The 54,606-nt window shown below is 57.8% G+C and carries 63 protein-coding genes (1 of these 63 running past the window's edge); 38 read left to right on the top strand and 25 right to left on the bottom strand.

The window, feature by feature from the left end; translation table 11 throughout:
* On the top strand, positions 1–64 hold the end of the coding sequence (locus ACR0LH_RS18060; protein ID WP_480721962.1) for a MalY/PatB family protein. Its footprint begins 1,109 nt before the window's first position; only the last 64 of its 1,173 coding nucleotides appear in the window; its start codon lies off the left edge, out of view; it ends in the stop codon at positions 62–64.
* Between the two features lie 35 nt (positions 65–99).
* On the opposite strand, the gene ACR0LH_RS18055 is transcribed toward ACR0LH_RS18060, so the two are convergent.
* A complete protein-coding gene (locus tag ACR0LH_RS18055; protein WP_480721961.1) occupies positions 100–453 on the bottom strand; it encodes a hypothetical protein in 354 nt (117 codons plus the stop codon).
* Between the two features lie 211 nt (positions 454–664).
* Here ACR0LH_RS18055 and ACR0LH_RS18050 point away from each other — a divergent pair, with 211 nt between their 5' ends.
* Positions 665–1,654, top strand: a complete 990-nt coding sequence (locus ACR0LH_RS18050) for a glutathione S-transferase family protein (RefSeq protein ID WP_480721960.1) — start codon at positions 665–667, stop codon at positions 1,652–1,654.
* Here the strand turns inward: ACR0LH_RS18050 and ACR0LH_RS18045 are convergent.
* Entirely contained in the window at positions 1,636–1,998 is a 363-nt protein-coding gene (locus ACR0LH_RS18045; protein ID WP_170413874.1) for a response regulator, read from the bottom strand. The genes ACR0LH_RS18050 and ACR0LH_RS18045 overlap by 19 nt on opposite strands.
* A 179-nt stretch (positions 1,999–2,177) precedes the next feature.
* Here ACR0LH_RS18045 and ACR0LH_RS18040 point away from each other — a divergent pair, with 179 nt between their 5' ends.
* The 4 genes from ACR0LH_RS18040 to ACR0LH_RS18025 all read left to right on the top strand — a co-directional run bounded on the left by ACR0LH_RS18040 (position 2,178) and on the right by ACR0LH_RS18025 (position 6,107).
* Complete coding sequence (locus ACR0LH_RS18040; protein ID WP_480721959.1) at positions 2,178–3,146, top strand: threonine-phosphate decarboxylase; 969 nt, start codon at positions 2,178–2,180, stop codon at positions 3,144–3,146.
* Entirely contained in the window at positions 3,143–4,063 is a 921-nt protein-coding gene (gene cbiB / locus ACR0LH_RS18035; protein WP_480721958.1) for an adenosylcobinamide-phosphate synthase CbiB, read from the top strand. The genes ACR0LH_RS18040 and cbiB overlap by 4 nt, the downstream gene beginning before the upstream one ends.
* 11 nt (positions 4,064–4,074) lie before the next feature.
* Positions 4,075–5,238 (top strand): lytic murein transglycosylase, encoded by a 1,164-nt coding sequence (locus tag ACR0LH_RS18030; protein WP_480721957.1) that lies wholly within the window; start codon positions 4,075–4,077, stop codon positions 5,236–5,238.
* A gap of 134 nt (positions 5,239–5,372) precedes the next feature.
* Positions 5,373–6,107: a hypothetical protein gene (locus tag ACR0LH_RS18025; RefSeq protein ID WP_480721956.1), complete on the top strand. Its 735-nt coding sequence runs from the start codon at positions 5,373–5,375 to the stop codon at positions 6,105–6,107.
* Between the two features lie 93 nt (positions 6,108–6,200).
* Here ACR0LH_RS18025 and ACR0LH_RS18020 read toward each other — a convergent pair whose 3' ends face one another.
* The 4 genes from ACR0LH_RS18020 to ACR0LH_RS18005 form a co-directional block, all read right to left on the bottom strand.
* Entirely contained in the window at positions 6,201–6,551 is a 351-nt protein-coding gene (locus ACR0LH_RS18020) for a hypothetical protein (RefSeq protein WP_480721954.1), read from the bottom strand.
* Between the two features lie 54 nt (positions 6,552–6,605).
* Positions 6,606–10,061 (bottom strand): chromosome segregation SMC family protein, encoded by a 3,456-nt coding sequence (locus ACR0LH_RS18015; RefSeq protein WP_480721953.1) that lies wholly within the window; start codon positions 10,059–10,061, stop codon positions 6,606–6,608.
* Positions 10,062–10,200: 139 nt separating this feature from the next.
* The gene (locus ACR0LH_RS18010) at positions 10,201–10,608 is read right to left on the bottom strand and encodes a hypothetical protein (protein ID WP_480721951.1); all 408 of its coding nucleotides are present in this window, start codon (positions 10,606–10,608) and stop codon (positions 10,201–10,203) included.
* A gap of 46 nt (positions 10,609–10,654) precedes the next feature.
* Positions 10,655–11,854 (bottom strand): aminotransferase-like domain-containing protein, encoded by a 1,200-nt coding sequence (locus ACR0LH_RS18005; RefSeq protein WP_480721950.1) that lies wholly within the window; start codon positions 11,852–11,854, stop codon positions 10,655–10,657.
* 155 nt (positions 11,855–12,009) lie between these two features.
* Here ACR0LH_RS18005 and ACR0LH_RS18000 point away from each other — a divergent pair, with 155 nt between their 5' ends.
* On the top strand, positions 12,010–12,780 hold the full coding sequence (locus ACR0LH_RS18000) for an FCD domain-containing protein (RefSeq protein ID WP_170388195.1): 771 nt from the start codon (positions 12,010–12,012) through the stop codon (positions 12,778–12,780).
* Between the two features lie 166 nt (positions 12,781–12,946).
* On the top strand, positions 12,947–13,639 hold the full coding sequence (locus ACR0LH_RS17995; protein ID WP_480721948.1) for a hypothetical protein: 693 nt from the start codon (positions 12,947–12,949) through the stop codon (positions 13,637–13,639).
* A gap of 57 nt (positions 13,640–13,696) precedes the next feature.
* Here the strand turns inward: ACR0LH_RS17995 and ACR0LH_RS17990 are convergent, their stop codons facing one another.
* The 5 genes from ACR0LH_RS17990 to ACR0LH_RS17970 all read right to left on the bottom strand — a co-directional run bounded on the left by ACR0LH_RS17990 (position 13,697) and on the right by ACR0LH_RS17970 (position 16,267).
* Positions 13,697–14,257 carry a F0F1 ATP synthase subunit B gene (locus tag ACR0LH_RS17990; RefSeq protein ID WP_170554683.1) on the bottom strand — a complete coding sequence of 187 codons (561 nt, stop codon included), beginning with the start codon at positions 14,255–14,257 and terminating at the stop codon, positions 13,697–13,699.
* A 5-nt stretch (positions 14,258–14,262) separates the two neighbouring features.
* The gene (locus ACR0LH_RS17985; RefSeq protein WP_170388190.1) at positions 14,263–14,814 is read right to left on the bottom strand and encodes a F0F1 ATP synthase subunit B'; all 552 of its coding nucleotides are present in this window, start codon (positions 14,812–14,814) and stop codon (positions 14,263–14,265) included.
* Positions 14,815–14,900: 86 nt separating this feature from the next.
* Positions 14,901–15,125 carry a F0F1 ATP synthase subunit C gene (locus ACR0LH_RS17980; protein ID WP_005981269.1) on the bottom strand — a complete coding sequence of 75 codons (225 nt, stop codon included), beginning with the start codon at positions 15,123–15,125 and terminating at the stop codon, positions 14,901–14,903.
* Positions 15,126–15,173: 48 nt separating this feature from the next.
* A complete protein-coding gene (locus ACR0LH_RS17975) occupies positions 15,174–15,932 on the bottom strand; it encodes a F0F1 ATP synthase subunit A (protein ID WP_480721946.1) in 759 nt (252 codons plus the stop codon).
* A 2-nt stretch (positions 15,933–15,934) separates the two neighbouring features.
* Positions 15,935–16,267 carry an AtpZ/AtpI family protein gene (locus ACR0LH_RS17970; RefSeq protein WP_480574918.1) on the bottom strand — a complete coding sequence of 111 codons (333 nt, stop codon included), beginning with the start codon at positions 16,265–16,267 and terminating at the stop codon, positions 15,935–15,937.
* 231 nt (positions 16,268–16,498) lie between these two features.
* On the opposite strand from ACR0LH_RS17970, the gene ACR0LH_RS17965 reads away from it, so the two are divergent.
* Positions 16,499–16,831 (top strand): metalloregulator ArsR/SmtB family transcription factor, encoded by a 333-nt coding sequence (locus ACR0LH_RS17965; RefSeq protein WP_170554798.1) that lies wholly within the window; start codon positions 16,499–16,501, stop codon positions 16,829–16,831.
* 5 nt (positions 16,832–16,836) lie between these two features.
* Here the strand turns inward: ACR0LH_RS17965 and ACR0LH_RS17960 are convergent, their stop codons facing one another.
* Genes ACR0LH_RS17960 through ACR0LH_RS17950 form a run of 3 tightly spaced genes read right to left on the bottom strand, consistent with a single transcriptional unit; the run spans position 16,837 to position 19,089 of the window.
* Positions 16,837–17,250: a universal stress protein gene (locus ACR0LH_RS17960; protein WP_170388183.1), complete on the bottom strand. Its 414-nt coding sequence runs from the start codon at positions 17,248–17,250 to the stop codon at positions 16,837–16,839.
* A gap of 43 nt (positions 17,251–17,293) precedes the next feature.
* Positions 17,294–18,214 (bottom strand): DMT family transporter, encoded by a 921-nt coding sequence (locus tag ACR0LH_RS17955; RefSeq protein WP_480721945.1) that lies wholly within the window; start codon positions 18,212–18,214, stop codon positions 17,294–17,296.
* Entirely contained in the window at positions 18,211–19,089 is an 879-nt protein-coding gene (locus ACR0LH_RS17950; protein ID WP_170388181.1) for a LysR family transcriptional regulator, read from the bottom strand. The genes ACR0LH_RS17955 and ACR0LH_RS17950 overlap by 4 nt, the downstream gene beginning before the upstream one ends.
* A 121-nt stretch (positions 19,090–19,210) precedes the next feature.
* Here ACR0LH_RS17950 and ACR0LH_RS17945 point away from each other — a divergent pair, with 121 nt between their 5' ends.
* Positions 19,211–19,792: an FMN-dependent NADH-azoreductase gene (locus ACR0LH_RS17945; RefSeq protein ID WP_480721944.1), complete on the top strand. Its 582-nt coding sequence runs from the start codon at positions 19,211–19,213 to the stop codon at positions 19,790–19,792.
* Positions 19,793–19,865: 73 nt separating this feature from the next.
* Positions 19,866–20,606 carry an aspartate/glutamate racemase family protein gene (locus ACR0LH_RS17940; RefSeq protein WP_480721942.1) on the top strand — a complete coding sequence of 247 codons (741 nt, stop codon included), beginning with the start codon at positions 19,866–19,868 and terminating at the stop codon, positions 20,604–20,606.
* On the opposite strand, the gene ACR0LH_RS17935 is transcribed toward ACR0LH_RS17940, so the two are convergent.
* Positions 20,607–21,137, bottom strand: a complete 531-nt coding sequence (locus ACR0LH_RS17935; protein ID WP_170388174.1) for a prolyl-tRNA synthetase associated domain-containing protein — start codon at positions 21,135–21,137, stop codon at positions 20,607–20,609.
* Positions 21,138–21,612: 475 nt separating this feature from the next.
* On the opposite strand from ACR0LH_RS17935, the gene ffh reads away from it, so the two are divergent.
* The 9 genes from ffh (at position 21,613) to trmD (ending at position 27,352) form a co-directional block, all read left to right on the top strand.
* The gene (gene ffh / locus ACR0LH_RS17930; protein ID WP_170418150.1) at positions 21,613–23,118 is read left to right on the top strand and encodes a signal recognition particle protein; all 1,506 of its coding nucleotides are present in this window, start codon (positions 21,613–21,615) and stop codon (positions 23,116–23,118) included.
* On the top strand, positions 23,115–23,669 hold the full coding sequence (locus ACR0LH_RS17925) for a GNAT family N-acetyltransferase (protein WP_480721941.1): 555 nt from the start codon (positions 23,115–23,117) through the stop codon (positions 23,667–23,669). Before ffh ends, ACR0LH_RS17925 begins: the two co-directional genes overlap by 4 nt.
* Positions 23,666–23,962 (top strand): chorismate mutase, encoded by a 297-nt coding sequence (locus tag ACR0LH_RS17920; RefSeq protein WP_170388166.1) that lies wholly within the window; start codon positions 23,666–23,668, stop codon positions 23,960–23,962. The genes ACR0LH_RS17925 and ACR0LH_RS17920 overlap by 4 nt, the downstream gene beginning before the upstream one ends.
* A gap of 96 nt (positions 23,963–24,058) precedes the next feature.
* Positions 24,059–24,448, top strand: coding sequence for a 30S ribosomal protein S16 (gene rpsP / locus ACR0LH_RS17915; protein WP_480721940.1), 390 nt, complete (start codon positions 24,059–24,061; stop codon positions 24,446–24,448).
* Positions 24,449–24,460: 12 nt separating this feature from the next.
* Positions 24,461–25,096, top strand: a complete 636-nt coding sequence (gene bluB / locus ACR0LH_RS17910) for a 5,6-dimethylbenzimidazole synthase (protein ID WP_480721939.1) — start codon at positions 24,461–24,463, stop codon at positions 25,094–25,096.
* A gap of 4 nt (positions 25,097–25,100) precedes the next feature.
* Positions 25,101–25,247 carry a hypothetical protein gene (locus ACR0LH_RS17905; RefSeq protein WP_170418159.1) on the top strand — a complete coding sequence of 49 codons (147 nt, stop codon included), beginning with the start codon at positions 25,101–25,103 and terminating at the stop codon, positions 25,245–25,247.
* Positions 25,240–25,743 (top strand): ribosome maturation factor RimM, encoded by a 504-nt coding sequence (gene rimM / locus ACR0LH_RS17900; RefSeq protein WP_170618300.1) that lies wholly within the window; start codon positions 25,240–25,242, stop codon positions 25,741–25,743. The genes ACR0LH_RS17905 and rimM overlap by 8 nt, the downstream gene beginning before the upstream one ends.
* Positions 25,743–26,558, top strand: a complete 816-nt coding sequence (locus ACR0LH_RS17895) for a hypothetical protein (protein WP_480721937.1) — start codon at positions 25,743–25,745, stop codon at positions 26,556–26,558. The genes rimM and ACR0LH_RS17895 overlap by 1 nt, the downstream gene beginning before the upstream one ends.
* Positions 26,555–27,352, top strand: coding sequence for a tRNA (guanosine(37)-N1)-methyltransferase TrmD (gene trmD / locus ACR0LH_RS17890; RefSeq protein WP_170570428.1), 798 nt, complete (start codon positions 26,555–26,557; stop codon positions 27,350–27,352). The genes ACR0LH_RS17895 and trmD overlap by 4 nt, the downstream gene beginning before the upstream one ends.
* On the opposite strand, the gene ACR0LH_RS17885 is transcribed toward trmD, so the two are convergent.
* Entirely contained in the window at positions 27,349–28,146 is a 798-nt protein-coding gene (locus ACR0LH_RS17885) for a glycoside hydrolase family 25 protein (RefSeq protein WP_170485990.1), read from the bottom strand. The two genes, trmD and ACR0LH_RS17885, sit on opposite strands and share 4 nt — an antisense overlap.
* Before the next feature lie 381 nt (positions 28,147–28,527).
* Between ACR0LH_RS17885 and rplS the strand changes: the two genes are divergently transcribed.
* From rplS to ACR0LH_RS17870, 3 genes are all read left to right on the top strand, one after another.
* A complete protein-coding gene (gene rplS, locus ACR0LH_RS17880) occupies positions 28,528–28,911 on the top strand; it encodes a 50S ribosomal protein L19 (RefSeq protein WP_039541573.1) in 384 nt (127 codons plus the stop codon).
* Between the two features lie 11 nt (positions 28,912–28,922).
* Positions 28,923–29,144: a 50S ribosomal protein L31 gene (gene rpmE, locus ACR0LH_RS17875; RefSeq protein WP_170388151.1), complete on the top strand. Its 222-nt coding sequence runs from the start codon at positions 28,923–28,925 to the stop codon at positions 29,142–29,144.
* 650 nt (positions 29,145–29,794) lie between these two features.
* A complete protein-coding gene (locus tag ACR0LH_RS17870; protein ID WP_480721935.1) occupies positions 29,795–31,084 on the top strand; it encodes a hypothetical protein in 1,290 nt (429 codons plus the stop codon).
* Positions 31,085–31,353: 269 nt separating this feature from the next.
* Here ACR0LH_RS17870 and ACR0LH_RS17865 read toward each other — a convergent pair whose 3' ends face one another.
* Entirely contained in the window at positions 31,354–32,310 is a 957-nt protein-coding gene (locus ACR0LH_RS17865; protein WP_480721934.1) for a helix-turn-helix domain-containing protein, read from the bottom strand.
* 106 nt (positions 32,311–32,416) lie between these two features.
* On the opposite strand from ACR0LH_RS17865, the gene ACR0LH_RS17860 reads away from it, so the two are divergent.
* The 3 genes from ACR0LH_RS17860 (at position 32,417) to ACR0LH_RS17850 (ending at position 35,093) form a co-directional block, all read left to right on the top strand.
* Positions 32,417–32,572, top strand: a complete 156-nt coding sequence (locus tag ACR0LH_RS17860; RefSeq protein WP_170380012.1) for a hypothetical protein — start codon at positions 32,417–32,419, stop codon at positions 32,570–32,572.
* A 14-nt stretch (positions 32,573–32,586) separates the two neighbouring features.
* Complete coding sequence (locus ACR0LH_RS17855) at positions 32,587–34,260, top strand: sulfatase-like hydrolase/transferase (protein WP_170617099.1); 1,674 nt, start codon at positions 32,587–32,589, stop codon at positions 34,258–34,260.
* A 95-nt stretch (positions 34,261–34,355) separates the two neighbouring features.
* Entirely contained in the window at positions 34,356–35,093 is a 738-nt protein-coding gene (locus tag ACR0LH_RS17850; protein WP_480721933.1) for a hypothetical protein, read from the top strand.
* Positions 35,094–35,669: 576 nt separating this feature from the next.
* On the opposite strand, the gene ACR0LH_RS17845 is transcribed toward ACR0LH_RS17850, so the two are convergent.
* The 3 genes from ACR0LH_RS17845 to ACR0LH_RS17835 form a co-directional block, all read right to left on the bottom strand.
* Positions 35,670–36,098 carry a CBS domain-containing protein gene (locus tag ACR0LH_RS17845; protein ID WP_480721932.1) on the bottom strand — a complete coding sequence of 143 codons (429 nt, stop codon included), beginning with the start codon at positions 36,096–36,098 and terminating at the stop codon, positions 35,670–35,672.
* A gap of 107 nt (positions 36,099–36,205) precedes the next feature.
* Complete coding sequence (locus ACR0LH_RS17840) at positions 36,206–37,786, bottom strand: MFS transporter (RefSeq protein ID WP_480721931.1); 1,581 nt, start codon at positions 37,784–37,786, stop codon at positions 36,206–36,208.
* A gap of 78 nt (positions 37,787–37,864) precedes the next feature.
* Entirely contained in the window at positions 37,865–38,752 is an 888-nt protein-coding gene (locus ACR0LH_RS17835; RefSeq protein WP_480721930.1) for an AEC family transporter, read from the bottom strand.
* A gap of 211 nt (positions 38,753–38,963) precedes the next feature.
* On the opposite strand from ACR0LH_RS17835, the gene ACR0LH_RS17830 reads away from it, so the two are divergent.
* Positions 38,964–39,773: a division plane positioning ATPase MipZ gene (locus ACR0LH_RS17830; protein WP_170388145.1), complete on the top strand. Its 810-nt coding sequence runs from the start codon at positions 38,964–38,966 to the stop codon at positions 39,771–39,773.
* Here ACR0LH_RS17830 and ACR0LH_RS17825 read toward each other — a convergent pair.
* Positions 39,770–40,999, bottom strand: a complete 1,230-nt coding sequence (locus ACR0LH_RS17825) for an adenylate/guanylate cyclase domain-containing protein (RefSeq protein ID WP_480721929.1) — start codon at positions 40,997–40,999, stop codon at positions 39,770–39,772. The two genes, ACR0LH_RS17830 and ACR0LH_RS17825, sit on opposite strands and share 4 nt — an antisense overlap.
* A gap of 61 nt (positions 41,000–41,060) precedes the next feature.
* Positions 41,061–41,513 carry a MarR family winged helix-turn-helix transcriptional regulator gene (locus ACR0LH_RS17820; protein WP_480721928.1) on the bottom strand — a complete coding sequence of 151 codons (453 nt, stop codon included), beginning with the start codon at positions 41,511–41,513 and terminating at the stop codon, positions 41,061–41,063.
* A gap of 57 nt (positions 41,514–41,570) precedes the next feature.
* Between ACR0LH_RS17820 and hmgA the strand changes: the two genes are divergently transcribed.
* The 9 genes from hmgA to ACR0LH_RS17775 all read left to right on the top strand — a co-directional run bounded on the left by hmgA (position 41,571) and on the right by ACR0LH_RS17775 (position 48,961).
* A complete protein-coding gene (hmgA, locus tag ACR0LH_RS17815) occupies positions 41,571–42,926 on the top strand; it encodes a homogentisate 1,2-dioxygenase (RefSeq protein ID WP_480721927.1) in 1,356 nt (451 codons plus the stop codon).
* Complete coding sequence (locus ACR0LH_RS17810) at positions 42,926–43,093, top strand: hypothetical protein (RefSeq protein ID WP_170388137.1); 168 nt, start codon at positions 42,926–42,928, stop codon at positions 43,091–43,093. Before hmgA ends, ACR0LH_RS17810 begins: the two co-directional genes overlap by 1 nt.
* A gap of 80 nt (positions 43,094–43,173) precedes the next feature.
* Positions 43,174–44,430, top strand: a complete 1,257-nt coding sequence (fahA, locus tag ACR0LH_RS17805) for a fumarylacetoacetase (protein ID WP_480721926.1) — start codon at positions 43,174–43,176, stop codon at positions 44,428–44,430.
* 3 nt (positions 44,431–44,433) lie between these two features.
* Positions 44,434–44,970 (top strand): dihydrofolate reductase family protein, encoded by a 537-nt coding sequence (locus ACR0LH_RS17800; protein ID WP_480721925.1) that lies wholly within the window; start codon positions 44,434–44,436, stop codon positions 44,968–44,970.
* Positions 44,971–44,973: 3 nt separating this feature from the next.
* Positions 44,974–45,924: an MBL fold metallo-hydrolase gene (locus ACR0LH_RS17795; protein ID WP_170418195.1), complete on the top strand. Its 951-nt coding sequence runs from the start codon at positions 44,974–44,976 to the stop codon at positions 45,922–45,924.
* A 137-nt stretch (positions 45,925–46,061) separates the two neighbouring features.
* Positions 46,062–47,672 (top strand): FAD-dependent oxidoreductase, encoded by a 1,611-nt coding sequence (locus ACR0LH_RS17790; RefSeq protein WP_480721923.1) that lies wholly within the window; start codon positions 46,062–46,064, stop codon positions 47,670–47,672.
* A 5-nt stretch (positions 47,673–47,677) separates the two neighbouring features.
* On the top strand, positions 47,678–47,875 hold the full coding sequence (locus ACR0LH_RS17785) for a DUF2783 domain-containing protein (RefSeq protein WP_480721921.1): 198 nt from the start codon (positions 47,678–47,680) through the stop codon (positions 47,873–47,875).
* 18 nt (positions 47,876–47,893) lie between these two features.
* Complete coding sequence (gene maiA, locus ACR0LH_RS17780) at positions 47,894–48,532, top strand: maleylacetoacetate isomerase (RefSeq protein ID WP_480721919.1); 639 nt, start codon at positions 47,894–47,896, stop codon at positions 48,530–48,532.
* An 87-nt stretch (positions 48,533–48,619) separates the two neighbouring features.
* A complete protein-coding gene (locus ACR0LH_RS17775) occupies positions 48,620–48,961 on the top strand; it encodes a DOPA 4,5-dioxygenase family protein (protein WP_480721918.1) in 342 nt (113 codons plus the stop codon).
* On the opposite strand, the gene ACR0LH_RS17770 is transcribed toward ACR0LH_RS17775, so the two are convergent.
* The gene (locus ACR0LH_RS17770; RefSeq protein WP_480721916.1) at positions 48,958–50,586 is read right to left on the bottom strand and encodes an acyl-CoA synthetase; all 1,629 of its coding nucleotides are present in this window, start codon (positions 50,584–50,586) and stop codon (positions 48,958–48,960) included. The genes ACR0LH_RS17775 and ACR0LH_RS17770 overlap by 4 nt on opposite strands.
* A gap of 220 nt (positions 50,587–50,806) precedes the next feature.
* Here ACR0LH_RS17770 and ACR0LH_RS17765 point away from each other — a divergent pair, with 220 nt between their 5' ends.
* Positions 50,807–52,198: an aminotransferase family protein gene (locus tag ACR0LH_RS17765; RefSeq protein ID WP_480721915.1), complete on the top strand. Its 1,392-nt coding sequence runs from the start codon at positions 50,807–50,809 to the stop codon at positions 52,196–52,198.
* 251 nt (positions 52,199–52,449) lie between these two features.
* The gene (gntH, locus tag ACR0LH_RS17760) at positions 52,450–53,793 is read left to right on the top strand and encodes a guanitoxin biosynthesis MBL fold metallo-hydrolase GntH (protein WP_170699139.1); all 1,344 of its coding nucleotides are present in this window, start codon (positions 52,450–52,452) and stop codon (positions 53,791–53,793) included.
* A gap of 86 nt (positions 53,794–53,879) precedes the next feature.
* Here the strand turns inward: gntH and rplT are convergent, their stop codons facing one another.
* Complete coding sequence (gene rplT / locus ACR0LH_RS17755) at positions 53,880–54,245, bottom strand: 50S ribosomal protein L20 (RefSeq protein ID WP_152457001.1); 366 nt, start codon at positions 54,243–54,245, stop codon at positions 53,880–53,882.
* Between the two features lie 14 nt (positions 54,246–54,259).
* Positions 54,260–54,460 (bottom strand): 50S ribosomal protein L35, encoded by a 201-nt coding sequence (rpmI, locus tag ACR0LH_RS17750; RefSeq protein ID WP_010443552.1) that lies wholly within the window; start codon positions 54,458–54,460, stop codon positions 54,260–54,262.
* Positions 54,461–54,606: the final 146 nt, after the last annotated feature.

Genomic DNA, 54,606 nt, shown 5'->3' with positions numbered 1-54,606 from the left:
CCAACGCAGCCGCATCGAAGAGGCTTGCACCCGATTGAAACTGGCGTTTGCAGACTTGCAGTAAATCTATGCCCAACGGTAACCCTGTTGGGCAGTCACTCAGCCCTTGTGCTCCAAAAGCGCGATGGGCGCGTCAGGATCGCGATAAAAATCCAGCGGGGCCTTGTCAGCCGCGGCAGTGCTGCGCTTGAACTCATAGCGCATTTCGCCTGCTTCGTCCTGATCCGCAATGATCAGACATTGATACAGGTGGTTTGCGCCATCGTAGATGTCGACAAGCCCGCGTAGCCGAGGCGTAGTTTCGGCCTCGACCGTGAATCCATCTTTCCACAATCTTAGAATTTTAAACGTATTGTCGCCAAATTCGACACGCAGCCTGCTGGCTTTCTTGAGCCCCGCGATTCGCGCAGCGTCCAGTTCAGCGCTCATTTCCTTTGAAACATAGGTCGTCATTACAAATTCCCCCCGCAGCGGACTCCTATTGTGCGGACACGAAAGTAAAAATCCAGTAAAGTCCTAATGATAAAATCTTAGGTTTCCTGCCTGTTGCATGAAATCCCAGTCCGATCTGTGCACATGTGCAGACGGTCTGCGCGTTCCGTCGGATGGGAACGATGAAGGCGGCCCCCTATGTTTGGAAAATCGAAATGCGGAGGAACACAGCATGGGCCTGTTGGTCGAGGGCAAATGGCACGACACCTGGTATGACACCGAATCCACGGGTGGCGCGTTCAAGCGCAGCGCGGCTCAGTTTCGCAACTGGTTGACTGCAGATGGCAGCGCAGGTCCGTCGGGCAAAGGCGGCTTCAAAGCGGAAGCGGGGCGGTATCACCTGTATGTCAGCTATGCCTGCCCATGGGCGCATCGCACATTGATCTTCCGAGAGTTGAAGGGGCTAAGCGACCTTGTCACGGTGTCAGTGGTTCACCCCGATATGCTGGACAAAGGCTGGACATTCGTAACAGACAGCGACGGCGCAACTGGGGACAACCTCTATGGGCTGGACTTTGCTCACCAAGTCTACACCAAGGCTGACCCAGGCTATTCGGGTCGTGTGACCGTGCCAATCCTTTGGGACAAACAGTTAGAAATCGTTGTCTCGAACGAAAGCTCTGAAATTATCCGCATGTTCAACTCGGCCTTCAACGGGATCACGGGAAACACCGACGATTACTGGCCAGAGGCAATGCGCGACGACATCGAAGAGGTGAACGCGCGCGTCTATTCCGACGTTAACAACGGCGTCTACAAGTCGGGCTTTGCCACGACCCAAGCAGCCTATGACGCCGCTGTAGCGCCGCTTTTCGATACATTGGACTGGTTAGAAAATCGCCTGAGCGCAAATCGCTACCTTTTGGGCGACCGGATCACCGAGGCTGACTGGCGGCTGTTCACAACATTGATCCGGTTCGACCCGGTCTATCACCTGCACTTCAAATGCAACCGAAGACGGCTGATCGACTATCCGAACCTGTGGGCCTATACCCGCGAGCTATACCAATGGCCGGGCGTCGCGCCGACGGTGAACATGACCCACATCGTGCGCCACTATCACTACAGTCACGACAGCATAAATCCGCATCGGATTATTCCGGTAAACCCCGTGCTGGATTACATGGAGCCGCACGGTCGCGGTCAGCGACCCGCCGCGTAGTGTTCGACCATCGCCGCCAGATCTTCTGGCGGCGTTGCACTTTGCACATAGGCGCAGGCGTTCGGGCTGTGCGCAAAGATCGACCCATCCGAGAAAAAGGTCGTGTTGGTGACAAATATCACCCGCGCGCCCGGTCGACGGTAGCTGGCGAAATCAGCAACAGCCAGCGCGCTGCCAGTTTCCAGAACCAGGTCCAGCACGATGATATCGAACTCAGCGCCATAAAGCGCAAGGATCGCGGCCTCTTGCCCGGTCACAAGCGTCACTTCGGCGCCCTGGCGCTGTAGATGCCTTTTCCAGACCCGACCTAGATCAGGGTTACTCTCAACAATCAAAACATTCATTAGCAACAACCTCGGCACAGGGTAGAACGGGTGGTGCCGAACCCTGAACTTTGTGATCACGCTATTTCCTTAACAAAGTGTTAATGGCCTCGATTCACCCCTCAATCACGCGGATTTGCTTGTGTATGCGGCAAAAATCCGCTTGAAACGCGCCGATACAAGCGATTCCGGCAAGTGTTATGATGGCAACTCATACTCATACTCTGAACCCGCGCGCGGCGCGTGATCATGGCGGCGGGCTTGACGGGGCCATAGCCACCTACGGTGGGACTCGCGCAGATTGGATTGACCTTTCCACCGGCATCAACCCGCACCCTTACAGCATTGATGGGTTGATCCCATCCGACTGGACCGATCTTCCCGACCATGGCGCTTTTGAACGCTTGACCGCCGCAGCCCGCGACTGTTGGTCTGTGCCCGGTAGTGCCGATATTTTACCATCGCCCGGCGCCTCTGCGGTGATCGCGCGTATCCCCGCACTTGCCCAAGCGGGCCGCGTTCACATCACGGCGCCAACGTACAACGAGCACGCAGCCGCATTTGCCGCGCAGGGCTGGACGGTTCAATCCGAAGGTCCGGCCGCAGCGCGTGTGATCGTTCACCCAAACAACCCGGACGGGCGCATCTGGTCCGAAGCCGACGCGGACGCCCCCCTGACCATCATCGACGAAAGCTTTTGCGATGTCTGTCCAGAGGCCTCCCTAATCCACATGGCGGCGAAACCCGGCGTGATCGTGTTGAAAAGTTTCGGGAAATTCTGGGGGCTCGCCGGGCTGCGCCTGGGATTTGCGATCGGCCATCCCGACCTGATCAAACAGCTCAACGATCTGACCGGGCCTTGGGCCGTCTCCGGCCCCGCCCTAAGGATCGGAGAGCGTGCGCTAAGGGATAAGGGCTGGGCCGACGCGACGCGCGCACGGCTAACGGACGAGGCCGACCGCCTGGACCGGCTGATCACCTCACACGGTGCGTCCTTGATTGGCGGCACCACACTGTTCCGACTGTACGAAGTCGACAGCGCCGCCGATTGGCAGGACCGATTGGCGCAGGCGCATATCTGGAGCCGCATTTTCCCCTATTCCAAGACCTACCTGCGTCTTGGCCTGCCCCCGGTCAACGGATGGGACAGGCTGGAGGCCGCACTGTGAGCACCGCCTTTCTGCTGGTCTGCGCGATGTGTCTGGACGCCGCGCTTGGCGAACCCGATTGGCTTTGGTCGCGTCTACGCCACCCGGCAGTCATCACTGGATCGGTCATTCAATGGCTGGACAAACGTCTGAACCACCGAGGGCATCGGCGTCTGAAAGGGGTGGCGGTTGCGCTGCTATTGGTTTGTGGGGCAGTGATCCTGGGGCTAGCGCTGTCATTCCTTGGACCTGTGGCCGAGATCATCGTCTGCGCGATTTTGCTGGCCCAGAAATCATTGGTGTCTCACGTCCGCGATGTAGGGGACGGGCTGCGGGTCTCGCTGGCCGAGGGCCGAGCTAAGGTTGCCATGATCGTGTCGCGCGACACCCGGGACATGACAGAAGCTCAGGTCGCGCGATCAGCCATTGAAAGTGCGGCCGAAAACCTGAGCGATGGGGTAATCGCGCCCGCGTTCTGGTTTCTGGTCGCTGGCCTACCAGGGCTTCTGGTCTATAAGGCCATCAACACGGCCGACAGCATGATCGGCTATCGCACCGAAGAATACCGTGACTTCGGCTGGGCTTCGGCGCGGTTGGATGACGCGCTGAATCTGATACCGGCCCGCTTGACCTGCGCGATGATCGTTACGCTGTCCGGTCAGTGGTCGCGCTGGCCCGAGATGGTGGCCGACGCACAGCGCCATATTTCGCCCAACGCGGGGTGGCCCGAGGCTGCCACGGCGCGCGCACTGAACCTCGCCCTGGCAGGGCCGCGCAGCTATGATGGCCAGCTTCGCAATCTGGCATGGGTAAACGGCGACGCCCCACGGGACATCGGCGCGCCGGAAATTTTCCGCGCATGTGACCTGCTTTGGAGGGTCTGGGGGCTTGCACTGGGCCTCGTGTCGGTGTGGGTTGGTATCAGCTTTGTTTTCTGACGGATTCACCCATGCGCTTGCTTCCCGGTATTCTTGCCGCCGCCCTGTTTGCTTCGCCCGCCTTTAGCCAATGCGGAGGCGGATTCAATAGCTTTGTGAATGGCCTAAAGGCCGAGGCGGTTGACAAGGGATTTAACTCCGCAACCGTCAACGGGTTTTTCCAAGGCGTCCAGCAGGATGGCGCGGTGCTGAGGGCAGATCGCGCGCAAGGCGTCTTTCAGAAACCGTTCATCGAATTCTCTCGCCGCCTGATCTCGCAGAACCGGATTGATCGCGGACAAGCGATGTCGCGCAAATACGACTCAGTGTTTGACCGAATTGAACGGGACTATGGCGTATCTCGGGGCGTATTGCTGGCGTTCTGGGCGTTTGAAACCGACTATGGCGCAGTTCAGGGGGATTTCAACACCCGCAACGCCTTGGTGACATTGGCCCACGATTGCCGCCGGCCCGAACTGTTCCGGCCGCAGATTTTCGCTGCGCTAAAGCTGTACGATCAGGGCAATTTCGATCCCGCCCGAACGACAGGAGCCTGGGCGGGTGAGATCGGCATGGTTCAGATGCTGCCGCAGGATATTCTGGACAATGGCGTGGACGGCGACGGCGACGGGAAGGTTTCGTTGAAAACATCTGCCCCGGATGCGCTTTTGTCCGGCGCGAAAATGCTGTCGCATCTTGGGTGGCAACCGGGGCAGCCTTGGCTGCAGGAAGTCACGGTTCCCGCCCAGATGGATTGGTCATTGTCTGGCCCGGGCAAGCCGCGCCCTGTGTCCGAGTGGCAGGCGATGGGCGTACAGGCCCGCAGCGGTTCACTGGCCAACCTGCCTGCATCGCTGATCCTGCCACAAGGACATAAGGGACCGGCGTTTCTGGCCTATCCCAATTTCGACGTATATTTTGAATGGAACCAGAGCTTTGTCTACGTCCTGACCGCCGCCTATTTCGGAACCCGACTGGAAGGTGCGCAAATCTACAACGCTGGGAATCCGGCGCAGGGTTTGACAGACGCGCAGATGAAGCAGCTACAAACCAAGCTGCAAGCGCGCGGGCATGATGTTGGCAAAATCGACGGCATTCTGGGCGCCGGAACGCGGGCGGCTGTTCAGGCCGAACAACAGCGGCTGGGGTTACCCGCGGATGCGTGGCCGACGGCGGAGTTGTTGGGGCGGTTGTGAAAGGGTGTCTGACTTGGGCCCATTGTCACCGTCAACAAATCAGCGTGGCATTCTTTGGTGTAGAATTTGCTCTGAAAACTTGGTTCTCTAAGAGTTACCTAGAGTTTTGCTCCAAGTTATACTTAAGTGTTCCAATGAAGTTACAAGTCTTTTCTCGCGTTCTACAACTTTCCTCTCTAGTACTTTTGACTTCCGCAATCTCCGCGATTGCCGAAGAGCATTGCCTGATACGCTATGAATCTTTGGTTAGCATTAAGAGGTTCGACGTTCCGGCCACAGTGCCCGGTCTTGAACCCCAAATAATCATGCCTTCGGAAGGCAAGTTGCAGTTCTTTCTCGAAAACGATGCAAAGTACGGACACGACGCTTGGTCGCCCACCGGAGATATTACGCCAGCGGTGGGGCCTTATGATCCCAAGAGCGGACGCCTGTACGTTTGGGGCTACTTTGACATCGGATGGATCGAAGTGATTGATCAATCTGGAAATTGGTTGTTTGGCGAAAGCGCCAAGATTTCTCCTCGTCTGTTTGATAGCTGGAACGATGGGAAAGGTGACTCTTTGAAAGAAAATCTTAGAAGCCCGGTTCTCGATGTTTTGTTTTATCAAGGCACAACTGCAAAACACTGGCTCACGAAACGCCAATCTTACAGGGTGTACCAAATTGACGGTTCCGAAATGAAACGTGTGCCCGATTTGGAAACCCGCAAACTGCGCTACATCGGAGATGACCCGATTGCCAAAATGGCGGTATTTGCACCAGTAGACGTAGAGTGGTCTGATGGCCAACACCGCTTCGTCTGGTACAATGGTGAATCCGTAATTGAACCCCCTTCGGAAGAAGAGATACCCCACACCTTTTGTTATTAGGAAAATAGTTGTGCGTTACTTACGCAAAAACGAACGTCCGCTTTCATCCGCATAGCATCCCTTGAAAAAAGCGCTCGAGAGATCATCTCCACCTCATTCCGGCCTGACCGGATACCGATCCCCCTTCTCGTCTATCAGAACCAGCCTCCCCCCACTGCGCACATATAGATCACAGCGGCTGAATCCGTTGCGATAAACGATGCAGACGCTGCCATCTTCGGCGATGGAATAGGTGCCAAAGGCCGCGTCGCCGCTGGCGTAGGTATAGGAGTAGGCACCTCCAGCAGAGAATTCAGCCTGACCGTCATCGTAGAAGGTAAAAGTCTGGCCTGCCAACGCGTCCAGCTCCTCGGGCGACAGGGGGATGTCTTCGGGTTTGGTGGGCCATTCGGTGGCGGTAGCCGGGCCAGCGAACAGCAGGGCGAGGATCAGCGTGCGTGTCATGCCGCCATACTAGCCCTGCTGAAAGGAAAGAGTGGCATAACATTGAAGTGATGATCAGGCGACCATCTGCTCGGCCTTCTTCAGATCGACCGAGACCAACTGGCTGACGCCCTGTTCCTGCATGGTCACGCCGAACAGACGGTCCATCCGCGCCATCGTTACCGCGTGGTGGGTGATGATCAGGAACCGCGTGTCGGTCTGACGACACATCTCGTCCAGCAGGTCGCAGAAACGTGTCACGTTGGCGTCGTCCAGCGGCGCGTCGACCTCGTCCAGCACGCAGATCGGCGCGGGATTGGCGAGGAAAACGCCGAAGATCAGCGCGGTCGCGGTCAGGGTCTGTTCGCCGCCCGAGAGCAGGCTGAGGGTCGACAGCTTCTTGCCCGGCGGCTGGCACATGATTTCCAGACCTGCATCCAGCGGATCGTCGCTTTCGACCATGACCAGATTGGCCTCACCACCGCCGAACAGATGTTTGAACAGCATGGCGAAGTTCGAGTTCACCTGCTCAAAGGCAGTCAGCAGACGCTCGCGCCCTTCGCGGTTGAGGCTGGCAATGCCGCTGCGCAATGCCTTGATCGCCTCTTCCAGATCGGCCTTTTCAGAGTTCAGCGTGTCAAATTCTTCCTGAACCTCTTTCGCATCTTCTTCGGCGCGCAGGTTCACAGCACCCATCGCATCGCGCTGGCGTTTGTGACGGTTGACCTCAGCCTCCAGCGCGTCGGCGGCGGGCATCTGGTCGGGGTTCACATCCAACTGGTTCAGCAACTGGTTCGGGGTTAGTTGCTGATCTTCGGCAATGCGTTCAGCCGCCGCAGTTACCCCTTCTTTTGCGGCGTCGCACCGCGCCTCGGCAGCCGCTCGGGTTTCACGGGCCTCGGACGCGACGCGTTCTGAATCCCGCTCGGCCATGACAACTTCGCGTTGCTGGGTTTCGGCCTGAGCCAGTTTATCCGCAGCCTCGGCCCGACGCGCTTCGGCCGTTTCGATCAGCTCATTGAGTTCTTCACGCGCCTCGGCAATTTCGCCGGGGGCGGCCATGGCTTCGGACAGCTCGTCTTCCGAGCTTTCCTTGCGCTCGGCCAGTTCGGAAATCCGCTTTTCGGCACTGTCCAGACGATGCCGCCAACCGCTCAGGTCTTTCGTCACCTCTTGCGTACGCCGGGTTCGGGCCTCTCCTTCGCGGCGCAGCTCATCATGGGTCGAGCGGTGGGTCAGCATGGTGATCCGCGCGGCTTCGACCGTTTGTTTGATGTCCTCAACCTGCGCGCGGGCGCTGTCCAGATCACCCAGGCCAGTCAGCGCGCCCTCGGCCTCACGCAATTGGGTACGGGCGGACATCGCGTCTTCTTTGTGGCGGTCAACGGCAAGGGCCAGAGTCTCGAGCTTGCCCTGTGCCAGATTGCGGTCGGCCTCGGCCCGGCTAAGTTGCCGCGCGGTTTCGGCCATACGCTGATCCGCGGCACGGCGGGCTTCACGCGCCCGGCGGTCTGCTTCGGTGACATCGGCCAATTGCTGCGACAGAGCCTCATGCGCCGCGCGTGCCCCATCGGCCTGCGCCTCGGTCCGGGCTAGTTCCTGCTTCAGCGCTTCCAGCTTGTTCAATTGCTCCAGCCGCAGCGCCGCCGCGCTTGGCGCGTCTTCGGCCCAAGCCCGGAACCCGTCCCAGCGCCACAGATCACCCGAGCGCGACACCAGACGTTGCCCCGGTTGCAGCGAAGCCAGCAAACGCGCGCCCTGTTCCGCGTCGACCAACCCGATCTGAGCAATCCGACGGCTCAGACGATCCGGCCCCGAGACATGCAGCGCCAGAGGCTCTGCGCCATCCGGCAAGGGTTGATCTGCATCGTATCCGGCAACCTGAACCCAGCCGGACGGCCCATCGCCTTCGACCAGCGGCGCGCGCAGGTCATCGGCCAGCGCCGCACCCAGCGCCTTTTCATAGCCCGGCGCCACGCGCAGCAGGTCAAGCACCTGCCCGCCTTCGGCCGTATCACGCTCCACCAGTTTCGCAAGGGCCGCGGTTTCCGCCCGGATCGCGCCAAGCTCACCTTCGGCTTCGGACCGTTGGGCGCGGGCCTCGGCCTCTCGCGCCTGCGTTTCAGTGCGCAATTCGTCCGCTGCGGCCAGTGCTTCCTCGGCGGCCTCGGCAGCTTCGCGGGCTTCTTCCTCACCCTCCTGAGCAGCCTCGAACGCCTCGGCTGCGCGGCTCAGCGCATCACGGGCTTCATCCACTGCGACGCGAGCTTTTTCTTCTTCGCCCTCAGATCGGGCCAGCGTCTTGCGACTATCCTCAACCAAACGCTGCGCCGATTGGTGCCGAGCGACAAGACGCGCCATATCCTCGGTTTCCTGCGAGAGGTGGTCCTCGCGGTCCTGCAGAACAGACGCGGCCTCGCGCGCAATTTCGGCGGCTTCGGCGACTTTCTCATCATGCCCTTCGGCGGCCTTGGCAAGTTCCCGCGCCTCCCACTCCAGCCGCTCGATCATCTGACCCGCATCGCGGTTCAGGCCAGCCTCGCGCTCAATATCATTGCCCAACTGCTGAATTCGGTTTGTCAGGGTTTCGATCGTCTGCCGCGCGCGTGCTTCCTGATCGGCCAATTGATCGCGCTGCACCTGCTGGCGTTGCAACACGGCGGCGGCAATCGCTTCCTCCTCGCGCAGAGGGGGCAGAGTTTCCTCGATCTCGGCACGTTTGGCCGCCGCTTCACGCGCTTCGGCCTCGGCGCGAGACGCCTCAGTAATGCGCTCGCGCAGCTTTTCTTCGGCCTGCTGACGGGCCACATCAGCCTCTTTCCAGCGGCGATACAGCAGCATCCCCTCGGCCTGCCGCAACTGTTCCCCAATCTCGCGATACCGGGCAGCCTGTCGTGCTTGTCGGGCCAACTGCGCAAGCTGCGTTCCAAGTTGTTCCAGCACGTCATCTACACGCGTCAGGTTGGATTCAGTGCCTTTCAGCTTCAACTCGGCCTCGTGCCGGCGCTGATACAGGCCCGAGATCCCCGCCGCTTCTTCCAGAATACGCCGACGCGCGCGGGGTTTGGCGTTGATCAATTCGGCGATACGGTTCTGCCCCACAAGCGCGGGTGAATGCGCACCGGTCGAGGCATCGGCAAACAACATCTGCACATCGCGGGCGCGCACATCCTTGCCATTGGTCTTATAGGCGCTGCCCACATCGCGAGTAATACGGCGCACGATTTCAAGCTGATCGGTATCGTTGAACCCTGACGGGGCCAGCCGTTCCGAGTTGTCCATGGTCAGAACAACTTCGGCAAAGTTGCGGGCGGGTCGTGTGGCCGCCCCCGCAAAAATCACGTCCTCCATCGCGCCACCGCGCATGGACTTGGGGCGGTTTTCCCCCATCACCCAGCGCAACGCCTCCAGAAGGTTGGACTTGCCGCAGCCATTGGGACCCACAACTCCGGTCAACCCGTCCGCGATGATCAGGTCGGTCGGATCAACAAAGCTTTTGAAGCCGGTGAGTTTGAGTTTGCTAAAGCGCAAAGGCGACGGGTCCCATGATTCCTATATCTGGAAGTCTGCGCAACAGATTGGGGCCGAGTCAACGAGGTTGCGCAGGATATGGGATATCGGCAGGAGTTATCCACAATATCTTGCTGATTTCCGCCGGTCATAGCCCGTATCAGTAGGGCGTACACTCAAAGACCTGATAACCGCCGTCACCCACACCTTCATAGATGCCAAAGTCGATACATTCGTAGTTTGGCACAGAAATCGAGGTCAGTAACAAGCGTTCGCCGGTTTGACGATCACACCCCAATACGCCGACCGTCACAGCCGCATCGCCCAGAACGTCAAGGACTGGGCAACCCGAAACCTGCGCCATCGCAAGGGCCGCGCGATCACGGATGGGGCCGAGGCGCGGAGCGTATTGCGTGTTGACCCGCACCGCCTCGGCCAACTCTCCTCGCACGCGCACGTCAAACACACTGCCGTTGACCGCAATCCGGGTGGCCGGAACATCGCGGAAATGCGGCGTGCCAGCCGAACACGCGGCCAACACCAACAGCAAAGTCAGAAACCGCTTCATACCCCGATCAATGGCCGGAATTGGTTAACAGATCCTTATTGCGCACTCAGGCTCGCAAGACTTCCCCCAAGCGGCGTATTCCTTCGCGAATTGTCGCCTCGTCCGAATTAGAAAAGCTCAATCGGATCGTATTTGCGCCCGAGCCATCAGGGAAAAATGCCTGTCCCGGAACAAATGCCACTTTGACCGTTTCCAAAGCACGGGCCAACAATGCGGCGCCGTCGGTACCGGCGGGCAGTGTCAGCCAGATAAACATCCCCCCTTCGGGCTTTGTCCATTCCACCCCTTCCGGCATGTGTTGTTCCAACGCTGCAAGCATGGCACCCCGACGCGCCCCATAAACCTGGCGCAGCATTGGGATATGTGTGTCGAAACACGCCCGCGCCACCTGGTCTATCGCCATCTGGTTAATCGTCGCTGAATGAAGATCAGCAGCCTGCTTCATCAACACCAGCTGAGAGATCACGGGCTTGGCAGCAACGACCCACCCGACTCTCAGGCCCGGTGAAAGCGTCTTGGAGAAGCTGCCGCAATAGATCGTGCGACACTCTTCGATGGACCCCTTCCGCGCCAATTCCAATGCCAAAACCGGCGGGATCGCTTCCCCTTCGTATCGCAACGCCTGATACGCCCCGTCCTCGATCACGGCGCAGTTCAGGTCCTCCGCGAGATCCAGCAGAGCCTCGCGGCCACGCAAATCCACGGTCTCGCCCGTTGGGTTGGCGAAATCCGGTGACAGGTAGGCAAACTTGACCCTGCCCGCCCCGGCAGCAGCGGCGTATTCATCAGCACCCCGGTTGCCATTAACACTCAGCCGGTCGAACCGCGGCTCATAGGCGTTGAATGCAGCCAGCGCGCCCAGATAAGTCGGCCAACCGACCAGAGCCGTATCACAGGGTGACAGATAAAGCTTGCCCAGATAATCCAGCGCTTGCTGCGACCCAGACGTGATCAGGATATTGTCGATGTCGCAAACAATGCCGATCTCGCGCATATGGGCGACGAGCCATTCGCGCAACGGGGCATAGCCTTCACTGACCGAATACTGCAGGGCCTGCGCCTGCTTATTTGGACCAAGCGCAACCTGAAAAGCCTGCGAGAATGCGTCTGCGGGAAACAAGGCCGGGTCCGGGATTCCGCCTGCAAAGGAAATAATCCCGGGCTGATCCAGCAGCTTCAGCAATTCGCGAATTTCCGACGCCTTCATGCGCGACGCCCGCGTTGCAAACAACTCGTGGTTGGTCATGAGCCTCCTCCGCTCTTGGGTGCGTGAACACTAATGAGTCGCACATTAATGTCAACAAAGCTGACCTAATGTTTCAAGCCATATGATCTGGCCTTCTTGAACCGCCCCTCAATCCGTGGTCATATGATTTGACCAATTCTCAGAACGACATCCCCATGCCCTTTCAAAAAGTTCAGACCGAAAAGCTCTCAATAGCGGTGGTGCGGCAAATCGAATTGCTGATCCTGCGTGGCATCCTGCGCCCCGGCGAACGCCTTCCGGCCGAGCGCGAACTGGCCGAGCGACTGGGCGTGTCCCGCCCCTCCCTGCGCGAAGCGATCTCCGAGTTGCAGGACCAAGGTCTGCTGACCGCCAAAGCCGGATCCGGCATCTACGTGGCCGAGGTTTTGGGATCGGCCTTTTCCCCCGCTCTGATCCGTCTGTTCGGCAGCCATGATGAGGCGGTCTCGGACTATCTGTCGTTCCGCAGGGATATGGAAGGGTTGGCAGCCGAACGCGCGGCGCGGCTGGGATCGGAAAGCGACTTGAAAGTCGTTCAGACGATCTTTGACAAGATGGAAGCGGCCCACGCCCGCAATGCCTCGGAAGACGAAGCGCATCTGGACGCTCAGTTCCATATGGCCATCATCGAGGCCAGCCACAACGTCGTGATGCTGCACATGATGCGGTCGATGTTCGACTTGCTGCGGCAAGGAGTGTTCTACAATCGCCAAATGATGTTCAACCAACGCACCACGCGCGAGGCTATTCTGGACCAGCACCGCGCCATCAACGCCGCACTACAGGCCCGTGATCCCGAAGGCGCCAGAGATGCAGTACATCGCCACCTGAGTTTTGTGCGGCAATGCATGGAGGACACCCAGAAGGCGCTTCGCAATGAGGCCATAGCTCAGCAAAGGCTGGATCACGAAACCGGACAAGCATGAAGAACATCCGGTAAATTGCCTCATGTTCCGGCTTCAACCAATATCGCGGCCGGTATTCCTGCGTCAGATAGGTATTGCCCTTTGCTCTGGACCTTTCGGTGAAAGTTGGACATCTAGTGCCAGAACATCTTGAACCCGTCCCGAACTGGCGACAAGGGCACTGCACATGTCTAAACTTACCTTTGGGCTTCGCACCAACATTGACCCCTGCACAATCGTCGCCAGCAATGGCAGATCGGGCAGCACGCTGATGTTCGATGCTTTGTGGGTTGCATGCAAACGCCGACATTGGTTCCGAAGGCCGACGGCCAGTTTCCAAGAAAGTCTGGCCTCTGCGCCTCTTACAGCCGGCTCTCTGGTGAAGACTCACGATTATCCAGATGGGTTAAGGGGCCGCGAGAATGTCAAGGTTCTGTTCTGTTTCGGTCCGACAAAAGCGTCAGCTCTTTCCGTTTATTCAGCGGTAGAACGGTATGGGCGCGACTGGGTTGACCAGCACTTTGAACACCTTCACGCCAAGGGTCCCTTTGACGACCTGTTCAAATATGATGTCCTCAATCAAGTGGAACAGTTGAAACAGTGGGGCACGTTTCAGGAGGTTCCAGTTCTTTGCCTAAGCTATGATGCGATCTGGCGGCGGCAGAAGGATGTCGAGGATTTTCTGAATTTGAAGTTCACTTTGCCCGAACGTGTTGAGCGTGCGCGAAAGTCCATACCTGACGACTTGCTGGCAAAGGCATCTCAGGTCTATGACCCAATCGATGAAGTCGTGGCGGAACTACCGGAACTGTTCCTAGCCTCGCCGGAACATTCGGACGTTCTGGACAGGTTGCCTGTAAAAACGCAGTCTGTTTCCTAGTGAGATAAAAAAACCCGGCGCAATGGCCGGGTTTTCTTTTTAGATTTCTCTACAAGCCTAGTGCAGCTTTTCACCAACGTCCGCGATTGCGGCGTCGATCAGCTTGTTGGCTTGCGTTGCAGTCATCTGCTTGGCCAGAACCGCGTTCGCTGCAGAAACAGCGACCGTGATCGCCCGATCGCGAACCTCTTTCACAGCCGAAGCCTCAGCCGATGCGATCTGATCCTGTGCAGCGGCCAGACGGCGTGCGATGGATTTTTCCAGATCGACCTTGGCTTGTTCTGCCGCCAGAGCCGCGTCGTCCTTCGCAGCCGCTACGATGGCGTCTGCCTGGGTCTGCACTTCACGCTGCTTGCGCTCATACGAGGCCAGCAGGCTGCGTGCTTCTTCATGCAGGGCACGGGCTTCGTCCAATTCGGACTTAATGCCCTCGGCACGGTTGTCCAACGCGCCCCCGATCATGCCGGGAACCTTGAAGTAGAACAGGACCGCGATGAACACGATGAAGCCCAAAAGGACCACAAAATCCGTGTTGCCAAGCGAGAAGAACGGGCCTTTGGCTGCAAATGCCGGGCTTGCTGCGCCGAAGGTCAGGATAAGGGCAAGAGTATTCCGCATGTCACTTATCCTTTCATCTGCGCATCAACAGCACCGTCGATGGCTTTGGCATCCGCCTCGCCGCCCAGCGCAGTGACCAATTCAGCCGCCGTGTCCTTGGCAACCACTTGAATGCTTTCCAGCGCACCGGCACGGATGTCGGCAATCGCCTTTTCCGATTCAGCCGCCTTTGCAGCGATTTCCGCATCCGCCTTGGCGATCGCGTCATCCAGACCAGCCTGGATTTCGGCACGGGCTTCGGCAGCGATACGCTGCGCTTCGGCACGGGCATCGGCCAGCGCCTTGTTATAGGCCTCTTCGGCCTCGACCGCCTTGGCCTTCAGATCTTCGGCCGCAGCCAGGTCATTTGTAATGGTCCCCTGACGCTCTGCCAGGATTGCCGCGATGCGGGGCAGAGCCACGCGGGACAGGACCAGAAAGATGACGACCAGCGTGATGACCAGCCAGAAAATCTGGTTGGGGAACCAATCGAAGCAGAGCTGCGGCATCCCGATGGCAGAGCCATGCGAGTCGACGCACGAGCCAACTACTTCTTCGCTAATGGGTTCAGTCGCCATGATGTCCTCCGTCGGAACGTTGTCTTTACAACAGGTGGGCCGCTATGGCTTGGGCCCACCTGCGCGTAAGGATCAGGTTCCGCAGATTAGACGGCGAACATCAGCAGCAGCGAGACGAGGAATGCGAAGATCCCCAGGGCTTCTGCGAATGCGATACCGATGAACAGGGTTGCGGTCTGCGAAGCAGCCGCCGAAGGGTTGCGCAGGGCGCCGGCTAGGAAGTTGCCTGCAACGTTGCCCACCCCGATTGCGGCTGCGCCGGAACCGATTGCTGCCAGGCCTGCGCCGATGTGTGCGAGATCGCCTTCCATGATGTATCTCCTTACGAATTGGAAGTTTCGATGTTGGGTGTTCGGACCTTAGTGCGACGGATGCAGAGCATCTTTCAGATAAACACAGGTCAGAATGGTGAATACGTAGGCCTGGATAAAGGACACAAGGACCTCAAGCCCATACATTGCGGTGATCGCCAGAACGGACACGGGCGAGATCGCGGCAATCGCGGCAAAGCCTGCGAACACCTTGATCACGGCGTGGCCTGCCATGACGTTACCGGCAAGACGAATGGAGTGGCTGACCGGGCGCACGAAGTACGAGATCAGCTCGATGATCGCCAGAACCGGGCGCAGGGCCAAAGGCGCGCTGGACACCCAGAACAGACCCAGAAACGCGGCACCGTTCTTGACAAAACCCAGAACGGTCACGGTCAGGAACACGGCCAGCGCCAGCGGAATGGTCACGGCGAAATGCGATGTGGTGGTAAAGGACGTTGGGATCATCCCCAGGAAGTTCGCGGTCACGATGAACATGAACAGGGTCATGACATAGGGGAAGAACTTGACGCCTTCCTTGCCGCAGATGTCTTCCAGCATCTTGTAGATAAAGCCGTAAGCCAGTTCTGCGACCGACTGCATCCGCGTCGGCACGATGGCACGCTTGGACGTGCTGAGAACCAGCAGGGCAAAGATCGCCGCAATCGCCAGGAACAGCCACAGGGTCACGTTCGTCGGCGTGTACCACGCAATCGCACCGTCGCCGAACAACGGCTTAACGATGAACTGGTCCATCGGGTGGAAAACCAGGCTGCTGCCTTCTGCTGCGGTGGTCTCAGTTGCCACGTTCAGTCCCTCTCGTCCTTCTCGGCAGCCGTCGCCGCCGCTTGTTTCTCTTGGACCTCTTTCGCGCTGCGGAGCATAACCTTCACGCCCGCGACAAGGCCCAGCAATGTGAACAGCACCAGAAAGATCGGGATTGTCCCGAGCAGGCTGTCCAGCCCGTATCCGATGCCAAATCCGATCCCCAGACCAGATACCATTTCGATGACCATCCTCCAGGCAAGCTCGCCTCCGGACACGTCAGCATCTGCGCGGGGCTTGGGCTGTTTCGCCTTTTTCGCCGCGTCGATCTTGGCCTCAAGCTGCGCCATACGCTGCTTTTGGTCATCATCTGTCACGGGCGCTTCCTTCGCACAGTCTTGGGTAGGGTGCTAAGGCTGACGGCGCACAGAGTCAACGGCGTTGAACGCTCGAATCGCCGCATGTTAAGCCAATGTTTTTATTGCAATTATTATTCGAACGATAACCGGACACGTCGACCACGCCCAGCGATTTGCACGCAAACACGCTGAATCCCCATATTCAACCAAGTGGTTGACCAAACCCGGGCGCTGTGGTTCAGCGGAAACATGTCCAACGATCTCGACACTGTATTCGCAGCCCTTGCAGACCCCACGCGCCGCGCCATCCTCGCCATGCTGCTCGAGGACGACATGGCCGTGACCGACGTGGCAGAGCCATTCGAGATGTCCTTGGCGGCGATCTCGAAACATCTGGTGATCCTGACCAAGGCGGGACTAATCAGTCAGGAAAAACGTGGTCGGGTGAAGTGGTGCAAGCTCGAGCCGGACGCCCTGCGCGCAGCGTCCGTCTGGATGCAGGGGTTCGGACAGTTCGAGCCGGTAAATCTGGACGCGTTTGAACGGTTCCTCGAGGTCGAGCTACCCGCAGCCGAGGAATAACCCGGTCACCTCACGACGAAAACGGAGACGCTGGCGTGCTTAGCCAGATACCCGGCATGGCTTGAAAAGATATAGTCCATGATCCGGGGCGCATGTGTGCCGACCACGATCAGGTCCGCTCCGATCTCGTCTGCCGCCTTGGCCAGATCCCCGTCCACCTCGGCCGCGACGTCAACCGAGTGGATATTGCGGAAGCCAACTTCCGTCCCGCTGTTTTTGGCCAGATGGTCTGCGAATTCCCGCAGATTCTCGGTGATTGTGGCGTCGGTTTGAACCGGGTCGCCGGGCTGGGTTCCGGTCACACTGACAACAGTGATTTTGGCACCTTGCCATTTGGCGATCTCGGCGGCGACATCGGCGGCTTTGCGAACCTCGGGCGGCAAATGCAAATCCACCGGGAACATAATGTGGTTGTACATGGTGCAATCCTCCTCAGCCGAAGCATAGGAAAATCCGCATGTATCAGCTTTGATCTGCCTCAAGAGTTGGGCGTTGGTCAGGTTGATCGTCTGGCCGCAACAGCATGAGAAGCGCGACGCAGGTCAGAACCACACCAACAAGGATCAACGCAACCGGCGCACCGTTTCCTAACGCAATTTCCCACAGGATCACCCAACTGGGCACAAGATACGTGTAGGCCATCACCTTTGCAGACGGCAGACGCAATGCCGAGAACTGAACCAGCACAAAGCTGGCGGCTGTGGCAAAGATAGAAACATACAGCAATCCGACCCATACGATTACCGGCAGGTTCGCCCAGTCCGTTGCGCGAATGTCGGCCCAGCCGAACAGCGTCAGCAATAGGCACCCGGCCAACAACGTCCCAAAGGTGAACACGACCGCCGGCTCTCCGTGGTTGAGCTTGCGCACCATGGGCGTGTAGATCGCGTGGGCGACGCACCCCCAGAAATAGATGATTTCTCCGGTCCCGATCTGGAAGGCCGCAAACGCCTGCCAATCCGCCCTGAAAATAACCCAAAGCGCACCAACTGCTCCGATGGTAAGCGCCAAGGCCATTCGAGGTGTGGTCACCTGCCGAAGCAATACCCAACCCGCCAAAGCAGACAAAACCGGCGTCAGGGTAAAGACCGCCGCTGCACTGACAGGGGGCGCAGTTTTCAGGCCGTGGAACATCAGGACGAAATATGTGGCGAACAGGCCACCCAGAACCAGATAGCGCCATGGCGCTTGCGCGGCGCTACGCGGCAGACCGGTTGTAAAAAGCGCAGCGACCCCGATCACAACCGCAGCAATGGCAAATCGCGCGGCCGTCACTGCCTCGGGCGCGATCTGGTTTGCGATCATGGCGCCAAGCGAAAAGCTACCCGCGACCAAAGCAGAAAAGACAAGCATGGCCAGATGGCCGCGCGCCTGTACGCTCACGGCAGCCAATCCTTGGATTGTTCTTTCAGATAGGTCAGGAACGCCTGCACCTTGGTCGTTCGATGCAGGTCGACATGCGTCACCAACCACAAATTGCCAAACCATTCGGGCAAGGGATCAATGACCTCGACCAGATTTGGATCACGGGCGGCCTCCCAACGGGCCATGAAACCGATGCCCGCACCGGATAGCACCGCCTCGCGGATGCAAAAGTTATTGGTGCAGCGGAACGTGATCTGTCCCAGCGGAACTGTCTGCCGCAGCCAGCGCGAAAACGGGGCGCGACTGTTTTCATCATCCGTACTGACGAAATGATGCTCTGCAAAATCCTCAACGCTTGAGGGTTTGCCGTGGCGGTCGATGTAGTCCGCGCTGGCATAAAGCCCGACTTCCTGTGTGATGAAAGGCTGCACAACATTGTCTGGCTGATCAGGGGCTGAACCTGCACGGATCGCCACATGCGCCTCACCATATTCCAGCCGGAACAATCTGTCCCCGGTCAGGTACCGCACGATCAATTCCGGGTGCAGGCGCTGAAACTCGCTCAGAACGGGGACGACCAATGGCGCCAAAGAAGACAGAGACGTTACGACCAACTCACCCGACACATCATCCCCGCGCCCCTTCATGCGCCCGACCAATTGGTTGAACTGATCTTCGGTTGCCTGAGCGACACGCAGCAGGTCTTCTCCGGCCTCGGTTGGGGTGTAACCGCGCGCATGACGTTGGAACAGCTTGACACCCAACCGCGCCTCGATTGCGTCGATATGCCGGATGACCGTGGCGTGGTGCACGCCCAGAACCTCGGCCGCGCCGCTGACAGTGCCCATCCGTGCGACCTGATAGGCGGTTCTCACTTCATCCCAGTTATCCATTGCATCTGTTCCATTGTGCAAATTTTAACACTCACTGTTGGACTATCAGAGTTTTGTTCGCCTGCGCAACATTCATATTGGGACCAGAGCCAAAAACCGCACTCAATAAGGACTGAACCCAATGACCAAAACTATCCTGCATATCGACGCTTCGGCCCGCCGCGAAGGGTCTGCCACGCGCGAACTGTCGGACCGGATCGTCAAGCACCTGAACGCCGGTCGTATCATTCGCCGTGATCTGGCGACTCCGCTGCCGCTTTTGACCGAGGACTGGATTGCCGCGAACTTTACCCCCGCCGATCAGCGCGACGAGGTTCAGCGCGACCAGCTTGCCCTGTCCGACGATCTGGTTTCAGAACTGCAGCAGGCGGACACGATCGTCATCGGCCTGCCGATCTACAACTTCTCGGTCCCTGCGGCGTTCAAGGCATGGATTGACCTTGTTGCCCGGGTTGGACTGACCTTTTCCTATACCGAAAACGGCCCCAAAGGGCTGCTGGAAGGCAAGCGTGCCGTACTGGCCATCGCGTCGGGCGGAACGGCTGTTGGGTCGGACATCGACTTTGCCACAGACTACGCCAAACACGTGCTGGGCTTTATCGGCATTAACAATGTCGATGTTGTCGCCGCTGATCGGATGGCACTGGACGCCGAAGCCGCGCTGAACAACGCGCGTCAGGCGGTTTCCGAGCTGGCCGCCTGATTGACCTCTGGCCTTTGAGTATCCGAACGTCCAGTCTGCACTTGAACAGGATCGTGCAGGCTGGGCGTTCGTTATGAAGAAAATTGGAATTTTGGGCGGTGTGGGCTGGGCCTCAACCGTTGATTACTACAGGGCCATCGCGCAGGGCGCCGGACAATATTTTGCAGAGCGTGGTCATGGGTCCCCTCTGCCGATCCCGCCCATGACAATCGAATCCGTCACACAGGCCAAGACCCGGTCGCTGAGAGGCGTTGCGGGGGATGAGGAAAGCTGGGCCGCCTTCGACGCGGTCTTTCGCAAGGCCTTGCTGACGCTGGAAAGCGCGGGCTGCGATTTCGGCATTATCGCCTCTAACACGCCGCATATGCGCCTGCACGCGATCCGTCAGGGCGTTTCCATGCCCATCCTCAGTATTTTTGATGCCGCAGCCCAAGCGACCGCCGCGACCGGAGCCACACAAGCCCTGGTTCTGGGCACAACTGTTACGATGCAGGCACCGAACTATGCCGACAGGTTGGCCGAAGCTCAGATCAACGCCAATGCGCCCCTTCCGGAGGCCGAGATTGCCGAGATGCAAAACATGATCGACACGGATTTCTACGGTGGCGCATCAGAAACGGCGCGCGCCCGGCTGGTGGCTTTTTGCAACAAGCATGCCAAGCCGGGCACCGCGATCCTACTGGCCTGCACCGAACTGCCACTGGCCTTCCCCGACAATCTGGACGACGCCATGTTCGAGGCGGACGGACATCTATTCGTCAACCCCTCGGCAGCGCATGTCGCAGCAGCGTTGAAAGAGGCGCTTGAAGGTTGATCACGGCAACCAAGTCACGTCGCAGCCAATACGGTCGAAAAACGCCATCAGGTCCGTGCGTTTCATTGCAACTGTGCGATCATTGACGAGCGGGTGCATATAGATCACGTCGGCCTGCTGCCCCGCTGCATCCATAAAGAACCGGACGTTGTTTTCCACACCGTTTATCATCGCCAGAGGGCTGACCGCGCCGGGCCGAATACCAAGATTCTGCATCAGCCGATCCGCCGAGCCGAACGAAAGATTCCCAACGCCCAGCTCTGCGCCCAGCGCCTTGAGGTCGATCTCGCGGCTCTGTTCCAGCGTCACCAGATAGTTCCGCTTTTTCTTGTCGCGCAGATAGAGGTTCTTGAGCCGGAGAGCATTCTCACCGGGGACCATGAACTGATCTTCAACCGCCTTTGATTCCTCCACCGTGCGCAGGGGCACATGCGTGTGCAGCGTGTAGGCCAGCCCCCACTCATCCAATTTGGCCAACAGCGCGTCAGAGCTGAGCGGCAATGTATCCTGAAAGGCGGATGAGGCGTCCATAGTACTCTCCTGATTTTCTAAGCTCATCGCGTACCGTGGCGGCAGTTTCAAGCCACGACAGCGCGGAAATGCGTTAGCAGCCAGCCATGAAAGTGATGCGCAATACTCCAAACCAACTGGCCGTGGCTGATTGGCACTATTCTGGTCTTCTTCACTATCTAAATTGTCGGGGCCGGCCTCTTGACCCTCGACAAAGGCATGAGCGCTGGACGTCACCTCATTGTCAGTGGCACCGGATCGCATCGGTTGGTTGATGCAATCAATGACTGGCTTTCGGCACGCACGGTTGACTCTGACAGTCAATCGGCCTAAAGCCCCCTCCAAACATCCGGAAGCCTCTTGATCTTCCGGTCCCTTGGGTCGTTCAGGGATCGCCCCCCACCAGCGAGTTTCGCCCGTGGGGGCAATTGTGTATTTAACCGGCGTTTCCTACCTAGGAAGGGCCACGAGATAACCGGCTAAGGAGGCCGAAGGCATGTTTGAAAATCTATCCGAACGCCTTTCCGGCGTCTTCGACCGGCTGACGAAACAGGGTGCGCTGTCCGAGGAAGACGTCAAGACCGCCCTGCGCGAAGTGCGGGTTGCGCTGCTTGAGGCCGACGTCTCGCTGCCAGTCGCGCGCGAGTTCGTCAAGAAAGTGCAGGAACAGGCGACCGGCCAGGCCGTGACCAAGTCGATCACTCCGGGCCAGCAGGTTGTCAAGATCGTACATGACGCGCTGGTCGATACACTGCGCGGCGAGGAAGACCCCGGCAAGCTGAAGATCGACAACCCACCTGCGCCGATCCTGATGGTCGGTCTGCAAGGCTCGGGCAAGACGACCACAACCGGTAAGCTGGCCAAACGTCTGAAAGAGAAAGAGGGCAAAAAGGTCCTGATGGCCTCGCTCGACGTCTATCGCCCGGCGGCGATGGATCAGTTGGCCGTTCTGGGCACGCAGGTCGGCGTCGATACCCTGCCGATCGTGCCGGGCCAGAAGCCCGTCGACATCGCCAAACGCGCCAAGCAACAGGCGACGCTGGGCGGCTATGACGTCTATATGCTGGATACCGCAGGCCGTCTGCACATCGACGAAGTCCTGATGGACGAGGTCGAGCAGGTCCGCAACGCGGTCGACCCGCGCGAGACCCTGCTGGTGGTCGATGGCCTGACCGGTCAGGTCGCCGTTGAGGTGGCCGAGGAGTTTGACGCCAAGGTCGGCATTTCGGGCGTGGTCCTGACCCGGATGGACGGTGACGGGCGCGGCGGTGCGGCGCTGTCGATGCGCGCGGTCACCGGTAAGCCGATCCGCTTTGTCGGTCTGGGCGAGAAGATGGACGCGCTCGAGACCTTCGAGCCGGACCGGATCGCCGGTCGTATTCTGGGCATGGGCGACATCGTTGCCCTGGTCGAAAAAGCCCAGGAAACGATGGAGATGGAACAGACCGAGCGCATGATGAAGCGCATGGTCAAGGGTCAGTTCAACATGAACGACCTGAAGATGCAGCTGGAACAGATGATCCAGATGGGCGGTATGCAGGGCATGATGGGCATGATGCCGGGCATGGGCAAGATGGCCAAGCAGGTCGAAGAGGCAGGCATGGACGACAAGGTGCTCAAGCGCCAGATCGCCATGATCCAGTCCATGACCAAACGCGAACGCGCCAACCCGCAACTGTTGCAGGCCAGCCGCAAGAAACGCATCGCCGCCGGTTCGGGGATGGAGGTCAGCGACCTCAACAAGCTGCTCAAGATGCACCGGCAGATGTCGGACATGATGAAGAAGATGGGCAAGATGGGCAAAGGCAAGATGCTGAAACAGGCCATGAAAGGCATGTTCGGCAAAGGCGGCCCCTCGCCCGAGGAAATGGCTGCGGGTATGGACCCCAAAGCGCTGGAACAGGCGGCCAAGGCTATGGGCAAGATGCCCGGTGGAATGCCCGGAATGGGCGGCGGGATGGCTCTGCCTCCGGGCCTGAGCGGATTTGGCAAGAAGAAGTGAACCTGATCGAGCAACATATCCCCCGGCTTGAGACCGAGCGCCTGATCCTGCGCGCGCCGTCCGAGGCTGATCTGGACGCGGACGCTGCTTTCTTTGCCAGTGATGCGTCTCGATTTGTCGGCGGCCCGCTGCGGCGGGACGAGACATGGCGGTCGATCGCCATGCTGCTGGGTCATTGGGCACTCCGTGGTTTTGGCTTCTGGGGCGTTGAGGAAAAGGATACCGGCAGATACGTAGGCCGCGTCGGCTTGTGGTTTCCCGATGGCTGGCCCGAGCCCGAGATTGGCTGGACTCTGATGACCAGCGCCACCGGAAATGGCTATGCGACCGAGGCTGCAATGGCCGCGCGTACTCATGCCTATGATGTGTTGGGTTGGGACACGGCGATTTCGCTGATCGACCCAGACAACCACGCAAGCAAGGCCGTGGCCAAACGGCTGGGGGCTGCGTTCGACTATCACTATGAACACCCGAAATTCGGCACATCCGAGATCTGGCGGCACCCTGCCCCCGCCGATCTGGTAAATGGCGGCATGGAGGCTTACGCATGACCAACCCCGTGACACAGGCCGCCGCGCTGTTGAAAGAACACCGCGAAAGCATCGACCGGCTGGACGCCATCCTTGTCTATACGCTGGGCGAGCGGTTCAAGCACACGCAGGCCGTTGGCAAGCTCAAGGCCGAACACGACCTTCCCCCGTCCGATCCCACGCGCGAGGCTGCGCAGATCGCACGGTTAGAAGACCTGGCGAAACAGGCCGATCTGGACCCTGACTTCGCCAAGGCTTTCCTGAATTTCATCATTCAGGAAGTCATCCGACACCACCGGAAACATCAGGAATAAACGCCCGTTTCCACGAATACCAAAAATAGCCGGACAAGACCCCGGTCTTTACAAATACACGCTTCTGGCGTGATGCCATTCAAAGGAGATACCACCATGGCAATGAAAATTCGTCTCGCCCGCAGCGGCTCGAAAAAGCGTCCCTTCTACCGCATCGTAGCGGCCGACAGCCGTATGCCCCGCGACGGCCGTTTCATCGAGAAACTGGGAACCTACAACCCGCTGCTGCCCAAAGACAGCGAAGAGCGCGTGAAAATGAACATGGAGCGCATCCAGTACTGGCTGGATCAGGGCGCCCAGCCCACCGACCGGATCGCACGTATGCTGGAAGCTGCCGGCACCCGCGAAAAGGCCGAGCGCAACAACCCCAACAAGGGTACTCCGGGCAAGAAAGCCCAAGAGCGCGCCGAAGAAAAAGCAGCCAAGGCTGCTGAAGCGGCAGAAGCTGCTGCTGCACCGGCTGAAGAAGCGGCTGCAGAAGAATAAGCAGGCGGGCGCGTGCGGGATCAGACCTTCACCGACGATTTTCGCACGCAGTTTGACCTGTTGTTGCGGCTCCGGCGCGATGTGCGTCGGTTCCGCACCGACGCGATTGACGAGGCAGTGCTGACGCGCTGCCTCGACGCGTTTCGGCTGGCCCCTTCAGTGGGGCTGAGCGAACCCTGGCGCGTGATCCGCGTCGAAAGTCAGGCCGCGCGCGACGCGGCGCTGCGAAATTTTCAAACCACCAATGCACAGGCGCTGGAAGGCTATTCCGGCGAGAAGGCGCAGCTTTATAGCCGCCTGAAACTGTCAGGCATGCGCGAAGCACCGGTGCAACTGGCTGTGTTCTGCGACGACGCTACCGACAAAGGGCAAGGTCTGGGCGCAGGCACCATGCCCGAAATGCGGCGTTATTCGGTGGTCTCGGCCATCACCCTGTTCTGGCTGACCCTGCGGACCGAAGGGTTGGGGCTGGGCTGGGTTTCGATTCTGGACCCCGATCAAATGGCGCGCGATCTGAACGTGCCCGACGACTGGCGGCTGATCGGCTATTTCTGTGTCGGCTGGCCCGAGGCACCGTCGGACACCCCAGAACTGGAACAAGTTGGCTGGGAATGCCGCGACGACACTTTGCCTGTTGAGGTTCGGTAAGGCGATGTTCGGTCTGTTACGGCTTCCCATTCTGATGATGATCGCCTTTATTGTGGGCGTGTTTTTTGAACGCTCCAACCAGCGCGAAGTTTGCGCCGAGATTGGACAATGGCAGGACGGGCTATGTGTGACGGATGGGCCAAATGAGTGATCTGATCTGCGTTGGCAGCATTGCGGGATCGTATGGCGTGCGCGGTGAAGTGCGGCTCAAGAGCTATTGCGCGATTCCCGAAGACATCGAAACCTATTCGCCGCTAACAGACGAAGACGGGAGCGAGCGTTATCCTCTGGTACTGACCCGCTCGATCAAGAACGGCTTTGCCGCGCGGCTCGGTGGCGTGGAAACCAAGGAGCAGGCTGACGAGCTGAAAGGTTTGCGCCTTTTTGCACGGCGTGATCAGTTGCCGTCACTGCCCGACGACGAATTCTATCACACCGATCTGATCGGGCTGGACGTCTATGACACTGGCGGCACCCTGCTGGGCCGGGTCAAATCGGTGCAGAACCACGGCGCGACGGACCTGCTGGAACTTCACGGGCCGGGCTTGAAAGCCACTGTACTGCTGCCGTTCACGCTTGCGGCTGTTCCGACCGTCGATCTGGAAAAGGGCCGTATCGTCGCCGATCCCCCGGATGGCCTGATCTGATGCGTCGTGTCCTGCTGCATCTTGGGCTACACAAAACGGGCACAACCGCAGCGCAGTCTTTTCTTTTTGAAAACCGCGAGCTGATCTGGCCGCATTTCGCACTGGTTCTGCCCTACCGTACCCGCAAGTCCGGCCTGTCGCGCGCGGCCACCAATCACTCGGTCTACGGCACGGTCGGCACTCTGTCGGAATTCGGCGGCCAAGTGCGCGACTTTCTGGAAACGCTGGATTTTGGAGACAAGCGCGGGCTTCTCATCAGCGAGGAAAACTTCGCTGGTTTGCGTCCCAGCCGCAACCTCGAGCAAGGCTACGCTGCTGCCCCGGACCTTGCAGCGTGTCTGGTCGACTCTATCCACCACAGATTTGCAGGGCAGGCAGTCGAGATCACGATCTACCTGTCCCTCCGCCAACGTGGAAGCTGGCTGCGTAGCCTGTGGGCGCACGACTTGCAGCGGATGCGGCAGGTTCAGGACTTTGACACCTATCGCGCAGACATGGACCACCTCCCGCCGTTGCAGGACACAGTGGACCGGATCAAAGAAAAATTACCGTCCGTGACGGTTTTGTCCGAGTGGTTGGAAGAGTTGCAGTTACGGCGTTTTGGCCCCGGCACACCGTTTGCAGATTTTTTGAATCTGCCTCGGAACAAGGCCAATCTTCTGGTCCCGCCCGCCAATTCAAACCCGCGACTGCCAGAGGACGTTTTGGCGGAATTGCTGGACCTGAACCGTTCACATCTGGACGAGGCGGCTCTGGTCGAGCAAAAGAAGGCCATCGTCGAACGCGCGCAAAAGGCTCTGATTGGCACGACATGACTGACAAACCCTCAAAGTCCCACGGCCGCAAGGCGATCCGACCGACCCTGAAACCGCGTGAACTGTTGACCCCGACACCGGACCTGCACGGCGTTTGGAAAGCGAAGATTATCACGCTGTTCCCGTCGGCCTTTCCCGGCGTGCTGGGCGAAAGCCTGACCGGCAAAGCGTTGCAGGAAGGATTGTGGCAGCTAGAGACGGTCGACCTGCGTCAGTTCGGCGTCGGCAAGCATCGCAATGTGGACGACACCCCAGCCGGAGGCGGTGCGGGAATGGTTCTGCGCGCTGATGTCTTGGGCGAAGCGATCGAACATACGATGGCGGGTGTGCATGGGAACTGGCCCCTGATCTATCTCAGCCCACGCGGACGCCGGATGGACCAGCGCATGATGCAGAACCTTGCGCGTTGTGACGGCATGACCCTGCTCTGCGGCCGGTTTGAGGGCGTGGACGAGCGTGTGCTTGAGCACTACGGCGTTCAGGAGGTCTCATTGGGCGATTTTGTCATGACGGGTGGTGAAATTGCTGCTCAGGCGCTGATCGACGCAACGGTGCGCCTGATCCCGGGCGTATTGGGCAACCAAGCCTCGGCCGAGGAGGAGAGCTTTTCTTCCGGGCTGTTGGAACACCCGCAATATACCCGCCCCGCCGAATGGAAGGGGCGTCCGATCCCCGATATCCTGATGTCCGGTCATCACGGTCGCATCGCTGACTGGCGGCACGAGATGTCAGAACAGATCACGCGCGACCGTCGGCCCGACCTGTGGGACGCCTATCGCAAGTCGCGCGACTAGCCCGCTTTCCACCGCGTCCAGATGTCGGGCGGGCCGTTGAACGTATTGATGTCCACCGGCCCATCCACGCCGGGAACCAGCCCGGTTCCGGTGTATTGCCAGAACCGCCAGACGGCCTTGGGGTAAACAGTGCGCGGATGCCCCGCGACAGACCGCAACCAGAACTCGGTCTTGGGCAGGCGACCGATCTCTGTATCGCCATAGAAATCCACGGTCGTATAGACGATCGGACGGCGCCCATAGTGACGCTCCAGAATATCAAGAAAGCGCTGCGCCTCGGCCCGAACGGTTGCGCCATCGGGACGCAGAGTGCAGGTCTTGGAATGTGGCGTCCACTCCATGTCCAGCACATGCGGCAGGTCTGATCCTCGGGGCACATTCTTGATAAACCAGCGCGCCTGCTCATGCGCGGGCCGACAGAAATAATAGTAGTGATATGCGCCCCACGGCACCCCCGCCGCGCGCGCGCCCACGCTATGCGCATTGAACATCGGGTCTGCGACATCTCCGCCTTCGGTGGCCTTGATGAATACGAAACTGACGCCCGACGCTTTGGCCCGACGCCAGTCGATGGGTCCCTGCCAACGCGACACGTCCAGCCCGTGCACCGGGTATTGACCGGGATGCCGCCCCTCCCAGTCATGGGGGTCGGCATCGCCGAAGGATGGAAAGACCACGGATGGTGAAGTCGTGTCCAGAAAGGCTTTGGCCTCGACCTGTTGCGGCGGAGGGCTGTTGCGACCGCAGGACAGGGTCGCAAAGGCGATTAAAGCCAGCATCAGAGCTGTGCGCATGTTCTGTTCCTGTATAAATTTCTGCTCGTATAATTGCCTTCCAGAATGCCTGATCGCCCCCGTAAGGCAACGGTGTTGTTTTTCGGCGGCGAAAACTCACCAACCGGCCCTGTAAAATATGACGATTTGGGCTTGATCCCTGCGATCAAAGCCCTTAAACGACCGCAATCCGGTGCCGCACTTGCGCGACTCCGGTGTTTTGGTTTGGTCCTCGTCGTGACGCCCGGCTTTCTTCAGCTACGGCGCGGCGGAACAAACCGCACCAAAGGAACATTCGATCTGACCTCTGGCGGGCTGTACGCAGAACCCGGTGAAGACCAAGAGCTCTCAGCCCGTGCCCAAACTTCGTGGACCAACCACGAGCAGATAGGAGTGAATGCGATGGACCTGATCGCACAGCTTGAGGCGGAACAGATTGCCGCCCTGGGGAAAGACATCCCCGATTTCAAAGCCGGTGACACCATCCGTGTCGGCTTTAAAGTGACCGAAGGGTCGCGTACCCGTGTGCAGAACTACGAAGGCGTCTGCATCGCGCGCAAAGGTGGCAGCGGCATCGCCGGTTCGTTCACCGTCCGCAAAATTTCGTTCGGCGAAGGCGTGGAGCGTGTATTCCCGCTGCATTCGACCAACATCGACAGCATCACCGTTGTCCGCCGCGGCCGCGTCCGTCGCGCCAAACTGTACTATCTGCGCACCCGTCGCGGTAAATCCGCGCGTATCGCAGAGGTCACCAACTACAAGCCCAAGGCTGGCGCCGAGGCGTAAGGAGCGGAAAGATGAAAAAAGACATCCATCCCGACTACCACATCATCGACGTCAAACTGACCGATGGCACCGTGGTTCAGATGAAATCCACCTGGGGCGCCGAGGGCGACCAGCTGGCCCTGGAAATCGACCCCTCCGTGCACCCCGCATGGACCGGTGGCGGCGCGCGCCTGATGGACGCCGGCGGCCGTGTGTCGAAGTTCAAAAAGAAATACGAAGGTCTGGGCTTCTAAGCCGGACCCGGTTCTCAAACGAAAGGCCGCCCCTTTGGGCCAAGCCACTATAGGTAAATGTTGACGAGCTATCGACCAGCAGCTAACCTGCTGGTCTTTTTCGTTTAGAAATATGAGCTTGTGACGTGCGGGAACCCACGAAGGCTTCGCAAAAATCTGCGAACAAAATGAGAACTCGGCTTCCTCGCCTGCCGGGTGGCTTCTCAGTCAATTTTTGCCGCAATCCACTTTGTGACCTTTACGGCGTATTACCTGACCCACGAGATGGGCGCGGCCAACCAGCTAACCCTGGTTCGAACTTGGCGCGGGGCAAGGTCTCCGGGTCTGGAGGTGAGCGCACCTATGTTTGCCCAAGTTGCGGACGGTCTAGCATCCTCAAGTCCAACAAGGCTTTGGCGGAAGAATACGCAAGGCTCTCCCGCCTGAATAGAAGAACAAAACGTGAAAGTTGTCCGAGTGTTGCATGTATCAATCATGGAGCGACCGTTGGGCTCATGCCGAGCCGGTATCGAAAGTTCGGTAAGACGGCCAAAGGAGATCCAAGATATCAGTGCAAAGCGTGTAAGAAGACCTTCTCGATTGGTCGCTCGACGAGGCGACATAAGCGTAGTGACCTAAATGGTAAAGTCTTTAGATCACTGGTTAATGGCGTGACGCTTTCAGCTATCTCACGGTTACTGGATACATCACTTCCGGAAGTCTATTCGAAGATCGACTTCATCCACGAGCAATGCCAAGCGTTTGCAGCAGATCGGGAAAAGCGACTGCCCGAAGTATTTGAAGGGGATAGTCCTCACTTCGCCACGGACACACAAATCCTTCAGGTGAACTGGCCCGACAGAGGTATTCGTAAACTTGTAGAAGTGCGCCACATGTGCACCGTCCACAGCGACAGCAAGTATGTCATTGCGTCTACAACAGATGTTGATCCTGACGTTCACCCGCTTGCCGTCGAAAAGGCGATGGAAATTATCGGAGACAAAGAAAAACCTCGTTCTATGCGGGAGAACGCTCGGATTTGGTTTGCCAGTGAGTACATCGAGTACATTTGCAAACGACACGAGGCGACCAACCCAAAATCAAGTCGGTGGCACCGTAACAAAAAGCCAAGAGAACTTGATGACGATATCAGGCTCCTTGAGATGGCCGCCAGGGTTCGACAAGACGCGGCCGAGTTTGCACATATCATGCTGCTCAAGAAAAAGATCGGTCGGAAGTATCGACTGCTGAACTTTTCAGTTGACCGCGATACGGGTGTCTCTTCAGCTTTTTTGGCTGTGTTCAAAAATGAAGTGCAGAAGAGATTGGTGCGGATTGCAGACGTCACCATGGCAAAGAATGAAAGCCATCCGCGACGCCTGGGGTTTGTGGCTGATGGCAACAAGGAATTAGAGCGCGTGGAGTATTTGATGCGTCAGGCAGGGTACTTGCCTGGAGACGGTGACCAGGCTGTCTCCAGGCCACAGGACGGCGCCATGGAGTACCTTTTGGAAGCCTCCTTTGGCAATGTGGCGCTCTCCGACATCAGGGCGCTCCTAATGGATCATACCGGTCAGTCTGAATCGGCCGGCATTCACTATCCGTTCCACTTCATCAACGAGCCGCATAAGCGGGTGATTTTCCGCACTGACCCAACACGATTAGATTTTGCCCAGATGGCACAGTTCGCTGTTCGGGCGGGAACGCATCCGGTGGACATGTATCACGCTCGGGCACGGACCAAGGTCATGGGATTTGAGCGTGGCTTGTCAACCTCGGGCCGCAAAAGTCTGTGGTACTACAAGCAGTACTACAACCCGGTCATGGTTATGAAGCTGGTGGACATCTTGAGGTTTGCCCATAACTACACCGACCTCATGGTAAAAGAACACAAGAGCCCAGCTATGAAGCTCGGTATTGCAAAGGGCTTTGTGTATGATCGGGATCTCTTCAGCTTCTGAACTCAGCAAGCAAAAAACCGCGGTTCGTTTTTGCGTTACCCTAAGGCTGCTCTGCGGACAAAGCCACCGTTGCACTTAGGCCTCTGGATGCTCGGTTTCAGCCCGAAGCGGACCTACAAAATCCGACTTTGCAATTCTCGTGTTGCGGACAAGTTAGGCCGCGTACTGCCAAGGTCTCAGCGTCGATAGCCACTGAACTCTGACAGTGGCTCCGCAACTACAATTGCTTAACACAAACTGTGCGCCAAAGACTGTTGCCAAGCTCTGTTTCAGTTCACTTTGCCTGACAACGTTTGTGTCGGCAGTTGTCCAAAGAGTGCTCTGTAGTCTCGCGCGAACTGACCCATGTGCCAAAATCCGTAAGCGTTTGCGATGTCCGATATACTCTCCTCTGGCGAGCAGGACACCAGTTCATGGCGCACAGCACCGAGACGGGCTCTTAGATAAAACTGCTTGGGGCTCACCCCATATGTTTCCTGAAACGCGCGACGAAGAGTGCATGCAGATACCTGAATATCTGCACATACTTCACCGATTGAAACGTTATCCATCAAATGGGCCCGCATGAACTCAACGGCTTGTTGTGCTAAACGGGTTCTATTTTTACTGTTTCGCCGATCACTCCATTTTTCGCCTACCACCAGCATTTCCAGAAGCTCAAAGATCATATCACTCTCTTCACTATCAGAGCTTGGTCCGGCCGCTGATCCAATTAGAAAGCGCGCTTTGTTTTTGACTAAGGAATGAAGCTTTCCAGCGTCGCTAACGAAAGATCTTAAAGCGTCATTTCGCACGGTGCTGATATCAAGACCGCAATCGTCGGCGATCCGTTGAGCCCTTCGGATGTTGATGCCAAAGGTCAGGCCTGTGAGCGTTGAATTGCTCACGCCTTCAAAAGGGTCTCCGCTACCAAAATTCATCCGAGCGGTGTCTGAGGGTGAGCCGTTAAGCCAAGTCCGTACACTCCCTTTGTCTGGTAAGCCAAACGCTAGAATGTCAGGGCGAGAAACACCAGTTTGGTACACAGTCTTATCAAACGACAAATCAATCATTTGAAGGTCAAGACCTGCCCAAACGGATACCGAAGAGTTCATAGTTCCCTCCTCAATTTGGCGTAGCTCAACATCCCATTGGGACAGCTCGCGGAATTGCGAAGGGTCCTGCAAAAAAAGTGTGTTTGGGGCGCAGGTTTTTTTGGGGGCTGATCGTTTTTTGATGTCGTCCATTCCGCCCCGCAGGTAGTTTTCATGAAATGTTATTCGAATATGTAGGCTTGGACAATTGCAAGACAAAGCAGACAAATCGAGAGGGAAGAGGTTCGGACGCCCATCGTTGCCTGACGATACTGCGCGCACCGAACGCGTCGTAACGCTGCTAACCAAAAGCGAAAAAGAGTTGTTGCGCTCACAGGCTGAAGACAGCGAACTCTCCCTTTCAACCTTTTGCCATCATCTGATCCTTGAAGGTCTGAAAACAAGTAAATCATGAAACAGGGGTATCTCATGAAATCAAAACTGTTCCTCTCAGCGCTGGTCTTTACCGGCTCCGCTATCACGGCGGCAGCTCAGGACAGCAATATCGTGCATGATGCGGAATACTATGTCCTGAAGCAGCAAAACGAAGCCGTTTGGGTCGAGAACGACGCACAGGTTGACCAACTGCTGGCCGATTTTCGGGAGAAAAACGGAGGGAACCCTCCAAACATCTTCTACATCCTTATTGACGATATGGGTTTTGGCGACATGGGTATGCCCGAGATGAACGCGATACGCGGGTATTCGACGCCCAATATCAACGCGCTCGCAGAGGAAAGCATGCGGTTTGCGCGCATGTATACCGAGCCGTCCTGCACACCGTCGCGGGTCGCCTTCATGACGGGTCGCCAGCCGTATCGCAATGGGATGGGCGATACCGCCGTCGATATTTCAGGTTTTGGCCTTGCCGATGAAGAAGTCACAATTGCCGAAGTTCTGAAATCGGTAGGCTACAACACCTCGCATGTTGGCAAATGGCACATGGGCGACATTCAGGAATCCTGGCCTACTTATCAGGGCTTTGACTACGCTGCGTTCCCCATCCATCAGCAGGGCCAGTTGGCCATCTTCAACGAAGATGCAGCCAAGGAAGAAATCACCATGGCCATAGGGGAAGACAACTACAACTCCAAATACACGCTGGATGATTGGTTTCGCCCTGATCCGGGACACATGATTACCGGCCTCGAAGCTGTTATTGGCGGGGAGGTCCGCGAAGTCCATATGGAACCGGGTGAGAAATGGACCCAGGACAAATATAATGAAATGAACATCCGCTATCAGGCACAGGCGATGGAACAGTTGCGCCTGCTAGCAGAACGGGATGAACCGTTCTTCCTGCAATACTGGCCGCTTGTCCCTCTGTCGACAACGCGCACGACGAGAGAGGCGTTCACGACACCCAACGGCGGTACATTCGTTGAAAGCATGGAAGAGCTGGATGAATGGATCGGGGTCATTCTGAACGAAGTCGATGCGCTGGGGCTTAGGGACAATACCCTGATCGTTTTGATGGGCGACAACGGTCACTTCACCAAATATGCCCCCGGCAGTGGGTTTTCGCCGCTGGTCTTCCGGGGCGGCAAGGCCGATACGTCTGAAGGAGGCGTTCGGGTGGATGCGTTCGCCCGCCTGCCCGGCTTGATCGAGGGAGACTCGATTGTATCTGACATTATTCATATCTCTGATTTGTTCACGTCAATTGCGCGTATCGGCGGAGCGATGGATGCCATCCCCCGCGACCGGATCATTGACGGTGTCGATCAGACGTCCCTGATGTTTATTGGCGATACGCATGGGCGCAGGGATCATGTACTGATCTACTCGATCAATTCGCTGAAAGAGGTGGTAAAGGAACACATCAAACTCAAAGTTCCGGCCAAAGGTGAAAATGCTATCGTGGCCAAGTTCTACAACCTGTTCCGCGACCCCCGCGAAGAACAGAGCGTATCGACCGAGATCGGAGCATGGGCTGGACATGAGTTTAACCGCATTATTGCCCGCCACCTGAAATTTAAGGAAATGTACCCCGATCAACCGGCCGCGACTGGACGTCCCTATGAAGGTATCGTGAACCTTCGTCCTGAAACCGTCGTAGCGGTGGATGCCTTTGTCGCCAAGCGGGACATTCAGCCCGACTAAAAGGTGAAGCTGATAAGAGTAATGCAAGCCCCGCATCAGATAATGATATGTTTGATGTGCGGCTTGGCATCCACAACAAAAATTCTGGAAACAATATGAAAATCCAAGCGCTTGTCCTTGCATTGGCGACTGGCATTGTTGCGGCCCCAGCAATCGCCGATGAAAACGCTTCAAACCCTTTGGCCGCAGTTAATAACACGGACATCCGGTATCAGTATTTTGATTTGGGCAACGGTGCTGACAAGCAGGACGCCTTTATAGATGGCGCATACATGCTGCGGCCTGATCTGAAACTGAAATATGAGTTGCACTACAACTCAACGGATGTGACTGGAACTCGGTTCACTGACTTCGAGAAATTGAGCCTCAAAGCGATCTATTTCCCTTCTCAGAGACCGCTCAACGAAACGTGGGCCATCAAGTCGGCCATTGGTCTGGAGTGGATTCTGGACTTTGGCGACCCGGAAAATGGGATCGGAACCGGGTCCGATCAAATTGCGCCTTTTGGCGGGTTCGCCTTTGCAAACACAAAATCAGGGCTGACGCTGATCCCACTGCTCCAGCATTTTGCTTCATACAATGGCCCGACGGACATAAACCAAACCGCGATGCGGCTGATTGCGCTACAACCGTTTGGCGATGGGTACTGGGCCAAGGCTGACATCAAAGCACCATATGACTGGGAGAACGATGCTTGGCCAGCGACCGCTGAGTTCCAGATTGGCAAGAACCTCAGTCCTGGCATCGCAATTTATGCTGATTTCCTAATCGGTATAGGTTCCGACCGCCCCTACGATAAAGGTGCCGGCTTGGGTTTGCGTTTCAACTACTAGTTCACCCACACCCAACCTCGGCGAAGATCATCTATGTCACAGTCCAGAACTCTGTTCAGCCATTTGTATTCTGCGCCTATCTTGACCCTTCCTGGAACTGCCTTGAGCCAATCCCTGCCCGCGCCGGGTTGGTAGGAAATAAATTGGCGTCACTCGCGCCGCATCATTCTATCTGGTCGCTCCGCTCTGAACTCGGGGAAGACCAACAGTCTCTAGGCGATCCGCTGAGATGGATTTGAACCTTGAAACTGAATCCGTTGTTCGCGCTTCTAATCCCCAGCCAGCGATGCTTAGGCCCAGAGTTCTGAGAAAAGAGACTTCTATTACGATCTGTACCCAAGACTTTGCAAAGTCCGCTGTCTGCGCATAGCCGCCGTCGGTTGATCGCGCAGCATCGGTCACTATGGGCTCGAAGCGGTCCTTCGCTGCACCAAAATCGAACGTCTGATAGTTGGCGCCAATTTTCGAACCTCTCTATAGGAGCACAAAAGGAAAGAGGCTGAACTTTCAACCTCTTTCAACATTTACCTATAGGGCCTTGCCCTTTGGGCGGCCTTTTTTGTTTCGCCCTATGCGCTAGACGTGGGCAGGCGGCGCAACGTGTTCCTTGTACCGCTCCAGCATCAAGCGATACTCGGTCGGCACATCACGTATTGAAAGCAATCCAACGACCTTCCCTCGGCTAAGAACTGGAAGATGTCGGAACCCGCCATCGACCATGACCCTAAGCGCATCCGCCGGACCGCTGTTTACGGACACAACCTGGGGATTGGGCGTCATGATCTCTTGCACCATCGTGTCGGACGTACGCTTGCTTTGGCAAATGCACTTTCGGATGACGTCGCGCTCGCTCAGAATACCTACAAGGGTATCTTCCTCCAAAACCACAAGCGCACCCACGTTCAGGCGATCCAGAACATGACACGCTTTGCGAACGGTCTCGTCAGGCGATGTTTGGGGGATTTCGCGATGTTCGACAATTTGCGCAACAGACTGAATAACCATGATGTAACTCCTAAATAAAACTGCCTCAGAATAGCACAGATTTGCGAAATCCGAGGTTAAATCATTCTCAAAATGCTCATTTCAGGCCGGGAGCAACAGAATTTGGATCAGCGCTGTTTTGCCAGTTCCGCAGCACTGTGAACTGGCGGGACCGGACCACGCAAAAGAACCAGAGCAAGCGCCATGCCGATCAGCGCTGCAATCGCGGTGACCATCATTGCACTTTCAAAAGCGTTGTCCTGCAAGTCCCGCAGAGCCTTTGCCAGTGCTGTTCCGCTCTGAGGTTCCATCGCCGAGATCAACTGCTGGATCTGGCTTGGGGTTCCGTGTGCAAGCGCGTGGGCGAGATCCTCGCGCTGGGCTGAACCGCTGGGCAGCGCGTCGATCACTTCGGACAAGCCTCGTCGGATGGTGATCGCCTCGGCCAAACCGCACACAACCGCGCCCAAAGTTGCGCCGAAATAGAGGCAGGCGTTGATCACACCAGACCCCTGCCCCACATGCGCCTCTGGAAGCAGCCGCAGACCAAGGCGTGGTAGCAACGAAAAACAAATACCCAACCCGACCCCGACCATCATCAGTTTCCACCAAATCTCGCCGTATTGCGTCGTGTTCGTTGTTGCCATCAACAGCAGGAACCCGCAGGCCATCGCACCTAGTCCGATCACGACCGGCCACCGGAAGCTGTAGGGCGCCAGAAACCGCGGCGCCGTGACCGAAATAACGAACATGCTGAGGCTGAGCGGCATGATCGCCAGCCCCGCGCCAACGGGGGAATACCCAAAGGCGTCTGGCGACTGCACGAAAGTATTGAAATAGACAAAGAACCCAAACAGCGTGAAGCCGGTGAAAAACATCCCCGCTGCGGCCATGAAATAGCGTGGATGACGAAAATACCTCAGCTCGATCAACGGATCATCGCTGCGCCGCGCGGCGAGAACGATACCGACAGTAGCCAGTGCTGCGACACCCAACGGCACCAGCGTCATTGGCGTTGTCCAACCGTTGCTTTCCCCGCTACTGAGCGCAAAAGACAACGGCCCGAGAAACAGCAGGATTGCCATGGCCCCCAAGTAATCGAACCGCGCCCCGGCAAGACGCGTGTCCGGGACGAATTTCTGCTTGCTCACTTTCAGGCCAATAACAAAGGCGATCACCAAAAGGATCAGATCGGTTGCGAACACCGCTCGCCAACTGACGTAGTGGGCAAATGCACCGCCGACTATAGGGCCAACGCCAATCGCCAGCCCGACGATCGCGCCCCAGGCGCCTGTCACGCTGGCGCGTTGTTCCTCTGGCGTTGCCGCAGTCAACAGCGACAGAGACGTGCCAAACAGCGCCGCAGCACCCGCCCCTTGCGCGCCGCGCCCAATCAAGAGCATCGCGCCATCTTGCGCGAAAAGGACAAGCGAAGACCCTATGGCAAAGACGATCATGCCAAAGAAGAACACCCCCATCTTGCCCGTGATGTCCCCCAACCGACTGACGATAGTCACCAAGGTGGCGCTGGCGACGGTGTACGTCGCCATGACCCATTGCAGGCCCGACGGTGTCAGATCGAACTCGGCCTTGAGGTTGGGCAGGATGGTCGCAACTGCGGTTGTGTTGAACCCAACGACCATCATGCAGATCGCGGTCATAGCCAGAACGACCCGCGCCCCATCCGGATGTGAATTCGTCTGTGACATCGCTCCGCCCTCAAACCCACCGACGCCTTTGAGACTCCACATCAAGACCTTAGCAGGTTTTTGAGCCAACGCATAACCTCAGATCCAATAGGACAGGGCAAGCGGCAAAACAGCGATCGTTGTCAGCGTTGACACCAGAATGAACCCAGCCACGTCCGGGCCGTATTCCGGCATGTGTTGATCAATGAACAGGTAAGTTGCCACCGATGACGGCATCAGGCAGCACAGGATAACCGCCCCGCGCTCAGCCCCGGTAAAGCCGAATGCCCAGACCAGCGTGGTCGCAATCGCAATCGCCATAATCAGGTGCAGCACAGTCAGGATCACGGCGCGGCCAAGGCGTTGTACCTGAAGGCTCGCCAGTGTGTGACCCAGAGTCAAAAGCATCAGTGGGATGGAAAGACCGCCGAGAATGTCAAACGACTTGGCCACAGGTTGCGGCAGACTGTACCCCGTCGCCATCAGCACCAGTGAAACGATCACCGCGTAGATGATCGGGGACGTGGCCAGCTTTTTCGGTGAAAACTCACCAGCCGGAATCCACATGCCCAGGGTGAAGATGCTGATCAGGACGACGACCACAAACCCCATCGTGTACGCCATCCCGGCATCGCCCAGCGCCAAAAGCGTGATCGGCAGGCCGATATTGCCGACATTGCCGTGCATCAAAGGCGTCAGGAACGCGCGAACCGGCAAGCGCATGGCCCTAAGAGCCACAAACCCCAGCACGCCAAAGCCCGCGATCGCCAGCGCCGCCGCAGCCATCACGTCCAGGAATGTCCCCACCGCGATCTTTGTCGTTGAAAGGTGCGAGATGATCAGCGTCGGATACCCGACACGAGACACGATCCCGCCAATGACCTTGTTGTCGAACGGGGCTTTGAACAACGCCAGACTATACCCGATCCCGGCGCAGATCAGCACAGGCAGGACCACGTTCAGCACGTTTAGAAACAGATGGTCCACCGCAAGCCCCTGATCCAATTTCGTAATTCGGACAGTGAAACAGGTGGTTGAGTTTGGCAAGCGTGCGACCAAACCCTGCCCTGAGATTTCAGCAACAGCGAATTTTATTGAGCACCGACTGTGTTTCGGGTTCTTCCCTTCCCAGCTTCCACAACATATAGTGTTTTTCAACAACGTGTGGTCAAACACGGCGGGACGTGGGAATACAGGTATGGCACATATCATCGTAGTGGGGAACGAGAAGGGCGGCGCAGGCAAGTCTACCGTTTCAATGCACGTCGCCACAGCGCTGGCACGGCTGGGGCATAAGGTCAGCACGCTGGACCTTGATCTTCGGCAACGCAGCCTTGGACGCTATTTTGAAAATCGCGCCAATTTCCTGAAAAACTCGGACCTGACCCTGCCGACACCGCGCCACCACGACCTGCCCGAGATTGACGCGACCAAGTTGAAACCGGGCGAGAATATCTATGACCATCGTCTATCTGCCGCGGTTGCCGAGCTGGAAAGCGACAGCGATTTCATCCTGATTGACTGCCCCGGCTCGCATACACGCCTCAGCCAGGTGGCGCATTCTCTGGCCGATACGCTAATCACCCCGCTGAACGACAGTTTCATCGACTTTGACCTGCTGGCTCGGATTGACTCAAAGGGCGAAAAAATCCTCGGCCCGTCGGTATATTCCGAGATGGTCTGGAACGCCCGTCAGTTGCGCGCGCAGGCTGGTCTGAAACCGATCGACTGGGTAGTTGTGCGCAACCGTGTGGGTACGCAGCGCATGGTCAACAAAGAAAAGATGCAGCGCGCGATCGAGATGCTGTCGCAACGCATCGGGTTCCGCGTCGCCTCGGGCTTTTCCGAACGCGTGATCTTCCGCGAGTTGTTCCCGCGCGGGCTGACCCTGCTGGACCTCAAGGATATCGGGGTCAAGCAGCTCAATATCTCGAACATCGCCGCGCGTCAGGAACTGCGCGACATGATGAAAGAGCTAAACCTGCCGGGGGTCGAGATCGACTTTTAACCGTTATACACGGTAAACAGTTCTTTCGGTTCCGGCACGCCACGCAGCATGTAACGCCCGACCGAGATCAAATCCTGACTGCACGGCATGGCCGCCTGCGCTACATCGTCTGAAATCAGAATACGCTGCCCCAGTGACCGGTGCATTCCCGCAATCCTTGCAGTCTGATTCACGGCCGGTCCGATCACGGTGAAATCAAGCCGGCTTTCCGACCCGATATTGCCGTACAAAATCTCACCTGCATGCAGGGCCAGCGTGAAATTGGCGACCGGAAGACCGGCGGCGCTGCGCTCCTCGTTCAACAGCCTGATCCTCTCTTGCAGCACAGGCACCGCTTTCAAAGCCGCGCGCGCGTCTTCGTCAATTTCGCCCACGTCGAACATCGCCATCAGCCCGTCGCCCATAAACTTCAGGATGTTTCCGTCATTGTCATGCACCACCCCGACGGCCACTGCCAGATAGTCATTCAGCATGTCGATGATCTCGCTGCCCGGCAACTCTTCGGACAGGCTGGTGAACCCCTCCAGATCAAAGTTCCAGATCACAGCATCAATCTGCTGCAGAGAGCCGCGCCGAATTTCGCCCGAAAGAACACGGCGACCGGCTTCGCGGCCCAGATAGACACGCATCAGATCCTCGGAAACCCGAGCGTTCGACGCCGATTTCAGCGCCAAACCCAGATGGGGCAATGCAGTGTTGATCAGTTCCAGATCGCCGTCACGAAACCCGTCCTGAGCATTCGACGTCCAGGACAGCAACACACCATCCACGGCTTTCTTGGCGTCCCGCGGCGCGTTGTGCGTCGGGACGTCGAACGTCACACCCCGCGCATAATATTCGGTCGCCCCATTCTCTCTGAGCTCATTGATCAGTGGAAACCGGCTGGGTTCGTTCTGATCCACCATGCGTTCGTGCACAACTTCGACATCATCGTTGAGAATGGCAAAAAGCGGGCTTTTCTGCCAATCCTCGCTGACATTTTCCGAATACTCGAACTTCTGATAATCCCCGCCACGCCCCTGGTACCAGCTATACCCCGTACCGCCGTAAACCGGGTGCAGCGCGGATTGTGCCGCGTGAAACCGCATCAAGGGCACGCCCATATCAATAAGCCGCGTGCAGTACCCGTCCAGAAGTTCTTCCTTTTCGGCACCGGCAAGCCCACGCGATACCAGCCAATTGATAAGATCGTTCGTTTTCGCCGCGTTGGGGTCCGGGGCTGTCATGTCAATATCCTGCGTCCACTCAGGGTGTCATCTGGGGTCACCTAGCGTAAATTACCAGTGGTCAATCCATATGCGCCAGCCGTCCAAGCATTTTGCGCAGCAAGGCAACCTCATCCTCTTGAAACATCCCCGCCAACTTGGTGTCGTATCTCTGCGCGATTTCGCACAGTTCGCGATAAACAGTCTGCCCGGTAGCCGTTAGCGTCAACTGCTCGACCCGGCGATCTGATTGGCTCCGAGTGCGCGCAAGGTATCTGCGCTGCTCTAGTTTGCTGACCGCACGGCTGATCTTGGTCTTGTGAATCCGCGCCCGCGTTCCGATCTCTTTCGCGGTCATCTCACCGTAATTGCCCAAGTGAAACAGAACGCGCCATTCGGTGCGCAACATTCCGTACCGATCCTTATAGGCCCGCTGAAACTCTAACGAGCTTTCCTCGGCCGCCCGGTTCAGCAGATAGGGCAGGAAAACCCGCAGATCAAATTCATCTTTTTTGTCGGATTCCGTGTTCGTCATGCTTGTTAGTTACAAAATCAACTATTATCGGACAAGCAGCAAATGGAGGAACACGGGATGAATCGTCCGACGGATCCGCACAGCCTGACACAAGCCAGCAGCCCGGTGGGGACGCACGAAGGCTATATGCCCGGCTTTGGCAATGACTTTGAAACCGAGGCTCTGCCCGGCGCTTTGCCCCAAGGGATGAACAGTCCGCAGCGCTGTAATTACGGGCTGTATGGCGAGCAACTCAGCGGCACCGCCTTTACAGCCAATCCACCCGAGAGGACGTGGTGCTATCGTATCCGACCTTCGGTGAAACATTCGCATCGCTACGAAAAGATCGACCTGCCCTATTGGAAATCCGCACCTTACGTCGATCCTGATGTGATCAGTCTGGGCCAGTACCGCTGGGACGCGGTTGCCCATTCAGACGAAGGGCTGACGTGGCTGACCGGGATGCGCACCATGACCTCGGCTGGCGACGTGAACACGCAGGTGGGCATGGCCAGCCATATCTATCTGGTCACCGAATCCATGGTGGATGACTACTTTTTCTCAGCCGATTCCGAGCTTCTGGTGGTGCCGCAGGAAGGCCGCCTGCGCTTTGCGACCGAATTGGGGATCATTGACCTAGAGCCGAAAGAGATCGCCATCATCCCGCGTGGCTTGCTGTACCGGGTTGAGGTTCTGGAAGGTCCCGCGCGTGGGTTTGTCTGCGAAAACTACGGGCAAAAGTTTGAACTGCCCGGGCGTGGTCCGATCGGCGCCAACTGCATGGCCAATCCGCGCGACTTCAAGGCCCCCGTCGCAGCGTTTGAGGACCGAGAGGTTCCCTCGACCGTCACCGTCAAATGGTGCGGACAGTTCCATACAACGAAGATCGGTCAAAGCCCGCTGGACGTGGTCGCTTGGCATGGCAACTACGCGCCTTACAAATATGACCTGCGCACGTATTGCCCAGTCGGAGCGATCCTGTTCGACCACCCCGATCCGTCGATCTTTACCGTGCTGACGGCCCCATCAGGTCAGCCCGGCACGGCCAATATCGACTTTGTCCTGTTCCGCGAGCGCTGGATGGTGGCCGAGGACACGTTCCGCCCGCCGTGGTACCACAAGAACATCATGTCCGAGCTGATGGGCAATATCTACGGCCAGTACGACGCCAAACCGCAGGGCTTTGTTCCCGGCGGCATGAGCCTGCACAACATGATGCTGCCTCACGGACCAGACCGCGAGGCGTTCGACAAGGCGTCGAATTCCAACCTTGGGCCGGACAAGCTGGACAACACCATGTCCTTCATGTTCGAAACCCGGTTCCCTCAGCATCTGACCCCATTCGCAGCAAATGAAGCCCCGTTGCAGGATGACTACATTGACTGCTGGACCTCTCTTGAGAAAAAGTTCGACGGTACGCCGGGGAAAAAGTGATGGATGGAGGATACATAGTCATAGCCGTGTTCTCAGGCATTTTCGGGTTGTCGATTTGGGCATTGCGCGGACGCTGGAACGGAAAGCGCGACCACTACAGGCACAACCCAATGCCCGGCCATCGCCAAGCGGGTTCTTCCGGCGGGGCCGATCCCAGCGGCGATTGAAAGATGGAAAACAGGAACATGTGGTACACCATTTCCCAGAGCCACATCCTCAAAGACGACAAAGACAACAAGGATCAAAGATGCCTTTAATGACATCCTGGGTGGCCTCGGCCAATGACGCCCACCACCCTTTTCCGCTGAACAACCTGCCTTATGGCGTGTTCTCGACCGACGGCGATGAACCGCGCTGCGGGGTGGCGATCGGAGACATGATCTTTGATGTCACAGCCGCAGAAGCCGAAGGATTGATCCAGTTGGCGGACGAGCCGCTGTTCGACCTGCCCTTCTGGAACCCGCTGATGGAACAAGGCCCGGCTGTCTGGGCCGCGTTGCGAGACCGGCTAACAGACCTTCTGGCCGAGGGCAGCGAGGCACGGTCCGACATTGAACACCTTCTGGTCGCTCAAAGCGACGCCGAAATGCATATGCCCGTCGCCGTCAGCGAATACACCGATTTCTACGCCGGTCGGCATCACGCGCAGAATGTCGGCACCATGTTCCGTGGCCCTGAAAACGCGCTGCCGCCGAACTGGTTGCACATTCCGATTGGCTATAACGGCCGCGCGTCTTCGGTGGTGGTTTCCGGCACCGACATCCGCCGCCCTTGGGGTCAGTTGAAATCGCCCGACCACGACCGCCCGGCCTTTCTGCCCAGCCGCCGCTTCGACATCGAACTGGAAATGGGCGCGCTTGTTGGCACGCCTTCGGACGGGCCGATCACGGTGGAGGAAGCCGACAATAACATCTTTGGCTATGTCCTGCTGAACGACTGGTCCGCACGCGATATTCAAGCGTGGGAATACCAGCCTCTTGGGCCGTTTCAGGCCAAGGCCACGGCCACATCCATCAGCCCCTGGATCGTCACCAAAGCGGCGTTGGAGCCGTTCCGATGCGATACCCCTGCGCGAGAATTCGAGCTGCTGGATCACCTGAAAGACTGCGGCCCGATGCTGTATGACATTGATCTGTCGGTAACGATGGCCCCCGAGGGGAAGCCCGCCACAACAATCGCCAGAACGAATTACAAAGAGATGTACTATTCCTCGGCGCAGCAACTGGCCCATCACTCGACCTCGGGCTGCCCGATGAACACAGGCGATTTGCTGGGGTCGGGCACGATCTCAGGACCAACAAATCCCGAGCGCGGCTCGCTTCTGGAGCTGAGCTGGGGCGGGAAAGAACCGCTTATGCTGGACACGGGCGAAACCCGCACCTTCATCGAGGACGGCGACACCCTGACCCTGACCGGTGAGGCCAAGGGCGAAGGGTATACAATCGGGTTTGGTGACTGCGTGGGTACGGTTTTACCTGCACTGCAAGACCCTTACGGGCGCTAACCCGTGACGGCGAACCCCATATATGTCGGATATATCGCGATGAGCCTGGACGGGTTCATCGCTGATCCCGATGGCAGTGTGGACTGGCTGAACCCGTTCAACGAAGCCTTATCCTCGGACGGGGGTGACGGGGGCTATGGGGACTTCATCGCATCCATTGACGCCCTGATCATGGGCCGCGCCACATATGAACAGGTTCTTGGTTGGGGCTGGCCATATGGCGAACGGCCAGCATATGTGATGACCCGGCAAAAGAAGCTCAATGGCGAACATATCGCCGCTTCGGGCAGCATCGAGTCCCTGGAAACTGCCATTTTGAAAGCCGGGCATAAAAGAGTCTGGATTCTTGGCGGCGGCAAAACGCAACGCGCAGCGATTGACGCCGGTATATTCGATACGCTTCGTGTCTTCATCATGCCAACCCTGCTTGGTCAGGGATTGCCCTGTTTTGCTCCCGGAAAACAGCACAATCTGACGCTCATGGAAGTCTCGAAACAGCCGGGCGGCATTCTGCAAATCGACTACAGTGTAAAAGGTTGAACGATGACCAAAGCTTTCGCGTCCCAAGGGGACATGTCGGAAAAGAAAATCTCGTTTACCGAGGTCGGCGAAGGTTTGTATGCCTTCACCGCCGAAGGTGATCCGAACTCCGGTGTCATCATCGGCGACGACAGCGTCATGATTGTCGAAGCGCAGGCGACGCCGCGTCTAGCGAACAAGGTCATCGAATGCGTGCGCTCGGTCACGGACAAACCCATTACCCATGTCGCGCTGACCCACTATCACGCTGTCAGGGTTCTAGGTGCCAGCGCCTTCGGTGCTCAACAGATCATCATGTCCGACATGGCCCGCGCGATGGTCGTGGAGCGTGGGCAAGAGGACTGGGACAGCGAATTCCAGCGTTTCCCCCGCCTGTTCGAGGGGCACGAAAGCATCCCCGGTCTGACATGGCCTACCACCACCTTCAGCGACACGATGACCGTCTATCTGGGCAACCGCCGGGTTGATCTGATGCATCTGGGCCGCGCACACACGGCGGGCGACATCGTGATCCACGTGCCCGATCAGAACGTGATGTTTACCGGTGACATCGTCGAATATCACTCGGCCTGCTACTGCGGCGACGGGCATTTCGGCGACTGGGGCGACACGCTGGACGAAATCAAGTGGTTCGATGTTGACGCGATTGCGCCGGGTCGCGGGGACGCTCTGGTAGGCAAAAGCATGGTGAATGCTGCCATCGAGAACACACGCGACTTTGTGGACAGCACCTATCGCCCGGCAGCCAGGGTTGCAGCGCGCGGTGGTTCCCTGAAAGAAGCGTGGGACGCCGTTCGCGCCGAGTGCGATCCCAAATTCTCGGACTACGCGATTTACGAACACTGCCTGCCGTTCAACGTCGCCCGCGCCTATGACGAGGCGCGCGGCATCGACACCCCGCGCATCTGGACCGCGCAGCGCGATCTTGAGATGTGGGAAGCGTTGCAGGGTTAGGGACATAGCGTCGCATTTGATCCAGATCGTTTTGCGCGGGAAAAATCAGTGAAACCATTGGGAAAGACCACTGGGTTGGCCAGCCCAGAGGCCAAGGACTTGCGTCGCAGGGAGCCAAAGCATCGGGGAGAGAACCCATGAACAAGATTTTTGAAACGCCGCTTTACGCGTATGACCGTAGCCCGGATCAAGATGCCGCCACTCCGGTGCGTCACAAGGTGATTGTCATTGGTGCCGGGCCAGTGGGTCTGGCGGCCGCGATTGACCTGGCCCAACGTGGGGTCGAGGTCGTAGTGCTGGATGAAAACGACAAGGTCAGCTTTGGCAGCCGCGCGATTTGCTTTTCTCAACGCACACTGGACATCGCAGATCGGTTAGGTAGCGGCCTTCCCATGGTCGAGACAGGCGTCCAGTGGGACGCGGGTAAAGTTTTCTTCGATAACCGCAAGGTCTACGAGTTCAATCTTCAACCTGAAAAGGGCTATGCCAACCCCGCCTTCATCAACCTGCAACAATATCACCTTGAGAGGATCTTGGTCGATCGGGTGCGGGCGCTTCAGGCGGACGGCGCTCCGATCGAAATCCGTGGACGAAACAAAGTCGAGGCCATCGGCACCCATGACGACCACGTAAAGCTTGAAGTCGAAACTCCCGAAGGTCCGTATAACGTCGAAGCCGACTGGCTGATCGCTTGTGACGGCGCACATTCTCCAACCCGCCGGATGTTGGGGCTGGATTTCGACGGTCGCGTGTTCGAGGACAACTTCCTGATCGCCGACGTGGTGATGGAGGCCGATTTTCCCTCGGAACGTTGGTTCTGGTTTGACCCGCCCTTCAACCGGGGCCAATCCGCCCTGCTGCACAAGCAGCCCGACAATGTCTGGCGCATTGACCTGCAATTGGGTTGGGATATCGACAAAGAGCGCGAGAAAAGGCCGGAAAACGTGATCCCGCGCCTCAAGGCCATGTTGGGCGAGGATGTCGTATTCGATCTGGAATGGGTGTCCATCTACACCTTCCAATGCCGCCGGATGGAGCGCTTTCGGTACGGTCGCGTCCTCTTTGCCGGGGACAGCGCCCATCAGGTCAGCCCATTTGGTGCCCGTGGCGCCAATTCCGGTATTCAGGACACGGACAACCTGTGCTGGAAGATGAAACTGGTGATCGACGGGCAAGCCCCGGAGTTGCTGCTGGACAGCTACAGCCGCGAACGTGTGCAAGCGGCAGATGAGAACATCAGCATGTCCACGCGCTCGACCGATTTCATCACGCCCAAGTCCGAGATGTCGCGCCTGCTGCGCGATGCGGTTCTGGATCTTAGTGAGCATTACGAATTTGCCCGCCCACTGGTGAATTCCGGACGGTTGAGTACACCCTGCGTATATGAAGGGTCTTCCCTGAACTCGGCTGATGCGCTGAACGGACCGGACATCACCAGACCCGGCTCAGCCTGTCCGGACGCGCCGCTGGGCGACGAATTTCTTCTGCCCAAACTGGCAGATAAGTTCACCCTTCTGACGATCGACGCGGACGCGCCCGACAGCCTCGAGGAAGGCGAGGTCGAGGCGACGCGGTTGGCGCTTTCGGTCAAAGACGACCTGACGCTGGAGTTGAAACGCCGGTATCTGGGCGACGCAACCAGCGCAGTCTATCTGATCCGACCGGATCAGCACGTGGCCGCCCGTCGTGACAATTTTGAAGAAAACGCGTTCCGGCAGGCCATCCGCCGCGCAACCGGTAAGGAGTAATCGAGATGACCGATCTGATCCTCACCCCTAATCTGGACAGCGCCGGCGACTTCTACGCCGGGTTGCTGGCCGCCCATGAAGGCTTGGACAAAGCCGACTGCGATGCGTTTAACGCGCGGTTGGTCTTACTGCTGGCAAATCACATCGGCGATGCGGATGTGTTGTCACAAGCATTGAAAGCAGCCAAGCTGCAAGGCAACTGACAAACGCGGGAGGCACGGATGAGCGGCGTGGTGCTGTACGACTACTGGCGATCTTCGGCCAGTTACCGCGTGCGGATCGCGCTGCATCTTGCCGGAATAGCATTTCAGGCGGTTTCGATTGATCTGGTAGCGGGCGAGCACAGGTCCAACACGCATCTGGCCCGCAACCCGCAGGGATTGGTTCCTGTCCTTGAAATAGACGGGCTTCGGCTGACGCAATCCATGGCGATCATAGATTATCTGGATCAGACTAGGGGGCTGAGTTTTTTGCCGGGTGAAGCAGCGGCTCGGGCCAAAGCTATGGCCTTGGCGCACTCTATCGCCGTGGACCTGCACCCGGTCTGCAACCTGTCGGTTGCCCGTCACGCCACCGAGTTAAGCGGTAGCTCGCAAGAGATGCCCGGCGACTGGATGCGCCATTTCATCCGCCCGGGCCTGCTGGCTTTTGAATCCCTGCTGGGTGATTTCCAGCAAACCCCCTATTGCACTGGGCCGCAGCCGGGGCTGGCCGATCTGTGCCTGATGCCTCAGATGTACAACGCGCGCCGCTGGAAAGTCGACCTGACTGGATTGCCACGCATTCTGAGCATAGAGGCAGCCTGCGCAAGACACCCGGCATTCGCCGCAGCCCACCCCGATCAGTACGCTCCTTCCTGATACGCCGCACAGAGTCTGTGTGTCGGCGCAAATAGGAATTGGCACCGTGTTTGCCTACCTTCTTTGAAACGGAAGAAGGAGGCGCCAGTGCCCGAGATCACCGGCTATCACACCCATGTCTATTTCGATGCCGACACGCAAGAGACCGCCCAGCAGGTCTGTGAAGAAGCCGCTCGACTTTTCCCGGCTGCAATGGGGCGGATGCACGCGCGGAATGTCGGCCCCCACCCGCGCTGGAGTTGCCAGTTGGCCTTCGCCGCAGACGCCTTTGATCAGGTCATCCCGTGGCTGATGCTGAATCGGAATGGGTTGACCATCTTCACCCACCCCGAGACCGGCCAGCATCTTGAGGATCACCGGGACCGCGCCATCTGGATGGGCGAGATGCTTGAGCTGGACCTGTCTATGTTTGACAAGACGGCGCGTTAGCCAAGCGCCTTTGCTTGATCGCGCAATTTGAACTTCTGAATCTTACCGGTCGATGTCTTGGGCAAGGGTCCGAACACAACGGTCTTGGGTGCTTTGAAATGCGCCATGTTATCTCGGCAGAAGGCAATAATCTCGGCCTCAGTCGCCTGCGCATCTGGTTTCAATTCGACAAAGGCGCAAGGGGTTTCGCCCCATTTTTCATCCGGGCGGGCGACGACTGCGGCCTCCATCACGGCGGGGTGTTTATAAAGGATATCTTCCACCTCGACCGATGAGATATTCTCGCCGCCAGAGATGATGATGTCCTTTGACCGATCCTTTAGCGCGACATAGCCGTCCGGGTGCATGACCCCCAGATCGCCAGAGGCGAACCACCCACCTTTGAACGCCTTATCCGTGGCATCCGGGTTCTTGAGATACCCTTTCATCACCACATTGCCCTGCATGAATATCTCGCCCATCGTCTCACCATCAGCGGGCACCGGCTCCAGCGTTTCGGGATCAGCCACCATCAACCCCGACAGAGCGGTATAACGCACGCCCTGCCGGACCTTCAGCGCCGCGCGCTCATCAGAGGGTTTGTCGTTCCACTCGTCCTTCCACGCGCAGACGACCGATGGGCCATAGGTTTCGGTCAGGCCGTAGACATGAGTGACCTCGATCCCCATCCCCTCCATATTGGCGATCACGGCGGCCGGTGGCGGGGCACCTGCGGTCATCACCTTGATCTGGTGATCGAAATCCTTGAGGTGCTCGGGCGCATTGGCCAACATATTCAGCACGATGGGTGCGCCACAGAAATGGGTGACTTTTTCATCGCGGAAGGCGGCATAAATCGGCTCTGCCCGCACGGCACGCAGACAGACCGAAACGCCCGCATTAGCCGCCATCGCCCAGGGGAAGCACCAGCCATTGCAGTGGAACATCGGCAGGGTCCACAAATAGATCGAGTGCTTGGGCATGTCCCAATCCAGCAGGTCCGACTGCGCATTCAGTGCCGCGCCCCGGTGGTGATACACGACGCCCTTGGGATTGCCTGTGGTGCCCGAGGTGTAGTTCAGAGTAATCGCATCCCATTCGTCATCGGGCAAAGACCACGCGAAATCGGGGGCACCATCGTCCAGCAGGGCGTCATAGGTCAGCGTGCCCAGTTTTTCGCCCCCGTCAAAACTGGCATCTTCGATATCCACAACCAACAGATCGTGATCGACCTGTTTCAGTGCCTCTTTAACTGCGCCCGAGAACTCTGGGTCGACCAATAGCACTTTGGATTCCGCATGGTTCAGGATGAAGGCGATGATCGGTGCGTCCAGCCGAGTGTTGATCGCGTTCAACACCGCGCCAGTCATCGGGACACCAAAATGCGCCTCGTACATCTCGGGGATGTTGGCGGCGATGATCGAAACCGTGTCGCCTTTTCCAATGCCGCGCGCAGCAAGCGCCCCCGCCAAACGACGACACCGAGCATAGGTTTCGGCCCATGTATAACGGCGCGCACCGTACACAACAGACGGGTAGTCCGGGTAAACCTGCGCCGTCCGCTCAATGAAACTGAGTGGTGACAGCGGCGTATGGTTCGCCCGGCATCGATCCAGATGGCGTTCATAAATGTTGGCTGCGGTCATCGGTTTACCCTCCCTTTGTCTGATCGCGCGACTTGATCACAAAGTTGCCCGGCTGACAAACCCGTAGAAATACGCCGCAGGACTGGACTGGCAATATGGGATGATGCAATCTGGCCCTATCTACCGATGGCCTTTCGCGGTGATCTGAGCCATCGAAATCACAAGGGCCGGAACTTTATCCCGGCATCCTGCGCACCCAAAAAATCTGAAAGGGCATGTCATGGACGGCACGTTCAACGAAAATGATCTTTCCCGCGTGGTCGAGGCTGATCGCGCCCATATCTGGCACCACCTGATCCAGCATAAACCCTTTGAAACCAACGATCCGCGCATCATTGTCGAAGGCAAGGGCATGCGTGTCTGGGACCAGAAGGGTAAAGAACATCTGGATGCCGTCTCGGGCGGGGTCTGGACGGTGAATGTGGGCTATGGACGCGAATCGATCTGTAAGGCCGTGTACGACCAGTTGATGAAACTGTGCTATTTTGCCAACTCTGCCGGGTCAATTCCGGGGTCGATTTTCGCCGAGAAACTGATCAGCAAGATGCCAGGGATGAGCCGCGTCTACTACACCAACTCTGGCAGCGAGGCGAATGAGAAAGCCTTCAAGATGGTCCGGCAGATCGCCCATAAGAAATACGGCGGCAAAAAGACCAAGATCCTGTATCGCGACCGCGACTATCACGGCTCGACCCTGGCGGCGATGTCTGCCGGAGGACAGGACGAGCGCAATGCGCAATATGGTCCCTTCGCACCCGATTTCGTGCGCGTGCCGCACTGCATGGAATACCGCAAGCACGAACTGGACGGTGCCCCTGACGAGAACTTCGGCGAATGGGCAGCCGACCAGATCGAAGCGGTCATTCTGCGCGAAGGTCCAGATACCGTGGGCGCGTTGTGTCTTGAACCCGTGACCGCAGGCGGCGGCGTGATCGAAGCGCCCGAGGGCTACTGGCAACGTGTGCAGGAAATCTGCAAGAAATACGACATCCTTCTGCACATTGATGAGGTTGTCTGCGGCGTCGGGCGCACAGGAACATGGTTCGGGTATCAGCAATATGGGGTGAAACCCGATTTTGTGACCATGGCAAAGGGGGTCGCCTCGGGCTATGCGGCCATTGCTTGCATGGTAACGACCGAAGAAGTCTTTGACCTGTTCAAGGACAATGCTGACGACCCGATGAACTATTTTCGCGATATCTCAACATTTGGCGGCTGCACCGCTGGCCCTGCGGCTGCGATCGAGAACATGCGCATCATCGAGGATGAAAACTTGCTGGGGAATTGCACCGAGATGGGCAATCGCATGATGGGCAACCTGCAAGAGCTGATGGAAAAACACAAAGTCATCGGCGACGTGCGCGGCAAGGGCTTGTTCCTTGGGGCCGAGCTGGTCTCGGACCGGTCTACGCGCGAGCCGGTAGACGAGAAACTGGCCCAAGCCGTTGTCGCCGACTGCATGGCGCAGGGCGTGATCATCGGCGTGACCAACCGCTCGGTTCCCGGCAAGAACAACACGCTGTGCTTCTCGCCTGCGCTGATCGCGACGGCGGATGATATTGACCAGATCACGGATGCGGTCGATGGCGCGTTGAGGCGTGTGTTCGGCTAAGGGCAACCGGTGATTTTCATAGCCTAGATCAGGCAAGCGAATTGACCGAAACCGGCGCATGTTTTGCGCCGGTTTTTTTGCGCTCAATCCCCATTGCACAGATGGCAAACCAGGCCATCAAACAAGGTTGATCTTAAAGTCGAAGTTTTCCTGAAGCTATGTTACATTCTCTTTATCGGATGCTTGCATATGTATTTTCTTTAATAGCGCAAACGTCTTCGCCAAAGTTTTTTGTTTAGGGAGGATCGCAGATGAAAGGTCTGGTGAAAGGGACAGCCACCGTTGTTTTACTAGGCGTCGGTGTCACTGTCGGAACATGGATCGAACGAAACGATTCTTCTCCGGGCGCTATTCTGCAGGGCGCGGTCGACGCTCTAAGTCCCGGAATGGCCTTGGCACAAGATGCAGAGCCAGAGATCTCGCCCATCGCGGTGCGTGATCGTCCGCGCGATGCGTATTATCCGAACACGGAAGACCTGAAGCCTGACGAGATGCGCGTTATCGCGTGTGGAACCGGGATGCCAACAACCCGTGCAGCACAGGCCGCTGCATGTTTTCTTGTAGAGCTTGGAAATGGGGACAAGTTCTTTTTTGACATCGGCTCGGGGTCATCGGAGCGCATTTCGTCGCTGCAAATTCCCTACAATTACCTCGACAAGGTCTTTGTGGGTCACTTGCACACCGACCATTTTGGCGCGTTGCACGAGCTCTTTATTGGTGGTGCCTTGATGGGCCGCAACAGGCCGCTGCGCGTCTGGGGGCCCAGCGGGTCCGTCCCAGAGCTTGGGACAAAGGCTGCCACGGACAGTATGAAAGATATGCTGCTATGGGACCTGAGCGCACGCGTCGGGGCGACCGACCCCCGTGGATACCAGATGGATGTCACTGAATTTGACTACAAAGGTGAAAACCAAGTGATCTATGACGAGAACGGAGTCGTCGTCCGATCATTCCCTGCAATTCACGGCATCGACGGTGCGGTTAGTTTTTCACTGGAATGGAACGGCCTGAAATTCGTCTACAGCTCTGACACATACCCCAACAAGTGGTTTATCGAATATGCCAAGGACGCTGACATCGCGATCCACGAGTGTTTCATCGCAGTTCCTGACATCGTTGGAAAGCTAGGCTTTACCCCCGAATCCGCGCTTGCAGTCGGAACGCAGATACACACCGCGCCTGAAGCGTTCGGGAAAGTGATGTCCGAAATCAAGCCACGGATCGCCGTGGCCTATCATTTCTTCAACGATTTCGACACCGCCGGAGGTGTAGAGGAGCGTATTCGCACGACCTATGACGGACCGCTGAGTTTGGCTGAAGACTTCATGGTATGGAACGTCACCAAAGACGATATCCTTGTACGGATGGCCGTTACCGAAGAACATACCTGGTCACCGCCGTTGTCTGAGCCTCCGATCCCGCCCGGTGAAAATGACCGTCAAACCTTTGCCGAGAACCAAGGAATTCCAGTGGAGTCCGTGGGCTTCTCGGAGTTTATCGAAGGTGGAAAGTGGGACGTGGACGATGCCCTGCGCCCGATCTACGAACAAGCCAGCGAGGCTTTGGGACGCGACTTCCCATATCCTGGTGACTGAACCGGCTTTGACAGTCTTACCTGCGCAAAGAAAAAGGGTCGCTCCTGATGGAACGACCCTTTCATTCACTGTCTCTCGAAAGAGGATCAGGCCGTCAGAGCAGCCTGAGCTTTGGCGACGATCGCGCCGAACGCTTCCGGTTCGTGCACGGCCAGATCAGCCAGAACTTTGCGGTCCACTTCAATACCGGCCAGGTTCAGGCCGTTGATGAAGCGGGAATATGTCAGAGCCTCGTCATGCGAACGGACAGCAGCGTTGATACGCTGGATCCACAGCGCGCGGAAGTTGCGCTTGCGGTTCTTACGGTCGCGGGTTGCATACTGGTTGGCCTTGTCGACGGCCTGACGAGCAACTTTGAAGGTGCTCTTGCGGCGGCCATAGTAACCTTTGGCGGCCTTGATGACCTTCTTGTGACGGGCGTGAGTTACGGTTCCACCTTTAACGCGGGACATCTCTTAATCTCCTCTTAGCGGTCGTAGGGCATGTAGCCCTTGACGATCTTGGCGTCGGGGGCGGACAGGGTGGTGTTGCCACGGGCGTCGCGGATGAACTTTTTGGTCCGCTTGATCATGCCGTGCCGTTTACCGGCCTGACCAGCAAGAACCTTACCGGTTGCAGTCACCTTAAAGCGCTTCTTGGCGCTCGACTTGGTCTTCATCTTAGGCATTTCCGTCTCCTTTCGGGGTTCGGTACAATACGCGACTCGGCATGCCATCCGGCCGGTCACGCGATCAGAAGCGCCGTTTACGCAAGTTCGATCATACTGGCAAGGGGGTTTTGACCAGAATCTGCGCTTTTCGCAGGATGGTCAGG

This window comes from Ruegeria sp. CL6, from assembly GCF_056536465.1.
The sequence above is the reverse complement of the archived record's forward strand: the minus strand, read 5'-3'. Positions and strand labels throughout refer to the sequence as shown.

Excerpts from the sequence above, each read along its gene's own strand:
- ACR0LH_RS18055 (WP_480721961.1), bottom strand. The coding sequence starts at position 453 with ATGACGACCTATGTTTCAAAGGAAATGAGCGCTGAACTGGACGCTGCG.
- ACR0LH_RS18050 (WP_480721960.1), top strand. The coding sequence starts at position 665 with ATGGGCCTGTTGGTCGAGGGCAAATGGCACGACACCTGGTATGACACC.
- ACR0LH_RS18045 (WP_170413874.1), bottom strand. The coding sequence starts at position 1,998 with ATGAATGTTTTGATTGTTGAGAGTAACCCTGATCTAGGTCGGGTCTGG.
- ACR0LH_RS18040 (WP_480721959.1), top strand. The coding sequence starts at position 2,178 with ATGATGGCAACTCATACTCATACTCTGAACCCGCGCGCGGCGCGTGAT.
- ACR0LH_RS18030 (WP_480721957.1), top strand. The coding sequence starts at position 4,075 with ATGCGCTTGCTTCCCGGTATTCTTGCCGCCGCCCTGTTTGCTTCGCCC.
- ACR0LH_RS18025 (WP_480721956.1), top strand. The coding sequence starts at position 5,373 with ATGAAGTTACAAGTCTTTTCTCGCGTTCTACAACTTTCCTCTCTAGTA.
- ACR0LH_RS18020 (WP_480721954.1), bottom strand. The coding sequence starts at position 6,551 with ATGACACGCACGCTGATCCTCGCCCTGCTGTTCGCTGGCCCGGCTACC.
- ACR0LH_RS18010 (WP_480721951.1), bottom strand. The coding sequence starts at position 10,608 with ATGAAGCGGTTTCTGACTTTGCTGTTGGTGTTGGCCGCGTGTTCGGCT.
- ACR0LH_RS18005 (WP_480721950.1), bottom strand. The coding sequence starts at position 11,854 with ATGACCAACCACGAGTTGTTTGCAACGCGGGCGTCGCGCATGAAGGCG.
- ACR0LH_RS18000 (WP_170388195.1), top strand. The coding sequence starts at position 12,010 with ATGCCCTTTCAAAAAGTTCAGACCGAAAAGCTCTCAATAGCGGTGGTG.
- ACR0LH_RS17995 (WP_480721948.1), top strand. The coding sequence starts at position 12,947 with ATGTCTAAACTTACCTTTGGGCTTCGCACCAACATTGACCCCTGCACA.
- ACR0LH_RS17990 (WP_170554683.1), bottom strand. The coding sequence starts at position 14,257 with ATGCGGAATACTCTTGCCCTTATCCTGACCTTCGGCGCAGCAAGCCCG.
- ACR0LH_RS17985 (WP_170388190.1), bottom strand. The coding sequence starts at position 14,814 with ATGGCGACTGAACCCATTAGCGAAGAAGTAGTTGGCTCGTGCGTCGAC.
- ACR0LH_RS17980 (WP_005981269.1), bottom strand. The coding sequence starts at position 15,125 with ATGGAAGGCGATCTCGCACACATCGGCGCAGGCCTGGCAGCAATCGGT.
- ACR0LH_RS17965 (WP_170554798.1), top strand. The coding sequence starts at position 16,499 with ATGTCCAACGATCTCGACACTGTATTCGCAGCCCTTGCAGACCCCACG.
- ACR0LH_RS17960 (WP_170388183.1), bottom strand. The coding sequence starts at position 17,250 with ATGTACAACCACATTATGTTCCCGGTGGATTTGCATTTGCCGCCCGAG.
- ACR0LH_RS17950 (WP_170388181.1), bottom strand. The coding sequence starts at position 19,089 with ATGGATAACTGGGATGAAGTGAGAACCGCCTATCAGGTCGCACGGATG.
- ACR0LH_RS17945 (WP_480721944.1), top strand. The coding sequence starts at position 19,211 with ATGACCAAAACTATCCTGCATATCGACGCTTCGGCCCGCCGCGAAGGG.
- ACR0LH_RS17940 (WP_480721942.1), top strand. The coding sequence starts at position 19,866 with ATGAAGAAAATTGGAATTTTGGGCGGTGTGGGCTGGGCCTCAACCGTT.
- ACR0LH_RS17935 (WP_170388174.1), bottom strand. The coding sequence starts at position 21,137 with ATGGACGCCTCATCCGCCTTTCAGGATACATTGCCGCTCAGCTCTGAC.
- ffh (WP_170418150.1), top strand. The coding sequence starts at position 21,613 with ATGTTTGAAAATCTATCCGAACGCCTTTCCGGCGTCTTCGACCGGCTG.
- ACR0LH_RS17920 (WP_170388166.1), top strand. The coding sequence starts at position 23,666 with ATGACCAACCCCGTGACACAGGCCGCCGCGCTGTTGAAAGAACACCGC.
- rpsP (WP_480721940.1), top strand. The coding sequence starts at position 24,059 with ATGGCAATGAAAATTCGTCTCGCCCGCAGCGGCTCGAAAAAGCGTCCC.
- ACR0LH_RS17905 (WP_170418159.1), top strand. The coding sequence starts at position 25,101 with ATGTTCGGTCTGTTACGGCTTCCCATTCTGATGATGATCGCCTTTATT.
- rimM (WP_170618300.1), top strand. The coding sequence starts at position 25,240 with ATGAGTGATCTGATCTGCGTTGGCAGCATTGCGGGATCGTATGGCGTG.
- ACR0LH_RS17895 (WP_480721937.1), top strand. The coding sequence starts at position 25,743 with ATGCGTCGTGTCCTGCTGCATCTTGGGCTACACAAAACGGGCACAACC.
- trmD (WP_170570428.1), top strand. The coding sequence starts at position 26,555 with ATGACTGACAAACCCTCAAAGTCCCACGGCCGCAAGGCGATCCGACCG.
- ACR0LH_RS17885 (WP_170485990.1), bottom strand. The coding sequence starts at position 28,146 with ATGCGCACAGCTCTGATGCTGGCTTTAATCGCCTTTGCGACCCTGTCC.
- rplS (WP_039541573.1), top strand. The coding sequence starts at position 28,528 with ATGGACCTGATCGCACAGCTTGAGGCGGAACAGATTGCCGCCCTGGGG.
- rpmE (WP_170388151.1), top strand. The coding sequence starts at position 28,923 with ATGAAAAAAGACATCCATCCCGACTACCACATCATCGACGTCAAACTG.
- ACR0LH_RS17865 (WP_480721934.1), bottom strand. The coding sequence starts at position 32,310 with ATGGACGACATCAAAAAACGATCAGCCCCCAAAAAAACCTGCGCCCCA.
- ACR0LH_RS17855 (WP_170617099.1), top strand. The coding sequence starts at position 32,587 with ATGAAATCAAAACTGTTCCTCTCAGCGCTGGTCTTTACCGGCTCCGCT.
- ACR0LH_RS17850 (WP_480721933.1), top strand. The coding sequence starts at position 34,356 with ATGAAAATCCAAGCGCTTGTCCTTGCATTGGCGACTGGCATTGTTGCG.
- ACR0LH_RS17845 (WP_480721932.1), bottom strand. The coding sequence starts at position 36,098 with ATGGTTATTCAGTCTGTTGCGCAAATTGTCGAACATCGCGAAATCCCC.
- ACR0LH_RS17840 (WP_480721931.1), bottom strand. The coding sequence starts at position 37,786 with ATGTCACAGACGAATTCACATCCGGATGGGGCGCGGGTCGTTCTGGCT.
- ACR0LH_RS17830 (WP_170388145.1), top strand. The coding sequence starts at position 38,964 with ATGGCACATATCATCGTAGTGGGGAACGAGAAGGGCGGCGCAGGCAAG.
- ACR0LH_RS17825 (WP_480721929.1), bottom strand. The coding sequence starts at position 40,999 with ATGACAGCCCCGGACCCCAACGCGGCGAAAACGAACGATCTTATCAAT.
- ACR0LH_RS17820 (WP_480721928.1), bottom strand. The coding sequence starts at position 41,513 with ATGACGAACACGGAATCCGACAAAAAAGATGAATTTGATCTGCGGGTT.
- hmgA (WP_480721927.1), top strand. The coding sequence starts at position 41,571 with ATGAATCGTCCGACGGATCCGCACAGCCTGACACAAGCCAGCAGCCCG.
- ACR0LH_RS17810 (WP_170388137.1), top strand. The coding sequence starts at position 42,926 with ATGGATGGAGGATACATAGTCATAGCCGTGTTCTCAGGCATTTTCGGG.
- fahA (WP_480721926.1), top strand. The coding sequence starts at position 43,174 with ATGCCTTTAATGACATCCTGGGTGGCCTCGGCCAATGACGCCCACCAC.
- ACR0LH_RS17795 (WP_170418195.1), top strand. The coding sequence starts at position 44,974 with ATGACCAAAGCTTTCGCGTCCCAAGGGGACATGTCGGAAAAGAAAATC.
- ACR0LH_RS17790 (WP_480721923.1), top strand. The coding sequence starts at position 46,062 with ATGAACAAGATTTTTGAAACGCCGCTTTACGCGTATGACCGTAGCCCG.
- ACR0LH_RS17785 (WP_480721921.1), top strand. The coding sequence starts at position 47,678 with ATGACCGATCTGATCCTCACCCCTAATCTGGACAGCGCCGGCGACTTC.
- maiA (WP_480721919.1), top strand. The coding sequence starts at position 47,894 with ATGAGCGGCGTGGTGCTGTACGACTACTGGCGATCTTCGGCCAGTTAC.
- ACR0LH_RS17770 (WP_480721916.1), bottom strand. The coding sequence starts at position 50,586 with ATGACCGCAGCCAACATTTATGAACGCCATCTGGATCGATGCCGGGCG.
- ACR0LH_RS17765 (WP_480721915.1), top strand. The coding sequence starts at position 50,807 with ATGGACGGCACGTTCAACGAAAATGATCTTTCCCGCGTGGTCGAGGCT.
- gntH (WP_170699139.1), top strand. The coding sequence starts at position 52,450 with ATGAAAGGTCTGGTGAAAGGGACAGCCACCGTTGTTTTACTAGGCGTC.
- rplT (WP_152457001.1), bottom strand. The coding sequence starts at position 54,245 with ATGTCCCGCGTTAAAGGTGGAACCGTAACTCACGCCCGTCACAAGAAG.
- rpmI (WP_010443552.1), bottom strand. The coding sequence starts at position 54,460 with ATGCCTAAGATGAAGACCAAGTCGAGCGCCAAGAAGCGCTTTAAGGTG.